The organism is Nocardioides sp. dk884 (assembly GCF_009557055.1).
In the GTDB taxonomy this organism is placed as follows: domain Bacteria; phylum Actinomycetota; class Actinomycetes; order Propionibacteriales; family Nocardioidaceae; genus Nocardioides.
In genome coordinates, this window is sequence record NZ_CP045649.1 from 732,401 (window position 1) to 786,005 (window position 53,605).

67 protein-coding genes and 1 pseudogene (2 of these 68 cut by a window edge) are annotated in these 53,605 nt (G+C 71.6%); 48 read left to right on the forward strand and 20 right to left on the reverse strand.

Annotated elements, in window-relative coordinates:
• Nucleotides 1-1,125, reverse strand: the 5' portion of a protein-coding gene (locus tag GFH29_RS03540; RefSeq protein WP_194288907.1) for a S8 family serine peptidase. 1,065 nt of this gene lie to the left of the window's left edge; the window shows 1,125 of its 2,190 coding nt (coding positions 1-1,125); it begins with the start codon at nt 1,123-1,125; its stop codon lies beyond the left edge, outside the window.
• Nucleotides 1,126-1,274: 149 nt separating this feature from the next.
• Here GFH29_RS03540 and GFH29_RS03545 point away from each other — a divergent pair, with 149 nt between their 5' ends.
• Nucleotides 1,275-2,723, forward strand: coding sequence for an HAD hydrolase-like protein (locus tag GFH29_RS03545; protein ID WP_153322078.1), 1,449 nt, complete (start codon nt 1,275-1,277; stop codon nt 2,721-2,723).
• Between the two features lie 123 nt (nt 2,724-2,846).
• Nucleotides 2,847-3,242: a cold-shock protein gene (locus GFH29_RS03550; protein WP_153325611.1), complete on the forward strand. Its 396-nt coding sequence runs from the start codon at nt 2,847-2,849 to the stop codon at nt 3,240-3,242.
• Nucleotides 3,243-3,245: 3 nt separating this feature from the next.
• On the opposite strand, the gene GFH29_RS03555 is transcribed toward GFH29_RS03550, so the two are convergent.
• Complete coding sequence (locus tag GFH29_RS03555; protein ID WP_153322079.1) at nt 3,246-4,685, reverse strand: MFS transporter; 1,440 nt, start codon at nt 4,683-4,685, stop codon at nt 3,246-3,248.
• Between the two features lie 128 nt (nt 4,686-4,813).
• On the opposite strand from GFH29_RS03555, the gene GFH29_RS03560 reads away from it, so the two are divergent.
• Nucleotides 4,814-5,596: a DUF3027 domain-containing protein gene (locus GFH29_RS03560; RefSeq protein WP_153322080.1), complete on the forward strand. Its 783-nt coding sequence runs from the start codon at nt 4,814-4,816 to the stop codon at nt 5,594-5,596.
• Nucleotides 5,597-5,638: 42 nt separating this feature from the next.
• Here the strand turns inward: GFH29_RS03560 and GFH29_RS03565 are convergent, their stop codons facing one another.
• Complete coding sequence (locus GFH29_RS03565; protein ID WP_228387741.1) at nt 5,639-5,935, reverse strand: DUF2530 domain-containing protein; 297 nt, start codon at nt 5,933-5,935, stop codon at nt 5,639-5,641.
• A 46-nt stretch (nt 5,936-5,981) separates the two neighbouring features.
• Here GFH29_RS03565 and GFH29_RS03570 point away from each other — a divergent pair, with 46 nt between their 5' ends.
• The 8 genes from GFH29_RS03570 to trmB all read left to right on the forward strand — a co-directional run bounded on the left by GFH29_RS03570 (nt 5,982) and on the right by trmB (nt 14,786).
• Nucleotides 5,982-7,409, forward strand: coding sequence for an NCS2 family permease (locus GFH29_RS03570; RefSeq protein WP_153322081.1), 1,428 nt, complete (start codon nt 5,982-5,984; stop codon nt 7,407-7,409).
• 102 nt (nt 7,410-7,511) lie between these two features.
• Nucleotides 7,512-7,964: a MarR family winged helix-turn-helix transcriptional regulator gene (locus tag GFH29_RS03575; RefSeq protein WP_228387742.1), complete on the forward strand. Its 453-nt coding sequence runs from the start codon at nt 7,512-7,514 to the stop codon at nt 7,962-7,964.
• A gap of 7 nt (nt 7,965-7,971) precedes the next feature.
• Entirely contained in the window at nt 7,972-9,414 is a 1,443-nt protein-coding gene (locus GFH29_RS03580; protein ID WP_153322083.1) for an MFS transporter, read from the forward strand.
• Nucleotides 9,415-9,608: 194 nt separating this feature from the next.
• Nucleotides 9,609-9,983: a 30S ribosomal protein S12 gene (gene rpsL, locus GFH29_RS03585; RefSeq protein WP_101526259.1), complete on the forward strand. Its 375-nt coding sequence runs from the start codon at nt 9,609-9,611 to the stop codon at nt 9,981-9,983.
• A 1-nt stretch (nt 9,984) separates the two neighbouring features.
• Nucleotides 9,985-10,455, forward strand: a complete 471-nt coding sequence (gene rpsG / locus GFH29_RS03590; RefSeq protein ID WP_153322084.1) for a 30S ribosomal protein S7 — start codon at nt 9,985-9,987, stop codon at nt 10,453-10,455.
• A 69-nt stretch (nt 10,456-10,524) separates the two neighbouring features.
• Complete coding sequence (fusA, locus tag GFH29_RS03595; RefSeq protein ID WP_153322085.1) at nt 10,525-12,636, forward strand: elongation factor G; 2,112 nt, start codon at nt 10,525-10,527, stop codon at nt 12,634-12,636.
• 83 nt (nt 12,637-12,719) lie between these two features.
• Nucleotides 12,720-13,913 carry an elongation factor Tu gene (gene tuf, locus GFH29_RS03600; RefSeq protein WP_153322086.1) on the forward strand — a complete coding sequence of 398 codons (1,194 nt, stop codon included), beginning with the start codon at nt 12,720-12,722 and terminating at the stop codon, nt 13,911-13,913.
• A 135-nt stretch (nt 13,914-14,048) separates the two neighbouring features.
• Nucleotides 14,049-14,786: a tRNA (guanosine(46)-N7)-methyltransferase TrmB gene (gene trmB / locus GFH29_RS03605; protein WP_228387743.1), complete on the forward strand. Its 738-nt coding sequence runs from the start codon at nt 14,049-14,051 to the stop codon at nt 14,784-14,786.
• Between the two features lie 24 nt (nt 14,787-14,810).
• Here trmB and GFH29_RS03610 read toward each other — a convergent pair whose 3' ends face one another.
• The gene (locus tag GFH29_RS03610; protein ID WP_228387744.1) at nt 14,811-15,617 is read right to left on the reverse strand and encodes an RDD family protein; all 807 of its coding nucleotides are present in this window, start codon (nt 15,615-15,617) and stop codon (nt 14,811-14,813) included.
• A 23-nt stretch (nt 15,618-15,640) separates the two neighbouring features.
• On the opposite strand from GFH29_RS03610, the gene GFH29_RS03615 reads away from it, so the two are divergent.
• Entirely contained in the window at nt 15,641-16,636 is a 996-nt protein-coding gene (locus tag GFH29_RS03615) for a stage II sporulation protein M (RefSeq protein ID WP_153322087.1), read from the forward strand.
• A 124-nt stretch (nt 16,637-16,760) separates the two neighbouring features.
• Here the strand turns inward: GFH29_RS03615 and GFH29_RS03620 are convergent, their stop codons facing one another.
• From GFH29_RS03620 to GFH29_RS03645, 6 genes and pseudogenes are all read right to left on the reverse strand, one after another.
• Nucleotides 16,761-16,901 carry a hypothetical protein gene (locus GFH29_RS03620; protein WP_153322088.1) on the reverse strand — a complete coding sequence of 47 codons (141 nt, stop codon included), beginning with the start codon at nt 16,899-16,901 and terminating at the stop codon, nt 16,761-16,763.
• 127 nt (nt 16,902-17,028) lie between these two features.
• Nucleotides 17,029-18,303, reverse strand: a complete 1,275-nt coding sequence (locus GFH29_RS03625; RefSeq protein ID WP_228387745.1) for a DUF58 domain-containing protein — start codon at nt 18,301-18,303, stop codon at nt 17,029-17,031.
• Between the two features lie 23 nt (nt 18,304-18,326).
• Nucleotides 18,327-19,306: pseudogene (locus GFH29_RS03630) on the reverse strand (AAA family ATPase).
• 8 nt (nt 19,307-19,314) lie between these two features.
• Entirely contained in the window at nt 19,315-20,505 is a 1,191-nt protein-coding gene (locus GFH29_RS03635; protein ID WP_153322090.1) for a DUF4350 domain-containing protein, read from the reverse strand.
• Complete coding sequence (locus tag GFH29_RS03640; RefSeq protein WP_153322091.1) at nt 20,502-21,131, reverse strand: DUF4129 domain-containing protein; 630 nt, start codon at nt 21,129-21,131, stop codon at nt 20,502-20,504. The genes GFH29_RS03635 and GFH29_RS03640 overlap by 4 nt, the downstream gene beginning before the upstream one ends.
• The gene (locus tag GFH29_RS03645) at nt 21,128-22,075 is read right to left on the reverse strand and encodes a hypothetical protein (protein WP_153322092.1); all 948 of its coding nucleotides are present in this window, start codon (nt 22,073-22,075) and stop codon (nt 21,128-21,130) included. Before GFH29_RS03645 ends, GFH29_RS03640 begins: the two co-directional genes overlap by 4 nt.
• Nucleotides 22,076-22,791: 716 nt before the next feature.
• Between GFH29_RS03645 and rpsJ the strand changes: the two genes are divergently transcribed.
• The 32 genes from rpsJ (at nt 22,792) to rplQ (ending at nt 40,429) form a co-directional block, all read left to right on the forward strand.
• Nucleotides 22,792-23,100, forward strand: coding sequence for a 30S ribosomal protein S10 (gene rpsJ, locus GFH29_RS03650; protein ID WP_008360994.1), 309 nt, complete (start codon nt 22,792-22,794; stop codon nt 23,098-23,100).
• Between the two features lie 10 nt (nt 23,101-23,110).
• Nucleotides 23,111-23,770, forward strand: coding sequence for a 50S ribosomal protein L3 (rplC, locus tag GFH29_RS03655; RefSeq protein WP_153322093.1), 660 nt, complete (start codon nt 23,111-23,113; stop codon nt 23,768-23,770).
• A 2-nt stretch (nt 23,771-23,772) separates the two neighbouring features.
• The gene (gene rplD / locus GFH29_RS03660; protein ID WP_153322094.1) at nt 23,773-24,387 is read left to right on the forward strand and encodes a 50S ribosomal protein L4; all 615 of its coding nucleotides are present in this window, start codon (nt 23,773-23,775) and stop codon (nt 24,385-24,387) included.
• Nucleotides 24,384-24,680, forward strand: coding sequence for a 50S ribosomal protein L23 (rplW, locus tag GFH29_RS03665; protein WP_153322095.1), 297 nt, complete (start codon nt 24,384-24,386; stop codon nt 24,678-24,680). The genes rplD and rplW overlap by 4 nt, the downstream gene beginning before the upstream one ends.
• Nucleotides 24,681-24,709: 29 nt before the next feature.
• Complete coding sequence (rplB, locus tag GFH29_RS03670; RefSeq protein ID WP_153322096.1) at nt 24,710-25,546, forward strand: 50S ribosomal protein L2; 837 nt, start codon at nt 24,710-24,712, stop codon at nt 25,544-25,546.
• Between the two features lie 15 nt (nt 25,547-25,561).
• Entirely contained in the window at nt 25,562-25,843 is a 282-nt protein-coding gene (gene rpsS, locus GFH29_RS03675) for a 30S ribosomal protein S19 (RefSeq protein ID WP_153322097.1), read from the forward strand.
• Nucleotides 25,840-26,265, forward strand: a complete 426-nt coding sequence (gene rplV / locus GFH29_RS03680) for a 50S ribosomal protein L22 (RefSeq protein ID WP_153322098.1) — start codon at nt 25,840-25,842, stop codon at nt 26,263-26,265. The genes rpsS and rplV overlap by 4 nt, the downstream gene beginning before the upstream one ends.
• Complete coding sequence (gene rpsC, locus GFH29_RS03685) at nt 26,265-27,110, forward strand: 30S ribosomal protein S3 (RefSeq protein WP_228387746.1); 846 nt, start codon at nt 26,265-26,267, stop codon at nt 27,108-27,110. The genes rplV and rpsC overlap by 1 nt, the downstream gene beginning before the upstream one ends.
• A gap of 3 nt (nt 27,111-27,113) precedes the next feature.
• Entirely contained in the window at nt 27,114-27,533 is a 420-nt protein-coding gene (gene rplP / locus GFH29_RS03690; protein WP_153322099.1) for a 50S ribosomal protein L16, read from the forward strand.
• Nucleotides 27,533-27,775 (forward strand): 50S ribosomal protein L29, encoded by a 243-nt coding sequence (gene rpmC, locus GFH29_RS03695; protein ID WP_153322100.1) that lies wholly within the window; start codon nt 27,533-27,535, stop codon nt 27,773-27,775. The genes rplP and rpmC overlap by 1 nt, the downstream gene beginning before the upstream one ends.
• The gene (gene rpsQ / locus GFH29_RS03700) at nt 27,772-28,047 is read left to right on the forward strand and encodes a 30S ribosomal protein S17 (protein WP_153322101.1); all 276 of its coding nucleotides are present in this window, start codon (nt 27,772-27,774) and stop codon (nt 28,045-28,047) included. Before rpmC ends, rpsQ begins: the two co-directional genes overlap by 4 nt.
• Before the next feature lie 97 nt (nt 28,048-28,144).
• The gene (rplN, locus tag GFH29_RS03705; RefSeq protein WP_017932847.1) at nt 28,145-28,513 is read left to right on the forward strand and encodes a 50S ribosomal protein L14; all 369 of its coding nucleotides are present in this window, start codon (nt 28,145-28,147) and stop codon (nt 28,511-28,513) included.
• Nucleotides 28,513-28,881: a 50S ribosomal protein L24 gene (gene rplX / locus GFH29_RS03710; protein WP_153322102.1), complete on the forward strand. Its 369-nt coding sequence runs from the start codon at nt 28,513-28,515 to the stop codon at nt 28,879-28,881. The genes rplN and rplX overlap by 1 nt, the downstream gene beginning before the upstream one ends.
• Nucleotides 28,881-29,447, forward strand: a complete 567-nt coding sequence (gene rplE, locus GFH29_RS03715) for a 50S ribosomal protein L5 (RefSeq protein WP_153322103.1) — start codon at nt 28,881-28,883, stop codon at nt 29,445-29,447. The genes rplX and rplE overlap by 1 nt, the downstream gene beginning before the upstream one ends.
• Before the next feature lies 1 nt (nt 29,448).
• Nucleotides 29,449-29,634, forward strand: a complete 186-nt coding sequence (locus tag GFH29_RS03720; protein ID WP_011757321.1) for a type Z 30S ribosomal protein S14 — start codon at nt 29,449-29,451, stop codon at nt 29,632-29,634.
• Between the two features lie 85 nt (nt 29,635-29,719).
• The gene (gene rpsH / locus GFH29_RS03725; protein ID WP_153322104.1) at nt 29,720-30,127 is read left to right on the forward strand and encodes a 30S ribosomal protein S8; all 408 of its coding nucleotides are present in this window, start codon (nt 29,720-29,722) and stop codon (nt 30,125-30,127) included.
• Between the two features lie 28 nt (nt 30,128-30,155).
• A complete protein-coding gene (rplF, locus tag GFH29_RS03730) occupies nt 30,156-30,695 on the forward strand; it encodes a 50S ribosomal protein L6 (RefSeq protein WP_153322105.1) in 540 nt (179 codons plus the stop codon).
• Nucleotides 30,695-31,078, forward strand: a complete 384-nt coding sequence (gene rplR / locus GFH29_RS03735) for a 50S ribosomal protein L18 (protein WP_153322106.1) — start codon at nt 30,695-30,697, stop codon at nt 31,076-31,078. The genes rplF and rplR overlap by 1 nt, the downstream gene beginning before the upstream one ends.
• Before the next feature lie 37 nt (nt 31,079-31,115).
• On the forward strand, nt 31,116-31,730 hold the full coding sequence (rpsE, locus tag GFH29_RS03740) for a 30S ribosomal protein S5 (protein ID WP_153322107.1): 615 nt from the start codon (nt 31,116-31,118) through the stop codon (nt 31,728-31,730).
• Nucleotides 31,730-31,912, forward strand: coding sequence for a 50S ribosomal protein L30 (gene rpmD / locus GFH29_RS03745; protein ID WP_122818641.1), 183 nt, complete (start codon nt 31,730-31,732; stop codon nt 31,910-31,912). Before rpsE ends, rpmD begins: the two co-directional genes overlap by 1 nt.
• Nucleotide 31,913: 1 nt before the next feature.
• A complete protein-coding gene (rplO, locus tag GFH29_RS03750; RefSeq protein ID WP_153322108.1) occupies nt 31,914-32,354 on the forward strand; it encodes a 50S ribosomal protein L15 in 441 nt (146 codons plus the stop codon).
• A 196-nt stretch (nt 32,355-32,550) separates the two neighbouring features.
• Complete coding sequence (secY, locus tag GFH29_RS03755) at nt 32,551-33,846, forward strand: preprotein translocase subunit SecY (RefSeq protein ID WP_153322109.1); 1,296 nt, start codon at nt 32,551-32,553, stop codon at nt 33,844-33,846.
• Nucleotide 33,847: 1 nt separating this feature from the next.
• Nucleotides 33,848-34,423 carry an adenylate kinase gene (locus tag GFH29_RS03760; RefSeq protein WP_153322110.1) on the forward strand — a complete coding sequence of 192 codons (576 nt, stop codon included), beginning with the start codon at nt 33,848-33,850 and terminating at the stop codon, nt 34,421-34,423.
• 17 nt (nt 34,424-34,440) lie between these two features.
• Nucleotides 34,441-35,262, forward strand: coding sequence for a type I methionyl aminopeptidase (map, locus tag GFH29_RS03765; protein WP_153322111.1), 822 nt, complete (start codon nt 34,441-34,443; stop codon nt 35,260-35,262).
• A 43-nt stretch (nt 35,263-35,305) separates the two neighbouring features.
• Nucleotides 35,306-36,352, forward strand: coding sequence for an LLM class flavin-dependent oxidoreductase (locus GFH29_RS03770; protein WP_228387747.1), 1,047 nt, complete (start codon nt 35,306-35,308; stop codon nt 36,350-36,352).
• A gap of 287 nt (nt 36,353-36,639) precedes the next feature.
• Nucleotides 36,640-36,861, forward strand: a complete 222-nt coding sequence (gene infA / locus GFH29_RS03775) for a translation initiation factor IF-1 (protein ID WP_011757309.1) — start codon at nt 36,640-36,642, stop codon at nt 36,859-36,861.
• Between the two features lie 68 nt (nt 36,862-36,929).
• Nucleotides 36,930-37,043, forward strand: a complete 114-nt coding sequence (rpmJ, locus tag GFH29_RS03780) for a 50S ribosomal protein L36 (protein ID WP_028644817.1) — start codon at nt 36,930-36,932, stop codon at nt 37,041-37,043.
• Nucleotides 37,044-37,235: 192 nt separating this feature from the next.
• Nucleotides 37,236-37,610, forward strand: a complete 375-nt coding sequence (gene rpsM, locus GFH29_RS03785; RefSeq protein WP_153322112.1) for a 30S ribosomal protein S13 — start codon at nt 37,236-37,238, stop codon at nt 37,608-37,610.
• Nucleotides 37,611-37,677: 67 nt separating this feature from the next.
• Nucleotides 37,678-38,085 carry a 30S ribosomal protein S11 gene (gene rpsK, locus GFH29_RS03790; RefSeq protein ID WP_090849777.1) on the forward strand — a complete coding sequence of 136 codons (408 nt, stop codon included), beginning with the start codon at nt 37,678-37,680 and terminating at the stop codon, nt 38,083-38,085.
• Between the two features lie 46 nt (nt 38,086-38,131).
• Nucleotides 38,132-38,740 (forward strand): 30S ribosomal protein S4, encoded by a 609-nt coding sequence (rpsD, locus tag GFH29_RS03795; protein ID WP_153322113.1) that lies wholly within the window; start codon nt 38,132-38,134, stop codon nt 38,738-38,740.
• Nucleotides 38,741-38,813: 73 nt separating this feature from the next.
• The gene (locus tag GFH29_RS03800; RefSeq protein WP_153322114.1) at nt 38,814-39,830 is read left to right on the forward strand and encodes a DNA-directed RNA polymerase subunit alpha; all 1,017 of its coding nucleotides are present in this window, start codon (nt 38,814-38,816) and stop codon (nt 39,828-39,830) included.
• 74 nt (nt 39,831-39,904) lie between these two features.
• The gene (gene rplQ / locus GFH29_RS03805) at nt 39,905-40,429 is read left to right on the forward strand and encodes a 50S ribosomal protein L17 (protein ID WP_153322115.1); all 525 of its coding nucleotides are present in this window, start codon (nt 39,905-39,907) and stop codon (nt 40,427-40,429) included.
• A gap of 71 nt (nt 40,430-40,500) precedes the next feature.
• Here the strand turns inward: rplQ and GFH29_RS03810 are convergent, their stop codons facing one another.
• Both GFH29_RS03810 and GFH29_RS03815 read right to left on the reverse strand, forming a co-directional pair.
• Nucleotides 40,501-41,241: a DUF2786 domain-containing protein gene (locus GFH29_RS03810; protein ID WP_228387748.1), complete on the reverse strand. Its 741-nt coding sequence runs from the start codon at nt 41,239-41,241 to the stop codon at nt 40,501-40,503.
• The gene (locus tag GFH29_RS03815; RefSeq protein WP_153322116.1) at nt 41,238-41,612 is read right to left on the reverse strand and encodes a GntR family transcriptional regulator; all 375 of its coding nucleotides are present in this window, start codon (nt 41,610-41,612) and stop codon (nt 41,238-41,240) included. Before GFH29_RS03815 ends, GFH29_RS03810 begins: the two co-directional genes overlap by 4 nt.
• Nucleotides 41,613-41,692: 80 nt before the next feature.
• Between GFH29_RS03815 and GFH29_RS03820 the strand changes: the two genes are divergently transcribed.
• The 3 genes from GFH29_RS03820 (at nt 41,693) to GFH29_RS03830 (ending at nt 44,138) form a co-directional block, all read left to right on the forward strand.
• Nucleotides 41,693-42,625, forward strand: a complete 933-nt coding sequence (locus GFH29_RS03820) for a PfkB family carbohydrate kinase (RefSeq protein WP_153322117.1) — start codon at nt 41,693-41,695, stop codon at nt 42,623-42,625.
• A 74-nt stretch (nt 42,626-42,699) separates the two neighbouring features.
• The gene (gene truA, locus GFH29_RS03825; RefSeq protein ID WP_228387749.1) at nt 42,700-43,536 is read left to right on the forward strand and encodes a tRNA pseudouridine(38-40) synthase TruA; all 837 of its coding nucleotides are present in this window, start codon (nt 42,700-42,702) and stop codon (nt 43,534-43,536) included.
• Nucleotides 43,533-44,138 carry a class I SAM-dependent methyltransferase gene (locus GFH29_RS03830; protein WP_153322118.1) on the forward strand — a complete coding sequence of 202 codons (606 nt, stop codon included), beginning with the start codon at nt 43,533-43,535 and terminating at the stop codon, nt 44,136-44,138. Before truA ends, GFH29_RS03830 begins: the two co-directional genes overlap by 4 nt.
• Nucleotides 44,139-44,142: 4 nt before the next feature.
• On the opposite strand, the gene GFH29_RS03835 is transcribed toward GFH29_RS03830, so the two are convergent.
• From GFH29_RS03835 to GFH29_RS03860, 6 genes are all read right to left on the reverse strand, one after another.
• A complete protein-coding gene (locus GFH29_RS03835) occupies nt 44,143-45,036 on the reverse strand; it encodes a phosphotransferase (RefSeq protein ID WP_153322119.1) in 894 nt (297 codons plus the stop codon).
• A gap of 193 nt (nt 45,037-45,229) precedes the next feature.
• The gene (locus GFH29_RS03840) at nt 45,230-46,585 is read right to left on the reverse strand and encodes an ABC transporter substrate-binding protein (protein WP_153322120.1); all 1,356 of its coding nucleotides are present in this window, start codon (nt 46,583-46,585) and stop codon (nt 45,230-45,232) included.
• Nucleotides 46,582-47,658 (reverse strand): branched-chain amino acid ABC transporter permease, encoded by a 1,077-nt coding sequence (locus tag GFH29_RS03845; protein ID WP_153322121.1) that lies wholly within the window; start codon nt 47,656-47,658, stop codon nt 46,582-46,584. Before GFH29_RS03845 ends, GFH29_RS03840 begins: the two co-directional genes overlap by 4 nt.
• Nucleotides 47,658-48,536 (reverse strand): branched-chain amino acid ABC transporter permease, encoded by an 879-nt coding sequence (locus GFH29_RS03850; RefSeq protein WP_153322122.1) that lies wholly within the window; start codon nt 48,534-48,536, stop codon nt 47,658-47,660. The genes GFH29_RS03845 and GFH29_RS03850 overlap by 1 nt, the downstream gene beginning before the upstream one ends.
• 37 nt (nt 48,537-48,573) lie before the next feature.
• A complete protein-coding gene (locus GFH29_RS03855; RefSeq protein WP_153322123.1) occupies nt 48,574-49,329 on the reverse strand; it encodes an ABC transporter ATP-binding protein in 756 nt (251 codons plus the stop codon).
• Nucleotides 49,326-50,084, reverse strand: coding sequence for an ABC transporter ATP-binding protein (locus tag GFH29_RS03860; protein ID WP_153322124.1), 759 nt, complete (start codon nt 50,082-50,084; stop codon nt 49,326-49,328). Before GFH29_RS03860 ends, GFH29_RS03855 begins: the two co-directional genes overlap by 4 nt.
• Before the next feature lie 203 nt (nt 50,085-50,287).
• Between GFH29_RS03860 and GFH29_RS03865 the strand changes: the two genes are divergently transcribed.
• Complete coding sequence (locus GFH29_RS03865; protein WP_153322125.1) at nt 50,288-51,511, forward strand: PucR family transcriptional regulator; 1,224 nt, start codon at nt 50,288-50,290, stop codon at nt 51,509-51,511.
• Nucleotides 51,512-51,527: 16 nt separating this feature from the next.
• Here the strand turns inward: GFH29_RS03865 and GFH29_RS03870 are convergent, their stop codons facing one another.
• On the reverse strand, nt 51,528-52,433 hold the full coding sequence (locus GFH29_RS03870) for an alpha/beta hydrolase (RefSeq protein ID WP_153325618.1): 906 nt from the start codon (nt 52,431-52,433) through the stop codon (nt 51,528-51,530).
• 99 nt (nt 52,434-52,532) lie between these two features.
• Nucleotides 52,533-53,605 carry the 3' portion of an acyl-CoA dehydrogenase family protein gene (locus GFH29_RS03875; protein WP_153322126.1) on the reverse strand. The gene runs 79 nt beyond the window's last position, so 1,073 of the gene's 1,152 nt are visible here — the last part of the coding sequence; its start codon lies off the right edge, out of view; it ends in the stop codon at nt 52,533-52,535.

Genomic DNA, 53,605 nt, shown 5'->3' on the forward strand with positions numbered 1-53,605 from the left:
CACCCGGCCGCGGCGCTGGACGCCGGCGGTGCCGCCGACCGTGGTGACCCACGGCGCGGGGTGCGCCGCCCCGGACCGCGTGCCGGAGTTGCCCGCCGCGGCCACCACCACGATGTCGGCCTCGGCGGCGCCGAGCAGGGCGCGCTCGACCGTGTCGATGCGCCCGGGGGTGGTCGTCGACCCGCCGACCGCGAGGCTGAGCACGTCGACCCCATCGGCGGTGGCCCGGTCGATCGCCGTGACCAGGTCGGCGCTCGCGCAGCCGTCGTCGGCGGGGTCGGGTGCGGTCCAGCAGGCCTTGTAGACGGAGAGGCGCGCCTGCGGAGCGGCTCCGGAGTGGCGCCCGAGGTCCTCGCGCCCCACCCGCACCGTCACGTCGTCGTTGCCCGCGGCGATCGATGCGATGCGGGTGCCGTGCCCGTGGTCGTCGCGCGGGGAGAGCGAGGACGCTGCGCGCAGCCGGTCGCGGCCGAACCCCTCGACGTACCACTGGGCGGCCAGCACCTTGTCGGTGCACGCGGAGGCGTCCCAGTCCGCCCCGGTCGCGCAGGAGCCGCGGAAGTCGCGGGGCTCGCGGCCCAGGCCGGGGGATCCGGAGAAGACGGGTCCGTCCGAGTGCAGCCCGGTGTCGACCAGGCCGATCACGGTCCCCGCGCCGCCGGTGTCGCGTCCCGGGCCCGGAGTAGCGCCGACCACCGAGGCGCGGGTACCGGCGAGCGGCCGCACGGTGTTGGGCTCGACCAGGGCCACCTCGGGGTCGGCGCGCAGCGCGCGCACCTGCGCGTCGGTGAGCTCGACGGCGACCCCGCTCAACGCGGTCGTCCAGCGATAGACCGGCTCGGGGGCGGCGACGCGGTCCAGCACCCGCTGCTGGCGCGCCAGCTCGCGCGCCGGGCCGGTGGGGAACGTCCGGTCGGCCCCGGCCGATCCCGGCCCGGTCAGGGTCACCAGGTGCAGGCGCACCCCGTCGGCCTCCGCGGCGCCGGGGGCGCCCGGCGCGGCCGCGGCCGAGGCGGGGGAGAGACCAGGCGCAGCGACCCCGCCGCCGGCGACCAGTGCAGCGACCAGTGCAGCGACCAGTGCAGCGACCAGCGCACGGCCACCCGCACCCGCCGGGCGCGTCACCCTGGTCCGCCTGCTGCCCATCTCGACCCCTCGGCCCGTTGCGTCAGTGCCACGAGTCCCACGACCTGCGGGACTCGCGCCCCTAGCCTGTCCGACACGGGCCCGCGCTGACAAACATCTCGTTGCGCCCCGGCCTCTAAACTCCGCCCATGACCGCGACCCCGGAGCCCACGCCCCTGGTGGTCGGCTTCGACCTCGACCTGACCCTCATCGACACTGCGCCCGGGTTCCAGGCGGTGCTCCGGGCCCTCGGCGCCGAGCTCGGCGTGGACTTCCCGGCCGAGGAGATGACCCGGCGCCTGGGCCCGCCGCTGGAGCACCTGCTCGGCCCCTACCTCCCCGCCGAGACGATCCCGGCCGCCGGCGACCGCTTCCGCGAGATCTATCCGGCGCACGCGATCGCCTCGGTGCCGGCCCTGCCGGGCGCCCACGAGGCGCTGGCCGCCGTACGACGCCACGGCGGGCGCACGGTGGTGGTCACCGGCAAGTTCCCCGACAACGCGCGCCTGCACGTCGACCACCTCGGCCTCGACGTCGACGTGCTCGAGGGCTGGGTGTGGGGCGTCGGCAAGGCCGCGGTGCTGCAGCGCGAGGGCGCCTCGGTCTACGTCGGCGACCACGTCCACGACGTCGAGGGCGCGCTGGCCGCCGGGGTGACGAGCGTGTCGGTGCTCAGTGGCGGCTGCACCCGCGAGGAGCTGCTCGAGGCCGGCACCCACGTGGTGCTCGAGGACCTGGGGGAGTTCCCGGCCTGGCTGGAGGAGCACCTGCTCACCTCCCGGCTCGCCGCGCTCGAGGCCGACCTGCGCGCCCGGGGCTCGCTGCTCGTGGCGTTCAGCGGCGGCGCCGACAGCGCGTTCCTGCTCGCCGCCGCCGTCCGCGCCCTCGGACCCGACCGGGTGGTCGCCGCGACCGGGCTGTCCGACGCGCTGGCGCAGACCGAGCTCGCCCCGGCCCGGGCCTTCGCCGAGGACCTCGGCGTCGAGCTGCTCACCCCGACCACCCACGAGATCGAGCGCGGCGGCTACCGCGCCAACGAGGGCGATCGGTGCGCGTTCTGCAAGGCCGAGCTGCTGGAGGTGCTGACCCCGCTGGCCCGCGAGCGGGGGCTCTCGGCGGTCGCGACCGGCACCAACGCCGACGACGCGGTCGCCGGGTTCCGCCCCGGGATCCGGGCCGCCGCCGAGCGCGGGGCGGTGACACCGCTGCGCGACGCGGGGCTGACCAAGGCGCAGGTGCGCGAGGCCTCGCGCCGCTGGGGCCTGGCGACCTGGGACAAGCCGGCCGCGGCCTGCCTGTCCTCCCGGGTCGCGTACGGCGTGGAGATCACCCCTCGCCGGCTGGCTCGCGTCGAGCGGGCCGAGGCGGGCGCGCGCGCCGCGCTCCACGACGTACCGCTGCGCGACCTGCGGGTCCGCGACCTCGGCGAGCGCGCGTCGGTCGAGATCGACGCGGGGCTGCTGCCGCTGGCACCCGCCCGGGAGGCACGGGTGCTGACCGCCGTGCGCGAGGCCGGGTTCGCCGAGGCGGCGCTGGACCCGCGGGGGTTCCGCTCGGGGTCGATGAACGAGGCGCTCGAGGCCGACCGCTGGTCCTGAGCCGCCGATCGTCGCCGTGCCCGCCAGGCGGGTGACCGAGTGGTGCACGCCACGTCGCGCCACATAGGCTGTGCGATCCGCACCCGGCGCCGGCCGGTGCCCGCAGCAGAAGAGGTCATGACCGTGCCCACTGGCAAGGTGAAGTGGTACGACGCCGACAAGGGATTCGGGTTCCTGTCCCAGGACGAGGGCGCGGACGTCTACGTGCGCGCCGAGGCGTTGCCGCCCGGGGTCACGACGCTCAAGGCGGGCACGCGGGTGGAGTTCGGCATCGCCCAGGGCCGCCGCGGTGAGCAGGCCCTCCAGGTGCGGGTGCTCGACGCCCCCGCGTCGGTGTCGCGCAACCAGCGCAACGCCGCGCGTCGCAAGCCCGAGGAGATGGTCCCGATCGTCGAGGACCTGATCCGGGTGCTCGACGACATCGGCGAGGCCTACCGCCACGGCCGCCACCCCGACTCGAAGACCGCGGCCCCGGTGGCCAAGCTGCTGCGCGCGCTCGCCGACCAGCTGGAGCTCTGAGCCTCAGGGGGTCGACCCCGAGGACGACCCGGCCGGCGCCGTCGCCGGGGCGCGCATGCCCATCGGCACCCGCTTGGTGCGCGAGCCGAGCACGTACACCGCCCACCCGATGAGGGCCACCGCGGCGACCCCCAGCCCCAGCCGGGCCGGCTCCAGGGGCAGCACGATGCCCACGAACCCGCCCAGCACCCAGGCCAGCTGGAGCAGGGTGTCGCTGCGCGCGAAGGCGCTGGCCTGCACCTGGGTCGGGACGTCGCGCTGGATGGTGGCGTCGAGGCAGAACTTCGCCAGCGTCTGGGACAGCCCGGCGGTCAGGCCGAGCACGGCCAGCGTCACCACGCCGTAGAAGCTCCAGGCGAGCACCGCCGCGGTGGCAGCGGCCAGCAGCGCCACGACCACCGCGACCGAGGGGTTGATCCGCTTCAGCAGGGCTGCGGCGGCAACGCCGAGGGTGTTGCCGACGCCTGCCGCGCCGACGACGAGCCCGATCAGCACCTCCGCGCGCAGGCTGCTCTCGGGCGGGTTCTCCCGCAGCAGGAACGCCATGAACATGATCAGGAAGCCCGCCAGCCAGCGCGGACCGCAGTTGGTCCGCAGCGCGAACGCCACCGCCGGGGGGATCCGGGTGCGCTGCCGCAGCCCGAGGGGAGCGCTCGGGGGCACCGTCTCGCCGCGCAGCACCAGCGTGCCCTCGCCCGTGCTCGAGTCGACACGCTCGGGCAGCCGGATCGCGCAGATCGTGGCGACGACGAACAGCACGAAGGCGTAGCGCAGCGACCACTGCGAGCCCGCGAGCGAGGCGAGCCCGGCGATCGGGGCGGAGACCGCTGTCGCGATGATGCCGGCCAGCGAGACGCGGCCGTTGGCGCGGACCAGGGTGAAGCCCCGGGGGAGCAGCCGGGGAACCGCGGCGGCGCGCGTCACGCCGTACGCCTTGGAGGAGACGAGCACGCCGAGCGCCGCCGCGAACACCCACGGAGACTCGGTGTGCACCGCGCCGGCGAGCCCCCAGCACAAGAACGCGCGGGCCGCCATCGTGGTGCCGATCGCCCATCGGCGCCCGGAGCTGAACCGGTCCAGGAACGGGCCGATCAGGGGGGCCACGATCGCGAACGGCAGCATCGTGAGGGCGAGGAAGAGTGCGACCTGCCCGCGGGCCTCCCCGGAGGGCACCTGGAAGAACAGCGAGCCGGCGAGCGAGATCGCCACCGCCGCGTCGCCGGCGGTGTTGAAGAAGTGCAGGTACATGAGCCGGTTCAGCCCGGATTCGCCGGCGCCCTGGGCGCTGGCGGCACGGCGTACCTGCCGGCCCACGGCCCGACCCGCGCGTGCGGTCACCCGCCCGGCCGCCGCGACGCCGTGCGCGGTGCTGCGCGCGCCGGTGCCGAGCCTGCGGCCGACCCGGTGCGCGGTGTCCTCGGGGTCGGGCTGCGAGGAGGTCATGGGGGCCATCCTGCCCGGTCGGACGGCGTGTGCGGGGGCAGTGACACGAGGCGGATGCGCGGCTCGGGACCGCTGAGTCCAGGGGGCGACCTGACAGCAGGGCCCCGCATGAGACATGATTACGCGCCGTGACCACGATCGCTCGTCCCAGGCCCGACGCCACCGCCGTTGCAGCGGTCGACGCCGCTCGTGACGCGCTCCTCGCGGAGACCGAGCCCGGGGACGTCGGCGAGCACCTCGGCGCCCTCGCCGAGGGGGAGCGGGTCGTCACCCACCTGTTCACCTGCACGCGCCCCGGCTACGTCGGGTGGCGCTGGTCGGTGACCGTCGCCCGCGCGCCGCGTCAGAAGCACGTGACCATCGACGAGGTCGTGCTGATCCCCGGCGACGAGGCGATCGTCGCCCCCGACTGGCTGCCCTACCGCGAGCGCATCAAGCCCGGCGACCTCTCGCCCGGCGACCTGCTGCCGGTGCCCGACGACGACCCGCGGCTGGTCCCGACGTACTCCTTCGGTGACGACCCGCTGGACGCCGACGCCAAGGCGCAGATCCGTGCGGTCGCCCAGGAGCTGTACGCCGGGCGCACCCGCACGCTCTCCCCGGAGGGCCGCGACCTCGCCGCGCAGCGCTGGTACGACGGCGACGGCGGCCCGTCCTCGCCGCTGGCCCAGGCGGCCCCCGACTCCTGCTCGACCTGCGGGTTCCTGCTGCGCCTCGGCGGCCCGCTCGCCGAGCAGTTCGGCGTGTGCGCCAACGGCGACGCCAACGACGACGGCCGGGTGGTCTCCTTCGACCACGGCTGCGGCGCCCACTCCGAGGTGCGCCTGGCCAAGAAGCACGAGCCGGTGCCGTTGCCCGAGCCGGTGCTCGACACCATCACGATCGCGCCGGGCGAGCTCGAGACCTTCTGACCCGCGCTGGCACCTCGGACTGACCCGGGGGCCGCCCCGGGGTCAGGACGACTGCTCGCCGCGCTCCCGCTCCTCGTGGGCGGCGCGACGGCGCCGGCAGAACTCATAGCCGCACAGGCCGAGACCGAACCCGGCCAGGCAGGTCCACAGCCACCAGGTGCGCCCGTGGTCGGCCAGCGGGCCGTAGAACGGCAGCATCGCCACGAAGGCCACCAGCCACAGCGCGGTGCCCACCGCGACGGTCCGCACGCCGTCCACGTCGAGCGGCTCCACGTCGGCCACGAGGTAGACCTTCGAACCGATCTCGTGCCTCTCCGGCTGCTTGTCGTCCCGTTCCACGGTGGCCACGTTAGTCCGGCCCCGGGATCTGTCATGCTGCGGTCTCGTGACTTCAGCCCTCGACACCTACTTCAAGATCTCCGAGCGTGGCTCGAGCATCGGCCGGGAAATCCGTGGCGGCGCGGTGACCTTCCTGACGATGTCCTACATCCTCGTCCTGAACCCGATCATCCTGGGCTACATCCAGGACTCGGAGGGCAACTACCTGGGCGGCGGGTCCGAGCCCAACCTCCCCGCGATCGCCGCCGGTACGGCGCTGGTCGCCGGCGTGCTGACGATGCTGATGGGCGCGGTCTCCAACTTCCCGCTGGCGCTCGCGGCGGGGCTCGGTCTCAACGCGTTCGTCGGTGTCGCGATCGCGACCCAGTCGACCTGGGCCGACGCGATGGGCCTGGTGGTGCTCGAGGGCATCATCATCCTGCTGCTGGTGCTGACCGGCTTCCGGCGTGCGGTGTTCCACGCCGTGCCCGCTGAGCTCAAGGTCGCGATCTCGGTCGGCATCGGTCTGTTCATCGCGCTGATCGGCTTCGTCGACGCCGGCTTCGTGACCCGCATCCCGGACGCCGCGCAGACCAGCGTCCCGGTGCAGCTCGGCAACGGCGGCACCCTGTCCGGTTGGCCGGTCCTGCTCTTCGGCCTCGGTGTGCTGCTGCTGATCGCGCTGTGGGTGCGCAAGGTCCGCGGCGCGATCCTGATCGCGATCGTGGTGCTGACCGCGGCCGCGTTCGTCATGGAGGCGGTGTTCGGCGGGGGCGAGAACGACCTCGGTTGGGCCGTGGGCATCCCGGCGGTCCCGGACAAGTTCTTCGGCGTCCCGGACCTCAGCACGTTCGGTGAGTTCTCGCTGTTCGGCGCGTTCAGCTCGATCGGCGTCCTGGCCGCCGCGCTGCTGGTCTTCTCGCTGCTGCTGGCCGACTTCTTCGACACGATGGGCACGATGACCGCCATCGGCGCCGAGGCGGGCCTGAACGACGCCGAGGGCATCCCGCCGCACAGCCAGCGGATCCTCATCGTCGACTCGGTCGCCGCGATCGCCGGCGGTGCCGGCGGCGTCTCCTCCAACACCTCCTACGTCGAGTCCGCCTCGGGCGTCGGCGAGGGTGCGCGCACCGGTATGGCCTCGGTCGTCACCGGCCTGCTGTTCCTGCTGGCGACGTTCTTCACCCCCGTCGTGCAGGCGATCCCCGCCGAGGCGGCGGTCCCCGCCCTCGTCCTCGTCGGCTTCCTGATGATGCAGCAGGTCACCGGCATCGAGTGGAACGACGTCGAGATCGCGATCCCGGCGTTCCTCACCGTCGTCCTGATGCCGTTCACCTACTCGATCAGCGTGGGCATCGGCGCGGGCTTCCTCTCCTACGTCCTGATCAAGGTCGTGGTCGGCAAGGCGCGCCAGGTGCGCCCGCTGCTGTGGATCATCGCGGCGCTGTTCGGCATCTACTTCGGCATCGAGCCGATCACCGCCTGGCTCACCTGATCCGGTCCGGCCCCGTCGAGGCCCGGTCCCGTGACAGCCGTCACGGGACCGGGCCTCTTCTCGTCGGAATACTTAGCGACAGTAATGACTTATGCTCACTACATGACTGTCACCGCGGACAAGACCCCACGTGCCGGGTCCGGGCTCGCCCCGGAGCTGCGGCTCGCCGTGATGCGGCTGCGTCGGCGGCTCGCCGTCGAGCGCGACCCGGGCAACGACCTCAGCCTCACCGCGATGGGCGTGCTGGCCGGGCTGCACCGCTTCGGCGACCTCACTGTGGGCGACCTCGCAGTGCGCGAGCGCGTGAAAGCGCCGACGATGACGCGTACCGTGAACTACCTGGTCGACGACGGCCACGTGGTGCGCCGCCCCCACGAGAGCGACGGGCGCGCCGTGGTGATCAGTCTGACCGACCGAGGTCGGGAGACGCTCCTGGCCGACCGGGCCCGCCGCGACGAGTGGCTGGCCACCCGCCTGCGCGCCCTCAGCGCGGAGGAGCGCGACGTGCTGCGCCGCGCCACCCCGATCCTGCACCGACTCGCCCAGGAGGACTGACCTCACCTTGAGCCCCACGTTCCGCTCCCTCGCCAATCCGAACTACCGGCGCTACGTCGCCGGTAGTGCGGTGTCGAACACCGGCACCTGGATGCAGCGGGTCGCCCAGGACTGGCTGGTGCTCAGCCTCCCGGGTGGCAGCGGGACCGCGCTCGGCATCACCACGGGTCTCCAGTTCCTCCCGGTCCTGCTGCTCTCGCCGTACGCCGGCGTGATCGCCGACCGCTTCCCCAAGCGCCGCCTGCTCCAGGTGACCCAGCTGACGATGGCGCTCGCCTCGCTGCTGCTGGCGGCGATCGCCCTGACCGGGCACGCCCAGATCTGGCACGTCTACGTCATCGCCTTCGTCTTCGGCATCGGCGCGGCCTTCGACGGCCCCGCCCGTCAGTCGTTCGTCTCGGAGATGGTGGGTCCGGAGGATCTCACCAATGCCGTCGGCCTGAATTCCGCGACCTTCAACGCCGCGCGCCTCGTCGGGCCCGCGCTGGCCGGTCTGCTGATCGGTGCGCTGGGCGGGGGAGCGCAGGCGACCGGCTGGGTGATCCTGCTCAACGCGGTGTCCTACCTCGCGGTGATCTGGCAGCTGCAGCGGATGGACGTGCGGCTGCTGAAGACGCCGGCGCCCGTGGCCCGCACCCGGGGCGCGCTGCGCGCGGGTGTGCGCTACGTGCGCAACCAGCCCCGGATGGTGCTGGTCCTCATCCTCGTCTTCTTCGCCGGCACCTTCGGCATGAACTTCCAGATCACCTCGGCGCTGATGGCCACCGACGTCTTCGGCAAGGGCGCGGGGGAGTACGGCATCCTCGGCTCGGCGCTCGCGGTCGGCTCACTCACCGGCGCGCTGCTCGCCGCCCGCCGGGTCAAGATCCGGCTGCGGCTGCTGGTCCTGGCCACCGTCGGGTTCGGCGTGGCCTCGATCGTGGCCGCGCTGCTGCCCAGCTACCTGACCTTCGCGCTGTTCGCCCCCGTGATCGGGTTCTGCACGCTCACGCTGCTCAACTCCGCCAACGCCACCATCCAGCTCGAGGCCGCGCCGGAGATGCGTGGCCGCGCGGTCGCGCTCTACATGACCATCGTCATGGGTGGCACGCCCATCGGCTCGCCGATCATCGGCTGGATCGGGGAGACCTTCGGCCCGCGCTGGACCTTCATCGTCGGCGGTGTCCTGACCCTGCTCGGCGCCGTGCTCGCGGTCCTGGTCTTCACTCGGATGAACCGGCGTCCCGGACGCCCCGGCGACCCCGGTGCGCTCGCGCGGCCCGACGCCGTGGATGAGCCCATGCCCGCGTCGATGCATGCCGCGGAGCCGGTGCCGGTCGGCGCGGGCCGGGGTCCCGAGCGCCCGTCGGCCACCGTTTTGACCCCTGTTCGGGGGGCGGGTAATCTCAGTCTTCGTGTCTGGGACAACCAGGCCGTTGCGCGTGCTCGGAAACGAATGGCAGCAAGGTAGCCATCCTGACCGCACGTCAAAGCCGTACGACCTCGCCGGGGTGGCCACCCCGGACCGAGGGGCCAAGGAAGGGCGACACGCCCGACCGCGGGGGTGAGCGACGGAGGTTGGGCCGCACCATCTCGGACACGGCAGTTCCATCGTGCGCGGCACCGTGTCGCGTACTGAGAGTGAAAAAGAAGGGGAACCACCCGGTGCCCACCATTCAGCAGCTGGTCCGCAAGGGCCGCCAGGACAAGGTGTCGAAGAGCAAGACGCCTGCCCTGAAGGGTTCGCCGCAGCGCCGAGGCGTCTGCACGCGCGTCTACACCACCACCCCGAAGAAGCCGAACTCCGCCCTCCGCAAGGTCGCCCGTGTGCGCCTGTCGAGCGGCGTCGAGGTCACGGCGTACATCCCGGGCGTGGGCCACAACCTTCAGGAGCACTCGATCGTGCTCGTGCGCGGCGGCCGGGTGAAGGACCTCCCCGGTGTCCGCTACAAGATCATTCGCGGCACGCTCGACACCCAGGGCGTGAAGAACCGCAAGCAGGCCCGCAGCCGTTACGGCGCCAAGAAGGAGAAGAGCTGATATGCCGCGCAAGGGTCCCGCTCCCAAGCGCCCGATCGACGTCGACCCGGTCTACGGGTCGCAGCTGGTCACCCAGCTCGTCAGCAAGGTGCTTCAGGACGGCAAGAAGCAGGTCGCTCAGCGCATCGTCTACTCCGCGCTCGAGGGCTGCCGCGAGAAGACCGGCACCGACCCGGTGGTCACGCTCAAGCGTGCCCTGGACAACGTGAAGCCGGCCCTCGAGGTCAAGTCCCGCCGAGTCGGTGGCGCCACCTACCAGGTCCCGATCGAGGTCAAGGGCACGCGCGGCACCACGCTCGCGCTGCGCTGGCTCGTCGGGTACGCCCAGGACCGTCGTGAGAAGACGATGGCCGAGCGCCTGATGAACGAGATCCTCGACGCCTCCAACGGCCTCGGTGCCGCTGTGAAGAAGCGCGAGGACACCCACAAGATGGCCGAGTCGAACAAGGCCTTCGCGCACTACCGCTGGTGATCACGGGCGGGGCGTCCCACGGGCGCCCCGCTCCACCCGCCCGTCCTACTTTCTAAGGAACGCACAACAGTGGCCGTCGACATCACCACGGACCTCAACAAGGTCCGCAACATCGGCATCATGGCGCACATCGACGCCGGCAAGACCACCACCACCGAGCGCATCCTGTTCTACACCGGCATCACGTACAAGATCGGTGAGGTCCACGAGGGTGGCGCCACGATGGACTGGATGGAGCAGGAGCAGGAGCGCGGCATCACCATCACGTCCGCCGCGACGACCTGCTGGTGGAAGAACCACCAGATCAACATCATCGACACCCCCGGTCACGTGGACTTCACCGCCGAGGTCGAGCGCTCGCTGCGCGTCCTCGACGGCGCGGTCGCGGTCTTCGACGGTGTCGCCGGTGTCGAGCCCCAGACGATGACGGTGTGGCGCCAGGCCAACAAGTACTCCGTTCCGCGTATGTGCTTCGTGAACAAGCTCGACCGCACCGGCGCGGACTTCTTCCGCTGCGTCGACATGATGGTCGACCGCCTCAACTCCACCCCGCTGGTCCTCCAGCTGCCGATCGGCGCCGAGTCCGACTTCCTGGGCGTCGTCGACCTGGTCGGCATGCGCGCGCTCACCTGGCGCGGCGAGACCAAGATGGGCGAGGACTACGAGGTCGAGGAGATCCCCGCGGACCTGGCCGAGCAGGCCGCCGAGTACCGCGAGAAGCTCCTCGAGACCCTCTCCGAGGCTGACGACGAGGTCATGGAGAAGTACCTCGACGGCGGCGAGTTCACCGTCGAGGAGCTGGAGGCCGCGATCCGTCGCGCCACCCTCGCCGACAAGCTGAACCCGGTCCTGTGCGGCACGGCCTTCAAGAACAAGGGCGTGCAGCCCCTGCTCGACGCGGTCGTCAAGTACCTTCCCTCGCCGCTCGACATCGACGCGATCGTCGGTCACGACCCGCGCGATGAGGAGAAGGAGATCGTCCGCAAGCCCAGCGACGACGAGCCCTTCTCCGGTCTTGCCTACAAGATCGCCAGCGACCCGCACCTCGGCAAGCTGATCTACGTCCGCGTGTACTCCGGCAAGCTCGAGGCCGGCGCGTCCGTGGTCAACTCGGTCAACGGCCGCAAGGAGCGGATCGGCAAGGTCTACCAGATGCACGCGAACAAGCGTGAGGAGATCGCGTCGGTCGGCGCCGGCCAGATCGTGGCCGTCATGGGCCTCAAGGACACCAAGACCGGTCACACCCTGAGCGACCCGTCCAACCAGGTCGTCCTCGAGTCGATGACGTTCCCGGCCCCGGTGATCGAGGTCGCCATCGAGCCGAAGACCAAGAGCGACCAGGAGAAGCTGGGCACCGCGATCCAGCGCCTCTCCGACGAGGACCCGACCTTCACGGTCAAGTCCGACGAGGAGACCGGCCAGACGATCATCGCCGGCATGGGCGAGCTCCACCTGGAGATCCTGGTCGACCGGATGAAGCGCGAGTTCCGCGTCGAGGCCACCGTCGGCAAGCCGCAGGTCGCCTACCGTGAGACCGTCCGCCGCGAGGTCAAGAACCACAGCTACACCCACAAGAAGCAGACCGGTGGTTCGGGTCAGTTCGCGAAGGTCGTCATCTCCCTCGGCCCGAACATCGACCCCGAGACCGGCACCGGCGCGGGCTACGAGTTCGTCAACAACGTCTCCGGTGGCCGCGTGCCCCGCGAGTACATCCCGTCGGTCGACCAGGGTGGCCAGGACGCCATGGAGTTCGGCGTGCTCGCCGGGTTCCCGATGGTCGACGTGAAGTTCACGCTCGAGGACGGCGCCTACCACGACGTCGACTCCTCCGAGCTGGCGTTCAAGATCGCCGGCAACCAGGCCTTCAAGGAGGCCGCCCGCCAGGCGAAGCCGGTCCTGCTCGAGCCGATGTTCGCCGTGGAGGTGACCACGCCGGAGAGCTTCCTCGGCACGGTCATCGGCGACATCAACAGCCGGCGCGGCCAGATCCAGGCGCAGGAGGAGCGGCACGGTGACATGGTCATCAACGCCCTCGTGCCGCTGTCTGAGATGTTCGGGTACGTTGGCGACCTGAGGTCCAAGACCTCCGGTCAGGCGTCGTACTCGATGGAGTTCGACTCGTACGCCGAGGTTCCCACGAACATCGCCGACGAGATCATCAAGAAGGTGCGCGGCGAGTAGCCAACCGGCTACCCACGCGGACCCTCGGCACCACCACCCAGCAAGTACGAGTCAAGTAACAACCACACCAGGAGGAGCCCCCAGTGGCTAAGGCGAAGTTCGAGCGGACCAAGCCGCACGTCAACATCGGCACCATTGGTCACATCGACCACGGTAAGACCACTCTTACCGCGGCGATCACGAAGGTGCTGCACGACAAGCACCCGGACCTCAACGCTGCCTCGGCGTTCGACGAGATCGACAAGGCTCCCGAGGAGCGTCAGCGCGGCATCACGATCTCGATCGCGCACGTCGAGTACCAGACCGAGTCGCGCCACTACGCGCACGTCGACTGCCCCGGTCACGCGGACTACATCAAGAACATGATCACCGGTGCCGCGCAGATGGACGGCGCGATCCTGGTGGTTGCCGCGACCGACGGCCCGATGCCGCAGACCCGTGAGCACGTGCTGCTCGCCCGCCAGGTCGGCGTTCCCGCCCTGGTGGTCGCGCTCAACAAGTGCGACATGGTCGACGACGAGGAGCTCATCGAGCTCGTCGAGATGGAGGTGCGCGAGCTCCTCTCGGAGTACGAGTTCCCCGGCGACGACGTCCCGGTGGTTCGCATCGCTGCTCACCCCGCCCTCATGGGCGACGAGAAGTGGGCGAACTCCATCGTCGAGCTCATGGACGCGATCGACGAGTACATCCCGACCCCGGCCCGTGAGACGGACAAGCCGTTCCTCATGCCCGTCGAGGACGTCTTCACCATCACCGGTCGCGGCACGGTCATCACCGGCCGTATCGAGCGCGGCATCGTGAAGGTCAACGAGGAGGTCGAGATCGTCGGCATCCGCGAGGGCTCGATGAAGAGCACCGTCACCGGTGTCGAGATGTTCCGCAAGCTCCTCGACGAGGGCCAGGCGGGCGAGAACGTCGGTCTGCTCCTCCGTGGCACCAAGCGCGAGGACGTCGAGCGCGGCATGGTCGTGATCAAGCCGGGCACGACCACCCCGCACACCAACTTCGAGGCCTCGGTCTACATCCTCTCGAAGGAGGAGGGCGGCCGCCACACGCCGTTCTTCAACAACTACCGCCCGCAGTTCTACTTCCGTACCACGGACGTGACGGGCGTTGTGACCCTTCCCGAGGGCACCGAGATGGTCATGCCGGGTGACAACACCGAGATGTCGGTCGAGCTCATCCAGCCCATCGCGATGGACGAGGGCCTGAAGTTCGCCATCCGTGAGGGTGGCCGGACGGTCGGCGCGGGTCGCGTCACCAAGATCACCAAGTGATCACCGCCGGTCTCTGACCGGTTGATCCACCAGCACGGCCCCGGACCTCGGTCCGGGGCCGTGCTGCATTTCCTCCGCTTCCCATCGCTGGCCGCCGGTTTCGCACCCCCGGTCGACGCCGGGGACAATGGAGCCGTGAACGAAGCAGTCGAGCCCGTCCGTCCCGCACGCCCGCACCACAAGCTGACCGAGGACGGGCGCCGGATGCGCGAGGTGCTGAGCTACTCGCGGCGCGGCAACCGCTTCACCCCCAACCAGGCGGCCGCCTGGGCCGCGCACCAGGCCGACTGGGTGGTGCCGGACGAGGCCGTCGACCGCCCCGGCTTCGCCTGGTCCGCGTGGTTCGGGCGCGAGGCACCGATGATCGTGGAGATCGGGTCCGGCGTGGGGGAGGCGACCGCCGTCCTCGCTGCGGCCCGCCCCGAGCACAACGTGCTGGCGCTGGAGGTCTGGCGCCCCGGCGTCGCAGACACGCTGTGGCGGGTGGCCGAGGCCGGTGCGGACAACGTGCGCCTGTGCAGCGTGGACGCCGTGTGGACGATGGAGCACCTCATCGAGCCCGGCACCATCGATGAGCTGTGGACGTTCTTTCCCGACCCGTGGCACAAGAAGCGGCATCAGAAGCGCCGGCTGGTCAGCGCCGACTTCGCCCGCCTGGTCGGCACCCGACTGGTGCCGGGTGGCACGTGGCGGCTGGCCACCGACTGGGCCGACTACGCCGAGCAGATGATCGAGGTCCTCGACGCCGAGCCGTCCCTGGAGGGCGGGGTCGTCGAGCGGTGGGACGAGCGCCCGGTGACGAAGTTCGAGCGCAAGGGGATCGCTGCCGGGCGCGCGATCACCGACCTGGCCTATCGCCGCGTCAGCGACTGAGCGGGTAGGTCCCGCAGGTCTCGCTCAGCGCCCGGTCAGGCGCTGGCGAAGCGCCGCTTCGCGGGCGAGGCGCTCCGTGTCGCGCTCCCGGCGGATGGCGACCACCGCCGCGAGGAACGCCTCGGGTGCGGTGCCCGGCGGCGGTGGTGGCGCGACCAGCCCGAGCACCTCCTGCGCGAGCTGCTCGCCGACCTCGGCCCGCGCGTCGGGCGCCAGGGTGCCGGCGCGGCCGAGGTACTGCCGCACGGCCAGGGCGAGCCCGGTTGGCAGCGGTCTGATGTCCGCGGTGTGTGCCCACCCCGCGAGTGCGGGGGGCAGCACCGGCGGCGCCGGCAGGTGGAGGCGCACCCGCTCGCGCACGACGTAGGTCCCGGCCGCGTGGTCCCCGAGACGCTTGCCCCGATCGCTCACCAGGGCGGAGAGGAACGCCGGGGCGCCGGAGAAGGCGTAGACCTCCACCACGCCCAGCAGTGCGCGGACGAACGCGTGCTGGAAGGAGATCGGGCCGGCGTCGTCGCGGACGGTGCGCAGGCCCAGCGCCCACTTGCCGAGCGAGCGTCCGCGGGTGAGCGTCTCGGTCGCGGTCGGCACCACGACCAGCACCGTGACCAGCGTCCCGATGAAGGCCACCCAGGCGAGCGCGGCGTCGGTGCGCAGGGTCGCGGTCATCGCGACCAGTGCCACGACCACCAGCAGCAGTGCCGTGAGGCAGACATCGATCAGCCCCGACGCCAGCCGCAGCGCGAGGCTGGCCGGCGGCAGGTCGAGGGCCACCGCCTCGCCGGTGACGAGATCGTCGGCGGTGAGCATCGCGGGCTCGTGGGCGGTCACGGCGTCCAGACTAGGGTGGCGCCGTGGACCTGGACGCCTATGTGCTCGCCCACGCCCAGTCGTGGCGTCGCCTGGAGGCGTTGCTCGGTCGGCGCCGGCTCTCCGGCGCCGAGGGCGACGAGCTGGTGGAGCTCTATCAGCAGGTCGCGACGCATCTGTCCGTCGTACGCACCACGGCGCCCGATCCGGGCCTGATCGCGCACCTGTCCTCTCTCCTGGCGCGGGCGCGCGGCCGCATCGTCGGCACCCGCACCGGCTCGTGGCGCGCCGTGGGTGGCTTCCTCACCGCCCGGTTCCCGGCGGCGCTGTACCGGCTGCGCTGGTGGTGGCTGGGCTGCCTGGCCGCCAACGTCGTCGTGACCGCGGTGATGATGCTGTGGCTGCTCGGCCACCCGACGGTCGAGCAGAGCCTGCTCAGTCCGGGTGAGGTGGACCAGCTGGTCCACGAGGACTTCGAGGGCTACTACAGCGAGTACGCCGCCAGCCACTTCGCCGCCCAGGTCTGGATCAACAACGCCTGGGTCACCGGGCTGTGCCTCGCGCTCGGGGTGCTCGGGCTGCCCGTGGTCTATCTGCTGTTCACCAACATCGCGAACCTCGCGATCATCGGCTCGGTGATGCACCGCCACGAGCACGGTCAGCACTTCTGGGGCCTGCTGCTCCCGCACGGGCTGCTGGAGCTGACGGCCGTCTTCGTCGCCGGCGGCGTCGGGCTGCGGCTCTTCTGGGCCTGGGTGGAGCCCGGCGAGCTGACCCGCAGCCAGTCGCTCGCCCGCGAGGGGCGCACGGCCGGCACGGTCGCGCTGGGCCTGGTGCTCGTGTTGCTCGTGAGCGGGGTGATCGAGGCGTTCGTGACCCCCTCGGGCCTGCCCACCTGGGCACGCCTGGCGATCGGCATCCTGGCCGAGGCGGCCTTCCTCGCCTACGTCTTCGTGCTCGGTCGCGCCGCAGCGGCGCAGGGACACACCGGGGACCTCGACGCCTCGCTCCTCGAGGACCGGGTCGCCACCCAGGCCTGATGGACCCCTTCGCCGAGTCGGCTCGAATGGTGCGCCGAGTCGGCTCGGATGGTGCGCCGAGTCGGCGCCATTGGCGCCGACTCGCGCAACCATTGGCGCCGACTCGGCGAAGAGGGGGCGGGGGTCAGCGGCCGCCCATGCGGGAGAAGAGCCAGATGGCCACGGCCGTGCCCACCACCATGATCAGCCCCAGGATCAGGGTGTGCAGGCCGGGGTTGTCGGTCGCCGAGGTGCTGCCGTCGGCGATGAGCAGGAGTGCGTCCATCGGGGTCTGTTCCTCCGGGGGCGGCGCCGAGGTCGCGGCGGAGCGCACGGCTGCCTCGAGATGGTGGGGCGGGGGGTGTCCGCCTCGATGGTATCGAGCGGCTCTTCGGCCCTGACCGCTCGCCCGCTCACAGCAGCCCGCGTGCCTTGAGCGAGAGATAGTGGTCGGCCAGCGCCGGGGGGAGCCGGTCGGGCTCGGCGTCGACCAGGTCGACGCCGAGCGCGCGCAGCAGCGCCGCCGTGCGGTCGCGCCGGGCGATCACCTGGGCGGCGGCCGCCGCGTCGTACACCTCCTCGACGGTCGTGCGCGCGGCGCCGAGCGCGTCGAGCGCCGGGTCGCGCACGGAGGCGACGACGACGCGGTGGTGACGCGTCAGCGCGGGCAGCACGGGCAGCAGGCCCGCCTCGACCGCGGCGGGCTCCAGCGGCGTCAGCAGCACCACGAGCGCCCGCTGACGACCCAGCGCGGCCACGGCACCGGCCAGCCCCGGCCAGTCGGCCTCGGCCAGCACCGGCTGGAGGTCGGCCAGGGTGTCCTGCAACCGGGCGACGAGGTCGCGCGCCCCGTCGGTGCGCAGCCGGGCCCGCACCTGCCGGTCTCCGGCGACCAGGTCGACCCGGTCGCCCGCACGCGCCGCGATCGCCGCCAGGAGCAGGGCGGCGTCCATCGCGGAGTCCAGCCGGGGGACGTCGCCGACGCGGGCCGCGGAGGTGCGGGAGGTGTCCAGCACCAGGACGACGCGCCGGTGCCGCTCGGGCTGCCAGGTGCGCACGACCACGTGCCGGCTGCGGCTCGAGGCGCGCCAGTCGATGGCACGTACGTCGTCGCCGCGGACGTACTCCCGCAGCGAGTCGAACTCGGTGCCCTGGCCGCGCACCCGCACCGCCGAGCGTCCGTCGAGCTCGCGGAGGCGGGCCAGGCGCGAGGGCAGGTGCCGGCGGGAGGCGAACGGCGGCAGCGCGCGCAGGGCGCCCGGCACCGGGTGCGTGTGCTGGCGCCCGGCGAGGCCGAGCGGGCCGAGGCTGCGCACGGTCACGCCCACGGCACGCAGGTCGCCACGGCGCCGGGGGAGGAGCGGGGTGCGCAGCAGGGTCCGCCCACCCGGCGCGACCTGCACCCGGTGTCGGTTGTCGCGGGCACCCGCGCTCGGCACCCAGGCGTCGCGCACCACCCCGCGCAGCGTCCTGCGGGTGGGGTTGAGCACCAGCAGCTCGCTCACGCTCGGCGTCTCCAGTCGTACGCCGGGGACCGGCCCGCGCACCGCCTCGACGGCCTGGGGCCGGACGGCGAGCAGGGCGTCGACGCCGCAGAGCACGACGACGAGCAGCAGCCACAGCCACGGCGTCGACGCCGCGGGCCGCAGCACCACCGGGAGCAGACCCAGCAGCAGGAGGAGGGGCACGCGCCCGGTGAGGACCACGGCGCTCAGCGGGGGACCGGTACGCCGTCGAGCGCGGCGGTCAGCACCTGGCCGACCTCGACGCCCTCGAGCTCGGCCTCGGGGCGCAGCCCCAGGCGGTGCGCGAGCGTGGCGTGGGCGAGCGCCTTGACGTCGTCGGGGGTCACGAAGTCCCGGCCGGTCAACCACGCCCAGGCCCGCGCCGCGTGCAGCAGGGCGGTCGCGCCGCGTGGGCTGACGCCGAGGCTGAGCGACGGCAGGCGCCGCGTCGCCCGGGCGATGTCCACGACGTAGGCCAGGATCTCGGGGGCCACCTGCACCGCCGCCACGGCCCGCGCCCGGCCAGCACGTCCGCGGCGCCCGCCACCGCGCGCACCCCCGCGCCGGCGACGTCGCGCGGGTCGAACCCCGTCGCGTGGCGGCGCAGGATCTCCAGCTCGTCGTCGCGCTCGGGCACCGGCAGCACGACCTTGAGCAGGAACCGGTCCAGCTGCGCCTCCGGCAGCGGGTAGGTGCCCTCGTGCTCGACCGGGTTCTGGGTCGCGGCGACGAGGAACGGCACCGGCAGGCGGTGCGTGGTCCCGTCGACGGAGACCTGCCCCTCCTCCATCGCCTCCAGCAGCGCGGACTGCGTCTTCGGCGGGGTCCGGTTGATCTCGTCGGCGAGCAGCAGGTGGGTGAAGACCGGGCCCTCGCGGAAGGTCAGCTCGCCGCGCTGGCCGTCGATCACCATCGACCCGGTGATGTCGCCCGGCATCAGGTCGGGGGTGAACTGCACCCGCCGGGTGTCGACGTCGAGGGCGCCGGCCAGCGAGCGGACGAGCAGGGTCTTGGCGGTCCCCGGGACCCCCTCCATCAGCACGTGGCCGCCGCACAGGAGCGCGACCAGCAGGCCGGAGACCGCCGCGTCCTGGCCGACGACGGCCTTGGCGACCTCGGTGCGCACGGCACCGAGCCGGGCCCGGGCCTCCTCCGCGGTGGGGGTGGTCGTGCGGGCCTGGTCCATGGGTGTGGTCACGGGCGGCGTACCTCTTCCTCGAGCGTGGCCAGCGCGCCGGCCAGGGTGATCAGGTCGTGGTCGGTGGTGGGGGCGGGCGCGTGCGGGCCGATCAGCGCGTCGACGTCGGCCTCGGGTCGGCCGCCCTCCCGGGCGACGAGGCGCACCAGCTCCTCGAGCGGTACGCCGCCGGGCCCGGCGCTCAGGTGCAGGCGCCGCGCCAGAGCCGTCCGGGTGGCCTCGCGCAGCGCCTGCGCGGCGTGGGCGCGGTCCCCCGAGCGGCGGTAGAGCCGCCCGCGGCTGTGCACGGTCTCGCTGGCGCGGACGACGACCGGAAGCGGCTCGGTGGCCAGCGGGCCGAGACGGCGACCGCGCCAGAGCATGAGCGCGAGGACGCTGAGCAGCACCAGGAAGAGCCCGGGGCCCACCCAGCGCGGCAGCAGCGTGCCCAGGGCGACCCCGTCTTCGGCGCCGAGGTCGTCGAGGGACGGCACGTACCACACCAGGCGAGGCTCGCGGCCGAGCAGGCGCAGGGCGATGGCGGCGTTGTCGGCGCGCAGCACCTGCTCGTTGCTCAGCAGGTCGGGTGCGCCGACCAGGACCAGCCCGGGGCGGGCCTGGGAGATCACCGTGCCCGTGGTGCTGCCCTCGTCGGTGAGGCTCGGGGTGCCGAAGCAGCCGGGGAGGTCGTGGCCGCGCGCGTCGTCGACCTCCAGGCGCAGTCCGTCGAGGTGGTCGGCGAGATCGGGGACCGTGCAGGCCGCCTCCGTGTCGAGGCTGGGCGGCAGGCTGCTGGACTCGGCCTCGACGCCGAGCGCCGACAGGGCCCCCGGACCGGCGCCGGCCACGACGAGCCGTGCGTCCCGGGCATGGACCACCAGTCGGTCGGTGCTCTCGCGGCCGAGCAGGTCGGGCCGGCTGAGCAGCACCGTGGTCGCGGCATCGACGCGGATGGCCTCGAGGTCGTCGGCGCCGCGGGCGACGACGACCTCGACGCCCTCGCGGTCCAGGACCCGCGCGAGCGCCTGGGCGCCCTGGGGGTCGGGGTTGTCGGGGTCGAGCGGCTCGGCGCTGCGGGCGCCGTCACCGAGCAGGACCGCGACGGCGACCGCCACGAGCAGGCCGATCGCCACGAGCAGCCAGGTGAGGCGCCGGGACCGGGCCGCGGGGGCGGCGGCGGTGGCCGGGGGAGCGGGCGTGGTGCTCATCGCGCGGCCACCCCCGCGAGGTCGGCGTCGAGCGCGAGGACGGCCGCCGCCGCGGGGCTCGCCGACCGGTCGCCGTAGCGCACCAGGTCGAAGAGCAGCCCGGCCTCGCGGGCCTGCGCCGCTCGGCCGGGGTGGCGCACCGCCAGCGCCTCGGCGACCTCGTGGGCGGTGCGTCCCGGCGCTGCGGCGAGCTCGTCGCGTTCGAGCTGGGCCAGCGCGATCGCGCGGAAGCCATCGACGACGGCGTCCTCGTGACGCCCGGCGGCGTGGGCCGCCCGCGCCCGAGCGCGGAGGTCGGCGGCGGTGAGCGGCTCGTCGGTGAGGACCGCGGCGCCGCTCGGGCGCACCCGCGCCGAGCGTCGGGCGCGGGACAGCAGCCACCCCAGGGCCAGGACCAGCGCCAGCAGCACCAGCATGGCCGCGAGCGTCGACAGCGGTGGCGCCGCGGACGCGGCGTCGGCCACCGTGCCCAGCTGGCGCTCGACCCAGGTCAGCAGGCGCTCGATGAGGTCGCGGTCGTGGTACTCCGAGCGGAGGAGCTCACGACGCACCAGCTCCCGGGCCTCCTCGGGCGAGGGGTCCAGGGGGCTGAGGACCGCGCGAGCGGCACCGGCCGGAGGGGTCACCGGGCGGCGGGCCGCGTGCGGGCGAGCAGCTCGACGTCGAAGGCCTCCTGGCGGATGCGCAGGTCGACGTACTGCAGGGCGGTCACGGCGGTCATGAACGGGGTGACGAAGGCGGCGGCCACGACCGTGGCCACGGCCTGGCTGAGCACCAGCACCACGACCTCATAGGACGGGTCGACGGCGAGCAGCACGACCTCCCCGACGATCCCGACCGGGATCGACAGCACGCCGCCCACCACCTGGGTGATGACCACTGTCAGCAGGGCGATGCCCAGCACCCGCCAGAAGTGGCCGAGGGTCAGGCGCCGGCCCCGGGCGATCGCGCCGAGCACCGAGACGTTCTCGAGGCTGAGCACGGTCGCAGGCAGCAGGGCCACCCGCACCCACAGCCAGACGAGCAGGGCGAGGAACGCCGGCACGCTCACCAGCCCGAAGAGGAGCAGCACGACCAGGTCGGCGGCGAACGCCAGCAGCACCCACGCGAGGACGTAGGCGCCGATGAGGAGGGTGAACCCGATCGCCAGCAGCGCGGCGAGGCCGAGCAGGCGCCAGCGCCGGCCACGGGTCTCCGCCCAGGCCTCGGCCAGCGTCATCGTGCGCCCCACGACCGCAGCCCCGACCACCCGGGCGACCATGGCGGTCACCAGGATCGTGCCGAGGCCCTGCAGCAGGGTGGCGAGGCCGAGGGAGCCGAACGCCAGCGCGGCAGCAGCCGTCGACGCCGCGCTCCCGGCATCGGTGGGGTCCCCCGAGAGGCCGCTCGCGAGCCCGCCCGTGGCGCCCAGCACCGTGGTCACCAGCACGGGGATCGCCATCGCGAGAGCAGCGACCAGCACCGAGGCGCCGACCGTGGCGCCGGCGTTGTGGCGGATCGCGCGGAACGCGCCGTCGTAGAGGTCGCCGAGCCCCAGCGGGCGCAGCGCGACGATGCCGGGCTTGTGCACCGCCGGCGGGGCCCAGTTCCCCGGGGGCGGCGGGCCCCAGTGTCCCGGGGGCGGTGGACCGTAGCTCGGGGGAGCGGTCTGCCAGGTCCCCGGCGCCGCGGCGTACGACGGGGGTGCGGGCGCCCACCCCGGGGGCGGGGCCTGCCCGCCCGGGTGCGGTCCGGCGCCGCCTGGCGGCACGTCCTCGGGTCCCGACATCTCCTGCTACCCCCGTCAGCGTCGACTCGGCATCGGTCCCGCGGTCCGGGGCGCGCCGTGCGTGTCATCCTGTCAGGCCGACCGGTGCCGGACGCGTAGAGTGGCGGCCTTGCGGGCCGTCTGAGCCTCCTCCTGTGGGGCGCCCGCGCACGGTCGACGTTCGATTTGGTCCCGTGCCTGAAGTCTGCCAAGATGATCCGGTTGCTCCGACGGGTCCGACGGGGTGCGGCAAAACAAGCTTGACTACTGAATCGCGTCTCCCCGCTTCGCAAGGAGTGTGAGCTCGGTGGTCGGCATGCGTCCGCATCCGAGGAGACCCGATCAGCCTGACGAACCGTCGGGCACCACTATGAATAAGTGAGACCCCGGTCTCGTGTTGCGCCCCCACTGGGCGACACGCCCGACCGCGGGGGTCGGCCAGGGGTCGACAGGTGGTGAGCATCAGGGCGGGACAGACCCAAACCGGGGGACGTTCCGGACATGCACGCGGCAGATGAGTAGAAGGACGAGAGAGACCTATGGCGGGACAGAAGATCCGCATCAGGCTCAAGGCCTATGACCACGAGGTGATCGACACCTCGGCACGCAAGATCGTGGACACGGTCACCCGCACGGGTGCCAAGGTCGCCGGCCCGGTGCCGCTGCCGACCGAGAAGAACGTGTACTGCGTCATCCGCTCGCCCCACAAGTACAAGGACTCTCGCGAGCACTTCGAGATGCGCACTCACAAGCGCCTCATCGACATCATCGACCCCACGCCGAAGACCGTCGACTCGCTCATGCGCCTCGACCTGCCTGCCGGCGTCGACATCGAGATCAAGCTCTGAGGTTCCGGACATGACTTTCGAACGCAATGCCAAGGGACTGCTGGGCGCGAAGCTCGGCATGACCCAGGTCTGGGACGAGAACAACCGCGTCGTCCCCGTGACCGTGATCGCCGCGAACACCAACGTGGTCACCCAGGTCCGCACGCCCGAGATCGACGGCTACAACGCCGTCCAGATCGGGTTCGGCGAGATCGAGGGCCGCAAGGTCACCAAGCCGCAGGCGGGCCACTTCGACAAGGCCGGGGTCACCCCCCGTCGCCACATCGTCGAGATCCGGACCACCGCGGCCTCCGAGTACACCGTGGGCCAGGAGCTGCCCGTCGACACCTTCGCCGCTGGCGAGGAGATCGACGTGACCGGCACCAGCAAGGGCAAGGGCTTCGCCGGCGTCATGAAGCGTCACGGCTTCGCCGGTGTCTCCGCCTCCCACGGTGCTCACCGCAACCACCGCAAGCCGGGCTCGATCGGCGCCTGCGCCACGCCCGGCCGCGTGTTCAAGGGCGTCCGCATGGCCGGCCGGATGGGTCACGACACCGTCACGACCCAGAACGTCACCGTGCACGCCGTCGACGTCGAGAAGGGCCTGATCCTCCTCAAGGGTGCCGTTCCCGGCCCCAAGGGTGGTCTCGTGGTGCTCCGCTCGGCTGCCAAGCAGACGCAGGAGGCCTGAGCATGGCTACCAAGACCGTGAAGGTCGAGTTCCCCGCCGAGATCTTCGGCGTGGAGACCAACATCCCCCTGATCCACCAGGTCGTCGTGGCCCAGCAGGCCGCTGCGCGTCAGGGCACGCACTCCACCAAGCGCCGCGGTGAAGTCCGCGGTGGTGGCCGCAAGCCCTACAAGCAGAAGGGCACCGGCCGCGCCCGCCAGGGCTCGACCCGCGCGCCGCAGTTCGTCGGCGGTGGCGTCGTGCACGGCCCCAAGCCGCGCGACTACGACCAGCGCACCCCCAAGAAGATGAAGGCCGCCGCCCTGCGCGGTGCCCTCTCCGACCGGGCCCGCAACGAGCGCATCCACGTCGTGGACGCCCTGATCTCCGCCGACAAGCCGTCGACGAAGGTCGCGCTCGCCGCGCTGACCGCGCTCTCCGAGCGCAACCGCTTCCTCGTGGTCCTCGAGCGTGCCGACACCGTCACCTGGCTGTCGCTGCGCAACGTCCCCAAGGTGCACATCGTGGCGGTTGACCAGCTGAACACCTACGACGTGCTCGCGTCCGACGACGTGGTCTTCACCAAGGGCGCCTACGACGCGTTCGTGAGCGGCACCGCGAAGGAGGCCTCCAAGTGAGCACCCTGCACAAGGACCACCGCGACATCCTGATCGCGCCGGTCGTGTCCGAGAAGAGCTACAGCCTCCTCGACGCCAACAAGTACACCTTCCTCGTCCGTCCGGACGCGAACAAGACCGAGATCAAGATCGCGGTCGAGAAGGTGTTCAACGTCAAGGTCACGTCGGTCAACACGCTCAACCGTCCCGGCAAGACCCGTCGTACCCGTACCGGTCTCGGCAAGCGCAAGGACACCAAGCGCGCGATCGTCTCGCTCGCTGAGGGCCACCGCATCGACATCTTCGGGGCCTGAGAGCCACCGGATCACGAGGACTAAGACACATGGCTATCCGTAAGTACAAGCCGACCACCCCGGGCCGTCGTGGCTCCTCGGTGGCCGACTTCGTCGAGATCACCCGGACCACTCCGGAGAAGTCGCTGACGCGTCCGCTGCCCAAGAAGGGCGGCCGCAACAACCAGGGCCGGATCACCACCCGGCACCAGGGTGGCGGTCACAAGCGCGCCTACCGCATCATCGACTTCCGCCGCTACGACAAGGACGGCGTGCCGGCCAAGGTCGCTCACATCGAGTACGACCCGAACCGCACCGCCCGCATCGCGCTGCTGCACTACGCGGACGGCGAGAAGCGCTACATCGTCGCGCCGAAGGGCCTCACCCAGGGCACCCCGGTCGAGTCGGGCCCCACTGCCGACATCAAGCCCGGCAACAACCTCCCGCTGCGCAACATCCCGGTCGGTACGACGATCCACAACGTGGAGCTTCGTCCCGGCGGCGGCGCGAAGATCGCCCGTTCCGCGGGCAACAGCGCCCAGCTGGTCGCCCGTGAGGGCTCCCGCGCCACGCTGCGTATGCCCTCGGGCGAGATGCGCTTCGTGGACGTCCGCTGCCGCGCCACCATCGGCGAGGTCGGCAACGCCGAGCAGTCGAACATCAACTGGGGCAAGGCCGGCCGTATGCGCTGGAAGGGCAAGCGCCCGACGGTCCGCGGTGTCGTGATGAACCCGGTCGACCACCCGCACGGTGGTGGTGAGGGCAAGACGTCCGGTGGTCGCCACCCCGTCTCCCCCTGGGGCAAGCCCGAGGGCCGCACGCGCAAGCGCAAGGCCAGCGACTCCCAGATCATCCGCCGTCGCAAGACCGGCAAGAACAAGCGCTGATAGGGAAGTAGACAGATGCCTCGCAGCCTGAAGAAGGGCCCCTTTGTCGACGGCCACCTCCTCAAGAAGGTGGACGCCGAGAACGACAAGGGGAGCCACAACGTCATCAAGACGTGGTCGCGCCGGTCGATGATCATCCCCTCGATGATCGGCCACACCATCGCGGTCCACGACGGTCGCAAGCACGTCCCGGTCTTCGTGACCGACTCGATGGTCGGCCACAAGCTGGGCGAGTTCGCCCCGACCCGCACCTACCGCGGGCACGTCAAGGAAGACCGGAAGGGACGTCGTCGATGAGCACCACTGAGCGTCAGCGCACGAGCGCCCGTCGCGAGTCGCTGCTCGGCGACGAGCAGGGTGCCTTCGCGAGTGCCCGCTTCGTGCGGATCACCCCGATGAAGGCCCGCCGCGTCGTCGACATGGTTCGTGGCCTCCCCGTCGACGAGGCCCTGGCGCTGCTGCAGTTCGCGCCGCAGGCCGCCTCGGAGACCGTGTACAAGGTGCTCGAGAGCGCCATCGCCAACGCTGAGACCACTGAGGGTCTCGACGCCGGCGACCTGGTCGTCTCGGTCGCCCGGGTCGACGAGGGCCCGACCATGAAGCGCTGGCGTCCGCGTGCCCAGGGGCGCGCGACGCGTATCAACAAGCGCACCAGCCACATCACGCTGGCGGTCCAGCCGGCCGCCGTGGTCGCTGAGAAGAAGGGACGGAAGGCCTGATGGGCCAGAAGATCAACCCGAACGGCTTCCGCCTCGGTATCTCCACGGACCACAAGTCCCGCTGGTACGCCGACAAGCTGTACAAGTCGTACGTCGGCGAGGACGTCGCCATCCGCAAGCTGCTCTCCAAGGGCATGGAGCGGGCCGGCATCGCCAAGGTCGAGATCGAGCGCACCCGTGACCGCGTCCGCGTGGACATCCACACGGCGCGCCCGGGCATCGTCATCGGCCGCCGCGGCGCCGAGGCCGACCGCATCCGCGGTGAGCTCGAGAAGCTCACGGGCAAGCAGGTCCAGCTGAACATCCTCGAGGTCAAGAGCCCCGAGATGGACGCCCAGCTGGTCGCCCAGGGTGTCGCCGAGCAGCTCGCCGGTCGCGTGCAGTTCCGTCGCGCCATGCGCAAGGCCATGCAGACCACGATGCGCTCGGGTGCCAAGGGCATCCGGATCCAGTGCTCGGGTCGACTCAACGGCGCGGAGATGTCGCGTACCGAGTTCTACCGCGAGGGTCGCGTGCCGCTGCACACCCTGCGTGCGGACATCGACTACGGCTTCTACGAGGCCAAGACGACCTTCGGCCGCATCGGCGTGAAGGTCTGGATCTACAAGGGCGAGGTGGCCGGCACCCGTGCCGAGCGCCAGGCCCAGGCAGCCGCCCGCGCCGGTGTCCCCGGTCGCGGTGGCCGTCCGCAGCGTGGCGGCGAGCGTCCGAGCCGTGGCTCGCGCGGCGAGCGTCCGACGCGTGCGGACCGTGGCGGCGAGGGTGCCCCTGCCGTGACCGAAGCGCCTGCCGGTGGCGACACCGCCCTGGCGACCCCCTCGGCCGAGACCCCCAAGGAGGGCTGACCCATGCTGATGCCCCGTCGTGTCAAGCACCGCAAGCAGCACCACCCCAAGCGGACGGGTGCAGCGAAGGGTGGCACGAAGCTCGCCTTCGGCGACTTCGGCATCCAGGCGGTCGAGGGCCACTACGTGACCAACCGCCAGATCGAGTCGGCGCGTATCGCGATGACCCGCCACATCAAGCGTGGTGGCAAGGTGTGGATCAACATCTACCCCGACCGCCCGCTGACCAAGAAGCCCGCCGAGACCCGCATGGGTTCCGGTAAGGGTTCGCCCGAGTGGTGGGTCGCGAACGTCAAGCCCGGCCGCGTCATGTTCGAACTCTCCGGTGTCACCGAGGACGTCGCGCGCGAGGCCATGCGCCGTGCGATGCACAAGCTCCCGATGAAGTGCCGGTTCATCTCCCGAGAGGCGGGCGACTTCTGATGGCTAACGCTCACGAGCTCGACGAGCTGAACGACGTCGACCTGGAGGCCAAGCTCCGCGAGGCCAAGGAGGAGCTGTTCAACCTCCGCTTCCAGGCCGCCACCGGTCAGCTGGAGAGCCACGGCCGCCTGCGTGCGGTCAAGAAGGACATTGCCCGGATCTACACCGTGGTGCGCGAGCGCGAGCTCGGCATCCGCTCCGCCGCGGGCAGCAACGAGTCGAACGAGGATGGTGCCGCATGAGCGAGCAGACCCCGACCGCGGACCGCAAGGCCCGCAAGGTCCGCGAGGGCCTGGTCGTCAGCGACAAGATGGACAAGACCGTGGTCGTGTCCGTCGAGGACCGCGTCAAGCACGCGCTGTACGGCAAGGTGCTGCGCAAGACCAGCAAGCTGAAGGCGCACGACGAGGCCAACGCGTGCGGCATCGGCGACCGGGTCCTCCTCATGGAGACGCGTCCGCTGTCGGCCACGAAGCGCTGGCGCGTCATCGAGATCCTCGAGAAGGCCAAGTAAGTCACTTCGCCTTCGCAGGCGAGGACCCACCCACTAGTTCGGCCAGGCTCGCGGTCCGTCGAGACCGCGAGAACCAGCTCGACAACCAGGAGAAACAATGATCCAGCAGGAGTCGCGACTCAAGGTCGCCGACAACACCGGTGCAAAGGAAATCCTCTGCATCCGTGTTCTCGGTGGCTCGGGTCGGCGCTACGCCGGCATCGGCGACGTCATCGTCGCGACCGTCAAGGACGCGATCCCCGGTGGCAATGTGAAGAAGGGTGACGTCGTCAAGGCCGTCATCGTGCGCACCGTCAAGGAGCGTCGCCGTCCCGACGGTTCGTACATTCGCTTCGACGAGAACGCCGCCGTCATTCTGAAGAACGACGGCGAGCCCCGCGGCACCCGCATCTTCGGCCCCGTGGGCCGCGAGCTGCGCGAGAAGAAGTTCATGAAGATCATCTCGCTCGCCCCGGAGGTGCTGTGATGGCCAAGAACCCGTCGGTCAACATCAAGAAGGGCGACACCGTCAAGGTGATCGCTGGCAAGGACAAGGGTGCCGAAGGCAAGGTCATCCAGGTGCTCCGTGAGGAGCAGCGGGTGATCGTCGAGGGCGTCAACCGTGTCAAGAAGCACACCAAGGTCGTGAACCAGGGCGGTCGCGCCGGCAACACCGGTGGCATCATCACCGCTGAGGCCCCGATCCACGTCTCGAACGTCATGCTCGTCGAGGGCGACGCCGTGACCCGTATCGGCTTCCGCCGCGACGAGGTCACCAAGCGCCGTCCGGACGGCTCGACGTACACCGCTCAGCGCAGCGTCCGCATCTCGCGCAAGACCGGCAAGGAAATCTGATGACCGAGATCCAGACGAACGCGATGCCGCGTCTGAAGGTGAAGTACCGCGAGGAGATCCTCCCGGCGCTTCAGTCCGACTTCGAGATCAAGAACGTCATGCAGGTGCCCGGCCTGGTCAAGATCGTGGTCAACATGGGTGTCGGCGAGGCTGCTCGCGACTCGAAGCTGATCGAGGGTGCGGTCAAGGACCTCACCGCGATCACCGGCCAGAAGCCGCTGGTGACCAAGGCCCGCAAGTCGATCGCCCAGTTCAAGCTGCGTGAGGGTATGCCGATCGGCGCCCACACCACGCTGCGTGGCGACCGCATGTGGGAGTTCCTGGACCGCCTGCTGTCCCTCGCGCTGCCCCGGATCCGCGACTTCCGCGGTCTCTCCCCGAAGCAGTTCGACGGTCGCGGCAACTACACCTTCGGTCTCACCGAGCAGGTCATGTTCCACGAGATCAACCAGGACAAGATCGACCGCTCGCGTGGCATGGACATCACCATCGTCACCACGGCCACCAACGACGACGAGGGTCGCGCCCTGCTGAAGAAGCTCGGCTTCCCGTTCAAGGAGAACTGACATGGCGAAGACCGCTCTCAAGGTCAAGGCCGCCCGCAAGCCCAAGTTCGCGGTGCGTGGCTACACCCGCTGCCAGCGTTGTGGCCGGCCGAAGGCCGTCTACCGCAAGTTCGGGCTCTGCCGCATCTGCCTGCGGGAAATGGCGCACCGGGGCGAGCTGCCCGGCGTGACCAAGTCCTCCTGGTGACCATTCCTCACTTCACACACAAGTCGCTGCAGGTCGCATCTGAGGTGCAGATGCGAAACCACGGTGGAGAAAGGGCCTCACGGCCATGACGATGACTGACCCGATCGCAGACATGCTCACGCGTCTGCGCAATGCCAACCAGGCGTACCACGACTCGGTGTCCATGCCCTACAGCAAGCTCAAGCAGGGCGTTGCGGACATCCTCAAGCAGGAGGGCTACATCACCTCCTACGACGTCGTGGACGCTCCCGAGGGCGAGGTCGGCAAGACGCTGACCATCACCCTCAAGTACGGCCGCAGCCGCGAGCGTTCCATCGCTGGCGTGCGCCGCATCAGCAAGCCCGGTCTGCGGGTCTACGCCAAGCACACGGGTCTCCCGAAGGTGCTCGGCGGCCTGGGTGTCGCGATCATCTCGACCAGCCAGGGCCTGCTGACCGACCGACAGGCCAACCAGAAGGGCGTGGGTGGGGAAGTCCTCGCCTACGTCTGGTGACGACGAGACCGTAAGGAGAGAAGACAGCATGTCGCGTATTGGCAAGCTCCCCGTCCCGGTCCCGTCCGGTGTGGATGTTTCGGTCGACGGCGCAGTCGTGACGGTCAAGGGCCCCAAGGGGACCCTGACCCACACGGTGGCGGCCCCGATCACCGTCGAGAAGGGTGATGGCGTCCTGGACGTCAAGCGCCCCGACGACGAGCGCACGAGCAAGGCCCTCCACGGCCTGACTCGCACGCTGGTCAACAACATGGTCGTCGGTGTCACCGACGGCTACGAGAAGCGGCTGGAGATCGTGGGCGTGGGTTACCGCGTCCTCCCGAAGACTCCGACCCAGGTGGAGTTCCAGCTCGGGTACTCCCACCCGATCATCTTCGACGCGCCGGAGGGCATCACCTTCGCCGTCGACGGCCCCACCAAGTTCGGCGTCCAGGGCATCGACAAGCAGCTCGTCGGTGAGGTCGCCGCCAACATCCGCAAGCTCCGCAAGCCCGAGCCGTACAAGGGCAAGGGTGTCCGGTACGCCGGCGAGAACGTCCGCCGCAAGGTCGGAAAGGCTGGTAAGTGATGGCGATCTCGCTTTCGAACAACAAGCACACCGCGTCGCGCGTCAAGTCGCGTCTGCGTCGGCAGGCCCGGGGTCGCAAGAAGATCCAGGGCACCGCCGAGCGTCCCCGCCTGGTCGTCACCCGTTCGGCCAAGCACATGTCCGCTCAGGTTGTCGACGACCTCGTCGGCAAGACCCTCGTCTCGGCGTCCACGCTCGAGGCGGACCTGCGGGCCTTCGACGGCGACAAGACCGCGAAGGCGAAGAAGGTCGGCGAGCTCGTTGCCGAGCGCGCCAAGGCGGCCGGAGTCGACGGCGTGGTCTTCGACCGTGCCGGCAACAAGTACCACGGCCGCATCGCGGCCCTGGCCGACGGCGCCCGCGAGGGCGGCCTGACCTTCTGATCGCAAGAGCTGCAAGAGAGAGAAGAGGAACAGTCTCATGAGCGGAGCCCAGCGCGGACAGCGCGGTGGCGAGCGCCGAGGCAATCGCGACGATCGTCGCGGCGGCCAGGCTGCTGACAAGACCGCCTACATCGAGCGCGTCGTTGCGATCAACCGTGTCGCCAAGGTCGTGAAGGGTGGTCGTCGCTTCAGCTTCACCGCCCTCGTGGTCGTCGGTGACGGCGACGGTCTGGTCGGCGTCGGCTACGGCAAGGCCAAGGAAGTCCCGGCAGCGATCGCCAAGGGCGTCGAGGAGGCGAAGAAGGCTTTCTTCCGCGTCCCTCGCGTCCAGGGCACCATCCCGCACCCGGTGCAGGGCGAGAAGGCGGCTGGCGTCGTCATGCTGCGTCCTGCCGCCCCTGGTACCGGTGTTATCGCCGGTGGCCCGGTGCGTGCGGTGCTGGAGTGCGCCGGCATCCACGACATCCTGAGCAAGTCGCTCGGGTCGTCGAACCAGATCAACATCGTCCACGCGACCGTCGAGGCGCTGCGGATGCTGGAGGAGCCCGAGGCCGTTGCGGCCCGTCGTGGTCTTCCGGTCGAGTCCGTGGCCCCGGCCGCCCTGCTCAAGGCTCGCGCCGAGGGCATCGCGACGGCAGGGGGTGTCTCCTGATGGCCCAGCTGAAGGTCCAGCAGAACCGCGGCCTCGTCGGTCTGAAGAAGAACCAGCGCGAGACCCTGCGCACGCTCGGTCTCAAGCGGATCGGCGACGTGGTCGTCAAGGAAGACCGCCCGGAGATCCGCGGCATGGTCAACACGGTCCGTCACCTGGTGACGGTCGAGGAGGTGGACTGACATGACGCTCAAGCTGCACCACCTGCGTCCGGCCCCCGGAGCCAAGACCGCCAAGACCCGCGTGGGTCGTGGTGAGGCCTCCAAGGGCAAGACCTCGGGCCGCGGTACCAAGGGCACCAAGGCTCGCTACCAGGTTCCGGTCGCCTTCGAGGGTGGCCAGATGCCGATCCACATGCGGCTCCCCAAGCTGAAGGGGTTCAAGAACCCCTTCAAGGTGGAGTTCCAGGTCGTCAACCTCGACAAGCTCAACGAGCTCTTCCCCGAGGGTGGCACCGTCACCGTCGAGGACCTCGTCGCGCGTGGCGCGGTCCGCAAGGGCCAGCCTGTCAAGGTGCTCGGCCAGGGCGAGATCTCGGTGAAGGTCGACGTGAGCGCTCAGGCGTTCTCCGCGTCCGCCAAGTCGAAGATCGAGTCTGCCGGCGGGACCACCTCGCTCGTCTGACACGTTGTCGCACACCAGGGCGCGGTCGGGCTGCTCTCAGCAGCCGGGCCGCGCCCTGTGCGTTCCGTCACCTCCGGTTCGTCCACCAAGAGCGCCGTCAACCGTTTGACTGTGCACGCTCCCTGTTAGGCTTCGCGGGGCTTCTCGCCGGTAGCGCAGGGGCCCTGATCTTTTGCTGAGGAAAGAGGATCGTCTCGTGCTAGGCGCGTTCGCCAACGCTTTCCGGACACCGGACCTGCGGCGCAAGCTGCTGTTCGTCCTGGGGGTCGTCGTGATCTTCCGGGCCGGTTCCCAGATCCCCGCACCGGGTGTCCACGTCGCCAACGTGCAGACGTGCATCAACCAGGTCGAGGACAGCAGCCTCTACAGCCTGATCAACCTCTTCTCCGGCGGAGCACTGCTCCAGCTGACGATTTTCGCGCTGGGCATCATGCCCTACATCACCGCCAGCATCATCCTGCAGCTGCTCGTCGTGGTCATCCCGCGGCTCGAAGCGCTGAAGAAGGAGGGCCAGGCGGGCCAGACGAAGATCACGCAGTACACCCGCTACCTCACCCTCGGCCTCGCGGTCCTCCAGGCGACCGGCATCGTGGCGCTCGCCCGGTCCAAGAACCTGTTGCAGGGCTGCACGCTGCCGCTGCTGCACAGCGACGCGACGACGACCTTCCTGGTCCTGGTCATCACCATGACCGCCGGCACCGCGGTGATCATGTGGCTCGGCGAGCTCATCACCGACCGCGGCATCGGCAACGGCATGTCGATCCTGATCTTCTGCCAGGTCGTCGCGACCTTCCCGGCCGCGCTCTGGCAGGTCGGCAAGAGCCAGGGCTGGTGGGTCTTCGGCGTTGTCCTCGCGGTCGGACTGGTCATCATGGCCGCGGTCATCTTCATCGAGCAGGCGCAGCGCCGCATCCCGGTGCAGTACGCCCGCCGGATGGTGGGCCGCAAGATGTTCGGCGGCAGCTCGACCTACATCCCGCTCAAGGTCAACCAGGCCGGCATCATCCCGGTCATCTTCGCCTCCTCGCTGCTGTACCTGCCCGCGATGGCGGTGCAGTTCAACCAGAACAGCGACGCCGGCTGGGTCAGCTTCCTCGGCGACTACTTCGTCGACGGCGGCCACCCGCTCTACATGGCGACGTTCTTCCTCCTCATCGTCTTCTTCACCTACTTCTACGTGTCGATCACCTTCAACCCGCACGAGGTGGCCGACAACATGAAGAAGTACGGCGGCTTCATCCCCGGGATCCGGGCCGGGAAGCCGACCGAGGACTACCTGTCCTACGTCCTGTCCCGCATCACACTGCCGGGCGCGCTCTATCTCGGGATCATCTCCCTGATCCCGTTGATCGCGCTGGTTCTCATCGACGCGAACCAGAACTTCCCCTTCGGCGGCACGTCCATCCTCATCATGGTCGGCGTCGCCCTCGACACGGTGAAGCAGATCGAGAGCCAGCTCCAGCAGCGCAACTACGAAGGATTCCTGCGCTGAAATGCGACTGATCATCATGGGCCCGCCCGGAGCCGGTAAGGGCACTCAGGCCACCTACATCGCCGAGCACTTCGGCATCCCCGCGATCTCGACCGGCGACATCTTCCGGCGCAACGTCTCCGAGGGCACCCCCCTCGGCATCGAGGCCAAGCGCTACATGGACGCCGGCGAGTACGTCCCGGACGAGGTCACCAACCTCATGGTCCGCAACCGCATCGACGAGGACGACGCCCAGCCGGGCTTCCTGCTCGACGGCTACCCGCGCACGCTCGCCCAGGTCGAGGAGCTCGACGGGATGATCCTGCACACCGGCCACGAGCTCGACGCGGTCGCGGTGCTCACCGTGGACCAGGACGAGATCGTCAGCCGCCTGCTCCAGCGCGCGCAGGTCGAGGGGCGTGCCGACGACACCGAGGACGTCATTCGTCGTCGCCAGGAGGTCTACGCCGAGCAGACCGAGCCGCTGATCGAGGTCTACCGCGCACGCGGCATCCTGCGTGAGGTCGACGGGATGGGCGAGGTCGCCGACGTCACGCGTCGTCTCTTCGCCGCCCTCGACGAGATCAAGCAGAGCTGAACGGGACACTCTGAGCGATGGGCTTTCTCGACAGGGGTCTGGAGATCAAGACCCCCGAGCAGATCGACGCGATGCGTCGGGCCGGCCTGGTGGTCGGCCGGACCCTGGAGCTGTTGCGCTCCTCGGTCCGGGCCGGCGTGAGCACCGCCGAGCTCGACGCGATCGCGGAGGACAGCATCCGCAGCGCGGGCGCCACCCCGTCGTTCCTGGGCTACCACGGGTTCCCGGCATCGATCTGTGCCTCGGTCAACGACGAGGTGGTCCACGGCATCCCCGGGTCCCGGGTGCTCGCCGAGGGTGACGTCATCTCCATCGACTGCGGCGCCATCGTCGACGGCTGGCACGGCGACGCAGCGATCACCGTCGCCGTGGGGGAGGTCCCCGCCGAGGTCATCGAGCTGATGCGGGTGACCGAGGAGGCCATGTGGCGCGGCATCGCCGCCGCACGGCTGGGGGGCCGGGTCACCGACATCTCCCACGCCATCGAGACCCACGTGCGCAGCCAGGGCAGCTACGGCATCCTCGAGGACTACGTCGGCCACGGCATCGGCTCGCAGATGCACCTGCCGCCGAACGTGCCCAACTTCGGGCGCGCCGGTCGCGGACCCAAGCTGGTCCGCGGCCTCGCGCTCGCGGTGGAGCCGATGATCACCCTCGGCACCAAGGACACCGACGTGCTCGAGGACGACTGGACGGTCGTCACCACCGACGGCGCCTGGGCCGCGCACTTCGAGCACACCTTCACCCTGACCCCGGAGGGGGCCTGGGTGCTCACCGCCCTCGATGGCGGGCGTGCCGCGCTGGCCGAGCTCGGCGTGCCGTACGGCGGGCGGGACTGAGGCGCTCGCGGAATAGCGCGAGGCGCCGGCGGGTTGTCCGGGGGTGAGTGCTCCCCGTCTGACCCTGTCCGTGCTCGACCTGGTGCCCGTTCGCGGTGAGCAGTCCTCCGCCGACGCGGTCGCCGCGAGCGTCGCGCTCGCCCGCACCGCCGACGACCTCGGCTACCACCGTTACTGGGTGGCCGAGCACCACAACATGCCCGCGGTGGCGGCGACCAACCCGCCGGTGCTGATCGGCGTGATCGCCGGCGCCACCGAGCGCATCCGGGTGGGCTCCGGCGGCGTGATGCTGCCCAACCACGCCCCGCTGGTGATCGCCGAGCAGTTCGCCCTGCTCGAGGCGGCGTACCCCGGGCGCATCGACCTGGGCATCGGCCGCGCGCCGGGCACCGACCCGGTCACCTCCTGGGCGCTGCGGCACGGCGCCGGGGGAGTGAGTGACGAGGCGGTCTCCCGTTTCCCCGAGTACGTCGACAACGTGCTCGCGATGATGGACACCTCCGGGGTCGGGCTCTCGGTGCAGGGCCGGACCCACGTGCTGCACGCGACGCCGGCCGCGACCTCGGTCCCGACCATCTGGCTGCTCGGGTCCTCGGACTACTCCGCCCGGCTGGCGGCGGAGAAGGGCCTGCCCTACGTCTTCGCCCACCACTTCGCCGGCACCGGCACCGCCCAGGCGCTCGAGCTCTACCGCTCGACGTTCCGGCCCTCGCCCGAGCTCGACGCGCCGCGCACCTTCCTGACCGTGAACGCCTCGGTCGCTGAGACGGCGGAGGAGGCCTACCGGCTCGCACTGCCGCAGCTGCAGATGATGCTCTCGCTGCGCACCGGTGCGCCGCTGTCGGCCCAGGTCAGCGTCGAGGAGGCCGAGAAGGTCGTGCTCCCGGAGTCCCACCAGCACCTGCTCGACGCGATGGCCGCCCGCTGGGTGATCGACGAGCCCGAGGCGGCCCGCCGCCGGCTCGCCGAGCTCGCCGCCGAGCACGGCGTCGACGAGGTGATGGTGAACCCGGTGGCCGCCGCGCACGAGGGCACCGCACCCGCGAGCGCCCCGGCCCGCGAGACCACCCTGCGCCTGCTCGCCGGCTGACGCCGGGAGAGTGCCCGGGCACGGATTCGTCTTTCGTCCCGGGCTTTGACTAGACTGGCGTGTCGGCCCAACGTGGGTCTGCTGTCTGGTGCCTCGTGGCTGCCCGTTCAGCGTCACATCGCTCCTCGTGAGCGGTGCGGCCTGTCCGGCTAGAGGTTCCAGGAGCGGCCACACGAGGTCCACCCGCGACATCCGTCGGGGGAGGTTCCCGGGCCACCCGGAGGCGGTCCCATGGCCGTCGCCGGTGCACAGAGCGGTAGACACCAGCACTACAGATTGTGGAGGACATGCCGAAGAAAGAAGGCGTGATCGAGATCGAGGGCACCGTCGTGGAGGCCCTGCCGAATGCCATGTTCCGCGTCGAGCTGAGCAATGGCCACAAGGTTCTCGCCCACATCAGCGGGAAGATGCGTCAGCACTACATCCGGATCCTCCCCGAGGACCGCGTCGTGGTGGAGCTCTCCCCGTACGACCTCACGCGAGGTCGCATCGTCTACCGGTACAAGTGAGCCTCGTCCACTGATCGTGGCGGGCTCACTGTGCGAACCAGCGCAGCCGATACCGGAAAGGACCTCAGATGAAGGTCAAGCCCAGCGTCAAGGCCATCTGTGACAAGTGCAAGGTGATCCGTCGCCACGGCCGAGTCATGGTGATCTGCGAGAACCCGCGTCACAAGCAGCGGCAGGGCTGAGGGTTCACCCCTCTCGCACCACCGGCACCACCCCACAACTGAACATCACTACGTGACCGCTACGCGGCCGGACCGGATCCTCAGGTCAGCCGTCAGCCACCTCCGGAGCAGTGGGCCGGAGCCCCGTCGACGAGGGCGGGGGCGCGGCACGACCAGAAACCTCTGCGAACAACCGAAGGGACAACGCCAGACATGGCACGCCTCGTTGGTGTGGACCTCCCGCGTGACAAGCGCATCGAGATCGCACTCACCTACATCTACGGCATCGGCCGTACCTCTGCTCAGAACCTCCTGGCCGAGACGGGTGTCAACCCGAACCTCCGCGTCCACGAGCTGGGCGACGAAGAGCTGGTCAAGCTCCGCGACGCCATCGAAGCCAACCACAAGATCGAGGGTGACCTCCGTCGCGAGGTCCAGGCCGACATCCGTCGCAAGATCGAGATCGGCAGCTACCAGGGTCGCCGCCACCGCATGGGCCTTCCCGTCCGTGGCCAGCGCACCAAGACCAACGCTCGTACCCGCAAGGGCCCGAAGCGCACGGTTGCCGGCAAGAAGAAGGCCAAGTGACGTTCCGCCTCACGGCGAACCACTGATCTTCAGCACACCCAGACCAGCTACTTCCAGGAGATTCTGAATGCCTCCCAAGAGCCGCACCGCGGCTGGCGCCAAGAAGGTGCGCCGCAAGGAGAAGAAGAACGTCGCTCAGGGCGAAGCCCACATCAAGAGCACGTTCAACAACACCATCGTGACCATCACCGACCCCACCGGTGCGGTCATCTCGTGGGCCTCTGCCGGCACCGTCGGCTTCAAGGGCTCGCGCAAGTCCACCCCGTTCGCCGCACAGATGGCAGCCGAGGCTGCTGGTCGTCGGGCGATGGAGCACGGGATGAAGAAGATCGACGTCTTCGTGAAGGGCCCGGGTTCGGGCCGCGAGACGGCGATCCGTTCGCTGGGTGCCATCGGCCTCGAGGTCGGCACCATCCAGGACGTCACCCCCACGCCCCACAACGGATGCCGGCCGCCCAAGCGCCGTCGCGTCTGAGCCCCGACACCACACGACCAGCAGAGACTTAAGGAGTCATTGAGTTATGGCCCGTTACACCGGCCCCATGACCAAGAAGTCGCGCCGTCTCGGTGTCGACCTCGTTGGTGGCGACCAGGCGTTCGAGCGTCGTCCCTACGCGCCCGGCCAGCACGGCCGCGCGCGCATCAAGGAGAGCGAGTACCGCTCGCAGCTGCAGGAGAAGCAGAAGGCCCGCTTCACCTACGGCGTCCTTGAGAAGCAGTTCCACAACTACTACGTCGAGGCTTCGCGTCGCTCGGGCAAGACCGGCGACAACCTGCTCCAGCTGCTGGAGTGCCGCCTCGACAACGTGGTCTACCGTGCCGGGTTCGCCCGCACCCGCCGCCACGCCCGTCAGCTCGTCGTGCACGGCCACTTCCTGGTCAACGGCAAGAAGGTCGACATCCCGTCCTACCAGGTGTCGCAGTACGACGTGATCGACGTGCGCGAGAAGTCCCTCGAGATGACCCCGTTCATCGTGGCTCGCGAGACCCACGGCGAGCGCGTGGTGCCCGCGTGGCTCGAGGCGATCCCGTCTCGCATGCGGGTGCTGGTGCACCAGCTTCCCGTCCGGGCGCAGATCGACCTCCCGGTGCAGGAGCAGCTCATCGTCGAGTACTACTCGAAGAAGTAACTCCTCCACCCTTCCGTCACTCAGCACGTTCGGGCCCGTCAAATAGCGGGTGGGCCCGGAAAGGACACCACCAGTGCTTATCGCACAGCGCCCCACCCTGTCGGAAGAGACCGTCGACGAGTTCCGTTCGCGGTTCGTGATCGAGCCGCTGGAGCCCGGCTTCGGCTACACCCTCGGCAACTCGCTGCGTCGTACCCTGCTGTCGTCGATCCCCGGTGCCTCGGTCACGAGCATCAAGGTCGACGGGGTGCTGCACGAGTTCTCCACCGTCGAGGGCGTCAAGGAGGATCTCACCGAGATCATCCTCAACCTCAAGGCCCTGGTCGTCTCCTCCGAGCACGACGAGCCGGTCACCATGTACCTGCGCAAGTCGGGCTCGGGCGACGTCACCGCGGCGGACATCACGCCGCCGGCCGGTGTCGAGGTCCACAACCCCGACCTCAAGATCGCCACGCTGTCCGACAAGGGCAAGCTGGAGATGGAGCTGGTCGTCGAGCGTGGCCGCGGCTACGTCTCCGCCGTCCAGAACAAGGGTGCCGACAACGAGATCGGCCGGATCCCGGTCGACTCGATCTACAGCCCCGTGCTGAAGGTGACCTACAAGGTCGAGGCCACGCGTGTCGAGCAGCGCACCGACTTCGACAAGCTGGTCATCGACGTGGAGACCAAGCCGTCGATCCGTCCCCGCGACGCGATCGCCTCGGCGGGCAAGACCCTGGTCGAGCTCTTCGGCCTGGCGCGTGAGCTGAACGTCGAGGCCGAGGGCATCGACATCGGTCCCTCGCCGGTCGACGAGCAGCTGGCCGCGGACCTCGCCCTCCCGGTCGAGGACCTCCAGCTGACCGTCCGCTCGTACAACTGCCTCAAGCGCGAGGGCATCCACACCGTGGGTGAGCTCATCAGCCGCTCGGAGCAGGACCTGCTCGACATCCGCAACTTCGGTGCGAAGTCGATCGACGAGGTCAAGGCCAAGCTGGTCGAGATGGGCCTGTCCCTCAAGGACAGCGCGCCCGGCTTCGACCCGCACGCCGCCCTCGCGGCGTACGGCGACGACGACGACGACACCTTCGTCGAGGACGAGCAGTACTGACCCACTGACCGGCGGCACCTGCTGCCGGCCTACTACCCCGGTACCTAGCACGGCCGGGGAGGAACGAGAGAGACATGCCGAAGCCCACCAAGGGCGCCCGCCTCGGCGGCAGCCCGGCGCACCAGCGCCTGATCCTGGCGAACCTGGCCACCCAGCTCTTCGAGCACGGCCGGATCACCACGACCGAGTCGCGGGCGCGTGCGCTGCGTCCGCACGCGGAGAAGCTGATCACCAAGGCGAAGAAGGGTGACATCCACAACCGTCGCGAGGTCCTCAAGACCATCCGCGACAAGGGTGTCGTGCACCACCTCTTCACCGAGATCGCGCCGACCTTCGCCGAGCGTCCGGGTGGCTACACCCGGATCACGAAGATCAACCCCCGCAAGGGCGACAACGCCCCCATGGCGGTCATCGAGCTCGTGACCGAGGCGTACACCCCGTCGGCCCCCAAGACGACCAAGGCTGCTCCGGCCGCCCCGGTCGCCGAGGAGACCCCGGCCGAGGAGACCACCGTCGAGGAGACCCCCGCTGCTGCGGAGGAGACCCCCGCCGAGGTCACCGAGGACGCTCCGGCTGCCGAGGACGACACCAAGGCCTGAGCACCGCTCATGCCGCGCACCGGCCCGCTGCCCCTTCGGGGGTGGCGGGCCGGTGTCGTTGTGCGGGGTGGCTAGCGCGGCAGCGGTCGCGGGGCGCGGGGCATGCGGCGGGCGCCGAGGTCGGCGCGCTGGCCGGCCGCCCAGCCGTCGGCCTCGCCGGAGCCCGACAGCGTGCGGGCCCGCGCCGGGCGGGCCTGCGGGTAGGCGGTCTCCACCGCGCCGCGGACCAGCTCGCTGCGATCGGCGAGGACCAGGCTCGCCCCGCCGCTCGCGCCGTTCACCGGGCTCTCGGCGTCGGCCTCGCGGCGGGCGCGGTCCTCGGCCTCCTCCAAGCGCCGGCCGATGGCCAGGCGGAAGCCGGCCAGCCACGAGCGCCGGAACGCCGCGGCGTGCTCGCCCGGCGGCACCGGGGTGCGGAGCAGCCCGGTCGCGGACTGCAGCAGCAGGCTGGTCCAGATGATCTCGGCGCGCTCCAGGTCGCTGCGGTGGCCGAAGACGTGCAGCGAGATCTCCTTGCCTCCGCGCAGGCGGCTGGTGCGCATCACGACCCGGCAGCGCAGGGCCGTCGCGACCGTCGCGAGCAGGTCGGCCTTGTCGGCGGCGTACGGCGCGTCGACACCGACGACCAGGTCTCCGACGGGGTCGGAGCCGGGCTCGCCGCGGGCGAGCAGCGCGGCGTCCACGCCGTAGGACGCGACCAGCGCGGCGGCCTTGGCGGTGTAGACCTCCGCCTCGTGCTCGGTGGCGGCCGGGTCCTCGGCCTTGGCCAGCAGCTTGCGGACCTTGGCCAGGATCGGGTGCTCCTCGCTCACGCGCCCCAACCGTCCTCGACCAGGCGCACGGCCTCGGCGCGAGTCAGCCCCAGGCGCCGGGCCTGCGCGACGTAGTGCCCGGCGGCCGCGCGTGCGGCGTCGGAGCCGGCGGCAGCGCCCGAGGCGACGAACGTGCCGCGGCGGCCCTCGGTGACGACGATGCCGTCGGTCTCGAGCTCGCGGTAGGCACGCGCGACGGTGTTGGCGGCGACGCCGAGCTCGGTGGCCAGCGCGCGCACGGTCGGGAGCCGGGTGCCGGCGGGCAGGTCGCCGGAGGCGGCGCGGGTGGCGACCTGGGTGCGCAGCTGCTCGTAGGGCGCGACGGAGGAGTCGGGGTCGAGCGGGTGGACCACAGGCAGGCTGGGCGGCATGGGGGCACCGTAGTCCGCGCCGCCCCCAGTGCAGGGAGGAGGGCGCGGGGCCTGTGGAGGCGGCATGGTAGTCAGGAGGCATGGAACCGGACGGTGATCTGCTGGTCGTGGGGGAGTCCCTGGTCGACGTGGTGGAGGGCGCCGACGGCGCCCGCCGCGAGCACGCCGGGGGGAGCGCGGCGAACGTCGCGGTCGCGCTGGCGCGCCTGGACCGCCCGGTGCGCCTGGCGACGGCGCTGGCCGACGACCGCAACGGCGCGATCGTGGCGACGTACCTCGGCCGCGACCGGGTGGCGCTGGCCACCGACCCCGAGACCATCGAGCGCACCGCGAGCGCGCGGGCGGTGCTCGGGGCCGACGGCGCCGCGCGCTACGAGTTCGACCTGGAGTGGGCGCTGTCGCCGGTGCCGGCCGAGCCGGTGCCGCTGGCGGTGCACGCCTGCTCGCTGGGCGCCGTGGTCGCGCCCGGCGCCGAGGAGGTGCTCGCGACGCTGCGCCGCTTCCGGGGCGAGGCCCTGCGCAGCTACGACGTCAATGCGCGCCCGGCGCTGACCGGGACCGGCCCGGACCTGGTCGCCGCGGTGGAGCGGGTGGTCGCCGAGGCCGACCTGGTCAAGGCCAGCGACGAGGACCTGGCCGCCGTCTACCCCGACCTCGACGAGGAGCGGGCGGTCGAGCGGCTGCTCGGTCTCGGCCCGGTCGCGGTCGTGGTGACCCGCGGCGCCGACGGCGCGACCTGGTACGCCGCGGGGCGCGGGCGCCCGGCCTCGGTCGCGGCGCCCACCGTGCAGGTGGCCGACACCATCGCGGCCGGCGACACGTTCTCCGCCGCGCTGCTCGACGCGCTGTGGGCGCGCGGCCTGGTGGGGCCCGGGGCGGCCGAGCGGATCGCCGCGCTGCCGCGCCGCACCCGCAGCAAGCTGCTCGCCCACGCGGTGCGCGCCGGGGCGCTCGCGACCACGCGGCCGGGCGCGGACCCGCCGTACCGCGCGGAGGTGGGGAGCGCCGGCTGACGCGGGCCGGTCCGGGCGCCGGGCGGTCGACCTGAGCGTGCGGACGGTCGGTGCGCCCTGAGAGGATGCTCCTCGTGCGGATCCGGATCGACCTCGCCTATGACGGCACCGACTTCCACGGCTGGGCGGCCCAGCCGGGGCTGCGCACCGTGCAGGGCGAGCTGACCGCGGCGCTCGAGACCTCGCTGCGCCTGCAGCAGGTGCGTGTGGTGTGCGCGGGGCGCACCGACACCGGCGTGCACGCCCGCGGGCAGGTGGCCCACCTCGACGTGCCCGACGACGTGCTGGCCGCCTCGGTGGGCCGATCGAAGGACCCCGCGCCTCTCGCGCTGGTGCGCCGCCTCAACGGCATCCTGCCGCCCGACGTCCGGGTGCGGCGGGTGCGGGAGGTCTCCGGTGCGTTCGACGCGCGGTTCTCCGCGCTGTGGCGCCGCTACGCCTACCGCGTCGCCGACCGGGTCGAGTCGCTCGACCCCCTGACCCGCCACCACGTCGTGGCCTGGTCGCGGCCCCTCGACGTCGAGCGGATGCGCGAGGCCTCCGCCCTGCTGGTCGGCCACCACGACTTCGCCTCGTTCTGCCGCCAGCGCGAGGGCGCGACGACGGTGCGGGTGCTCGAGCACTTCGACTGGGAGCGCCGCGACGACGGCGTGCTGGAGGCGACGGTGCGCGCCGACGCGTTCTGCCACAGCCAGGTGCGCGCGATGGTGGGCTGCGTGCTGGCCGTCGGTGAGGGACGACGCCCGGCGGCCTGGGCCACGGAGGTCCTGGCCGCGCGCCGGCGCCACCCCGCGGTGACGGTCGCGCACGCCCACGGGCTGACCCTGGAGGAGGTCGGCTACCCGGTCGACGACGAGCTGGCGGCGCGCGCCGAGATGACCCGCGCCCGACGAGAGGCGATCGACGCATGAGCGCCGACGACGAGCACTACTTCAGCGCCGACCCGACGGTCGCCTTCGCCCGCAAGCCGGTCCTCGCCGAGGTGTGGGGCCGCGAGCTGCGGCTGACCAGCGGCAGCGGCGTGTTCGCCCAGGGCCGTCTCGACATCGGCACCGCCGTGCTGTTCCGCGAGACCGCGCCGCCCGCGCCCGGGCGGATCCTCGACCTCGGCTGCGGCTACGGCGTCATCGGGCTCGCCGTCGCCGCGGTGGTCCCGGACGCCGTGGTCACCGCGGTCGACGTCAACGAGCGCGCGGTGCTGCTGGCCAACGAGAACGCCGCCGCCCTCGGGCTCACCGACCGTTACCGGGCGCTCACCCCGGACGCCGTCGAGCCGGACGCGACGTACGACGAGATCTGGTCGAACCCGCCCATCCGGATCGGCAAGGAGGCGCTGCACGCGCTGCTGCTGCGGTGGTTCCCCCGGCTCGCGCCGGACGGGCGCGCGGTGATGGTGGTCGGCAAGAACCTCGGCGGCGACTCGCTGCAGCGCTGGCTGGGCGAGCAGGGCTACCCGACGACCCGGCTGGCGAGCGCCAAGGGGTTCCGGGTGCTGGAGTCGCGGCGGGCCTGAGAGCTCAGTCCGCGACCCGTCCGTCGAGGAACATCTGCAGGCGGGTGAGGGTGCGCTCGGTGTCGTCGGGGTCGGCGGCGACGTGCCCGTTGACCGCGCGCGCCGCCCAGCCCAGGCGCAGCGCCGCGTCGGTGACCGCGACCAGGTCGGTCCCGGGGAGGGCCTCGGCCCAGGGGGCGAGGTAGGCGTCGCGGAACGGCGCGATGTCGACGGAGCCCTCGACGTCGTCGACGCCCCAGGCGACCTGGCCCTCCAGCGCCACCGAGAGCACGAAGAACGGGTGGGTGAGGCAGGCGTCGCCCCAGTCCAGCACCAGGTGCCGGCCCGTGCCGAGGAAGACCTGGCCGTCGTGGAGGTCGTCGTGGTTGAGCCCGGCGGGGACGCCGTGGCGCTCCAGGGTGGCGACCAGCTCCGCGACGTACGGTGTGGCGGAGCGGAAGCGTGCGGGTACGTCGAGGCGCCGGACCAGGTCGTCGTACCGCTCGACGAGGCGGGGCAGGCGGAGGTCCGGCACGCCGAGCGCGAGCATCTCCTCGACCGCGTCCAGGGTGCCGACCTGGATCCGGGCGACCGTCTCCAGCACGTCGTACCACCGGGTGAGGCTGCGCTCGACGGGGATCACCTCGCGCAGCCGGGTGCCGGCGTCGGCCATCAGCATCCAACCGCGCCCGGGGTCGGCGGCGAGCAGCGGCGGCACCCGGTCGGGGAAGCGGGCCGCCAGCAGCGCGACCAGGCCGGCCTCGTGGTGCAGGGAGGCGTCGTTGGCCTTGAACCACACCGGGCCCGCGCCGGTGGGGAAGCACAGCACCGTCGACCACGGCATGACGTGCGGTTGCTCGACGGGTCCGATGATGCTCAGCCGCCGCTCCGCGAGCCGCTCCTCCACCCACTCCCGCACGCTCGCCAGCCACCCCGCCTCGCGCCACCTCTCGACCGCCCAGCACCCTCACCATCCCGCCATCCTCGCCGAGTCGGCTCGTATGGCGCGGCGAGTCGGCGCCAATGGTGCGCTTCTCCCCAGGTTGCTGTGGAGAGCTCCGCCATTGGCGCCGACTCGCGCAACCATTGGCGCCGACTCGGCGAGGGGGGGGTTACTCGGGGATGCCGCTCTCCGGGGGAGTGTCGTCGGCCTGGCCGGAGGTGTCCTCGGTGATCTCGGCGTCGCCGATGTCGCTGACCAGGACCGGGGTGAGGGGCTTGCCGACGCCGCCCTGGAGCTCGACGACCTGCATCCCGGCGATCCCCATGTGGCTGTCCTCGGTGAACCGGAACGGTGCGAGCTGCGGGCCCTCGAGCTCCTGGCTGCCGCTCTCGAGCGCCTCGACGAGCCCCTCGCGGGTCAGGTCCTCACCGGCCTCCTGCAGCGCCTGCACGAACGCGTAGGCGTGCGACATGCCGTAGACGCGGTAGTTGGTGAGCTCGCCCTTCTCGCCGTGCTCGTCCCACACCTTCTGCCACAGCTGCACCCACGGGTCGTCGGGGGCGTCGACGCCGGGGATGTACTCGGTGGTGAGCACCCCGTCGAGCGCCGTGGTGCCGCCCTTCACCGAGCCCTCGGAGATCTGAGAGAGCAGCGCGCCGACCAGGGTGGGGTCGGAGCCGACGTTGGAGTAGAACCACTCCGGCTCATAGCCGAGCTGCAGCGCGACCAGCTGGCTCAGCGCGGTGTACGACGGGGTGTTGAACGACAGCACCAGGTCGGCCTTCGCGGCCTGCAGCGCCGCGATCTGCGGGCCCACGTCGGTGCCGCCGGAGGTGTAGCGCTGCACCTCGACGATCTGGTCGTCGAGGTAGCGGCGCACGCCCTGCTCGGCGTCCTCGCCGAAGTCGTCGTCTTGGAGGAAGAGCCCGACCCGGGCGTCGGGCATGTTCTCCGCGACGTACTGGCCGATGATCTTGCCCTCGATCTCGTAGTCGGGCTGCCAGCCGAAGGTCATCGGCCGGGCCTCGACGTCGTCACCCCACATCAGCGAGCCGGAGGAGACGAACAGGTCGGGCACCCCCTCGCCGTTGAGGAAGTCCACCACCGCGCTGTGGGTGGGGGTGCCGAGTCCGCCGACCATCGCGAAGATCTCGTCTTGGAGCACCAGCTCGTTGGTGACCTTGCTGGTGTTGGTGGGGTTGTAGCCGTCGTCCTTGACGATGTAGTCGATCTGGCGCCCGTGGACGCCGCCGTTGGCGTTGACGTAGTCGAAGTAGGCCTGCACCCCCGTCGGGATCTCGCTGTAGCCCGGGGCCGCGACCCCGGTGAGCGGGAAGTGCGCCCCGATCGTGATGGTGTCGGCGGTGACGCCGGTGTCGGAGGCGCCCCCGCCGCCCCCGCCGTCGTCGCCGTCGTCGTCGCGACCACCCGCGCCGCAACCGGTGAGGAGGAGCGCGGCGGAGAGGAGGCCGGCGAGCGCCGCCGGCCCGCGGTGGGGGATCCGGGTCCTTGTCCTGCGTGTCATGTGGCTGTTCCCTTCGAGGTGGTGGAGAGCGCCGCGCGCGTGCGGCGGCGTACGACGAGCAGGCGCAGGCTGCCGGCGAGCCCGGCCGGTGCGACCAGCACCACGCCGACCATCACCAGCCCGTAGACCAGCGGGGCCAGCTCCGCGGCCTGGATGTCGCTCAGGCCGGCGTCGGTGCCGAGGCCGGTGGCGACCTGCGGCAGGAAGGTGAGCAGCGCGGCACCGGCCAGTGCGCCGGTGAGGCTGCCCAGGCCGCCGAGGACCACGGCGGCGAGCAGGGTGAGGCTGAGGTTCAAGGTGAAGCTGCTCGGCGCGGCCAGCCGCACGCTCAGCGCGAGCACCGCCCCCGCCGCGCCGGCCGCCGCGGCGCTCACCACGAACGCCGAGACCCTGGCGCGGCCGAGGTCGATCCCGGCGAGCTGGGCGGCCACCTCGTCGTCGCGCACCGCCCGCCAGCGCCGCCCGACCCGGCTGCGCGAGAGGTTGGCGAGCAGCACGTAGGTCACCACGAGCGTCAGCCACCCGACCAGCGCGACGTACCCGCTGCGGGTGAGGTCCTGCCCGGTGAGGAAGTACGCCGCGTCGAGCACCCATCCGGGGATGTCCGGCAGCACGACCGGCAGGCCCTGCTCGCCGCCCAGGGTCTCCTTGAAGTACAGCGCGATGCCGGGGACCGCGACCGCCAGCGCCAGCGTCGCGCCGGCGAGGTAGGGGCCGTGCAGCCGGGCGGCCGCGACCCCGACGACGGCGCCGACCACGAGTGCGGCGACCGCGGCCGCGAGCAGCACCAGCGGGAGGGGCACCGAGGCGTCGAGGTCGGGCAGGAGCAGGGCCGCGGTGTAGGCGCCGACCGCCATCAGCGCCCCGTGGCCCAGCGAGACCTGGCCGTTGAGGCCGGTGAGCACGGTGAGCCCGCCGGCGGCGATGCCGAGGTAGGCCATCTCGGCGAGCTGGAAGCGGCGGAAGTCGCTGGCGCCCTGCAGCACCAGCACGACCACGACCAGTCCGAGGACGGCCAGCAGCAGGTGCCGGGTGAGGGGGGCGTCCGGCAGGGCCGGGGTGGGTGTGCGCATCAGACCTGCCTCGCCGTCGTCGTGGAGAAGAGCCCGCCGGGGCGCACCAGCAGCACCAGCACCAAGATCAGCAGCGCGGCCAGCGGCACCAGCTGGGAGGCGACGTACCCGCTGACGAAGCTGAGCGAGAGGCCGAGCACCAGGCCGCCGACCACGGAGCCGATCGGGCTGTCGAGGCCGCCGAGCACGGCGGCGACGAACCCGAAGACCACCACCGAGTCCATGAAGCCGGGGTGCACCAGGCTGCCGCTGGCGATCAGCACGCCGGCCAGCGAGCCCACGAGCGAGGCGAGCGCCCAGCCCAGGGTCAGCATCCGGCCGACGCGTACGCCGAGGAGGCGCGCGACCTCCTGGTTGAAGGCCGCCGCCCGCATCCGCAGGCCCAGGTCGGTGAAGCGGAACAGCGCCACCAGCAGCGCCATGGTGACCAGCACCGCGACGATCGTGAAGACCCCGGTGGGCGTCAGCGCGACGGTGCGGTCGCCGATCTCGAGCCCGCGGATCCCGAAGGGCGCGGGGAAGGAGCGGTAGCGGTTGCCGAACACCACCGCGGCCAGCGCGTGCAGCACGATGAACAGCCCCAGGGTCAAGATCACCGCGTTGATCTGGGCGCCGCCCTGCACCGGGCGCACGACCGCGCGCTCCAGCACCGCGCCGAGCACCAGCCCGGAGACCAGCGCGGCGACCAGCCCGAGCCACCAGGAGGCGCCGGACTCGATCACGACGAGGGCCACGAACGTGGTCACCATCGCCATCGGCGCCTGGGCGAAGTTGACCACCCGGGTGGAGCGCCAGACGAGCACCAGCGCGAGCGCGAACGCCGCGTAGACCATCCCGAGGGTCAGGCCCACGAGGGCGGTGTTGAGGAGCTGTTGCACGTGTTCTCCCGGTCGTGGGTGGGCGGTGGGCGTGGTCCTAGAACCCCAGATAGGCGTGGCGCAGCTGGTCGTCCCCGGCCAGCACGTCGGCGTCCTCGTCGGCGACGACGCGGCCCAGGTCGAGCACGACCCCGCGGTCGGCGACCGAGAGCGCGCTGCGCGCGTTCTGCTCCACGAGCAGCACGCTGAGGCCCTCCTCGCGGACCAGGTCGCGCACCAGCGCGAAGATCTGGGCCACGATGCGCGGCGCGAGACCCAGCGAGGGCTCGTCGAGCAGCAGCAGGGTCGGACGTGCCATCAGCGCCCGGCCCAGCACCAGCATCTGGCGCTCGCCGCCGGAGAGCGTGCCGGCCGCGGCACCGCGCCGCTCGGCGAGCACCGGGAACAGCGTGTAGGCCCGGTCCAGGTCGCCGGGCCGGACCCGGCCGCCGCGGCCCAGGGCGCCGAGGCGGAGGTTCTCCTCGACGCTGAGCTCGGTGATCACCCCGCGGCCCTCCGGCACGTGGGCCATCCCGAGACCGGCCGTCTTCTCGGCGGGGACGCCGGTCACCACCCGCCCGTGCATCTCGACGCTGCCGGCCCGGGCGCGGTGCAGCCCCGAGAGGGTGCGCAGCAGCGTGGTCTTGCCGGCGCCGTTGGCGCCCAGGACGGCGGTGATGCGTCCCTGGGCGGCGGTGAAGGACACCTCGTGAAGGGCGGTGATCGGGCCGTAGCCCGCGCTCACCCCCTGCACCCGCAGGGCCGGGACGGTCGGGGCGGGCGCCGGTCGCGCGGCGTACCCCGGGGCGCTCACACGGTCTCCCCGAGGTACGCCGCGAGCACCGCGGGGTCCTCGCGGACCTGCTCGGGCGGCCCGTGGGCGATCACCCGGCCGAAGTCGAGGACGGTGATCTGGTCGCAGACACCCATCACCAGGTCCATGTGGTGCTCGACCAGCAGCACCGACATCCGGTCGGTCAGGCCGCGCACCAGCGTGCCCAGCTCGTCCATCTCGGCCGCCGAGAGACCGCTGGCCGGCTCGTCGAGGAGCAGCAGCTCGGGCTCGGCGACCAGCGCGCGGGCCAGCGCGACCCGCTTGCGGACGGGGTAGGGGAGGCTGGAGGGGTAGAGGCCCGCCACGTGGGCCACGCCCAGCGCGTCGAGGGTCGCCAGCGCCCGCTCGCGCAGCGCCCGCTCCTCGCGGTGCGAGCGGGGCAGGGCGAGCAGGGCACCGAGGAATCCGGTGCGGGCGTGCCGGTCGGCCCCGACCATGACGTTCTCCAGCACGGTGACCCGATCGAAGAGGCCGAGCCCCTGGAGGGTGCGGGCGATGCCGAGCCCGGCCAGGTCGGTGGGACGCAGCCGGCCCAGCGGGGTGCCGTGGTGGCGCAGCGTGCCGCTGTCGGGGCGCACGAAGCCGCACGCGACGTTGAACAGCGTGGTCTTGCCGGCGCCGTTCGGGCCGATGACGCCGTGCACCTGGTGCGGGCCGACCACCAGCCCGACGCCCTCGAGCGCGGTGAGACCCCCGAAGGTCACCGTCACGTCGCTGAGCTCCAGGACGCTCACGGGCGTCGGGGTGGACGTGGACGCGGGGGCGGTGACCGAGCGGGGCACGGGACCTCCAGCGGTTGGGCGGTGTGACCTGCACCACCTTGGTGTGGCCGCACAGGTTGGTCATGGGGCGGAGCGCACAAAACTCGTTGGTCCGCCGGACCCGAAACGCCGCAGGCTCTGGTCAGCGTTGTGCGCGGAGTGCGAACGTGGCGGTCATGTCTGCGGAACCCGTCGAGGAGGACGTCGCGCTGCGCCGCGCCTGGCTGCTGCTCATGGACTCCGCGGACGCGATCGCCGACAGCATCACGCTGACCCTCTTCGAGCGCGACGCCGAGATCTACGAGCGGATCGGCCCGGAGCTGCGCGCCGACGTCCGGGCGAGCACCCGCCAGCACATCCGGCGCGGGCTGCGGATCCTCGCCGGGCGCCGCGAGGACGGCGACGGCCGCACCTCGGCGGTCGAGCTGTGGCGCGACACCGGACGGCGGCGGGCGCGGCAGGGGGTGCCGCTGGAGGTGGTGCTCAACGCCTACACGCTGGGCGCCCGGGTCCTGTGGGAGTCTCTGGTCAACCGGGTCCGCTCCGAGTCCTCCGCGCCCGTCGACGACGGGGTCCTGCTGGCCGCGGCGCGACGGGTGTGGGCCAACCTCGACACCCAGAACGGCGTGCTCATCGACTCCTACCGCCGCGAGAGCGCGCGGCTGCAGCGCCAGGACCTCCAGCGTCAGCAGAGCATGCTGGACGCGCTGCTGGAGGGCCGGGGCGCGGACCCCGAGCTCGCGGAGGAGGCACGCGCGGTGCTCGGCGTCGGCCCCGACGACGACATCGCCTGCGTGGTGGTGCTCGTCGACGGGAACGCCGGCGTGGACGCCCTCGGGGCGGCCGAGGACCGGCTGGACCGGCTGCGGATCTCCGCGCGCTGGCACGTGCGATCGGGGGTGTCCTACGCCCTGCTGGCCGGCGAGCTGCCCGACGAGCCGGGGATCGTGGAGCTCTTCGCCCACAACGGCCCGGGCCGCACCGGGGTGGCGGCCAGCCAGGACGGCATCGCGGGGTTCGCGACCGCCTTCCAGCTGGCCCACCGGGCCGCGGAGACCCTGCCGCGGGGCACGCGGGGCGCCGTCGCGGTCTCCGAACGGCTGCCGGAGGTGCTGCTCGCGGGCAGCCCGCAGGTCGCCCCGCTGCTGGTCGCCCAGACCCTGGGTCCGGTGCTGGCGCTGCCGGGCGGCCAGGCCCGTACGCTGCTGGACACCCTTGCCGCGCTGCTGCGCCACGACGGCTCGCCCACGCACGCCGCCGCGGAGCTGTTCTGCCACCGCAACACCGTCATCTACCGGATCAAGCAGCTCGAGCAGCTGACCGGGCGCAGCCTCGCCGACCCGCGCGACAAGATGCTGCTCGCCCTCGCCCTGATGGCCAGCGGGCGCGGTGCCCCCTGAGCCCGGGCGCCGCGGCTCAGCGGTGCAGGAGCTCGCGGAAGGCCGCGCAGGTCTCCTCGACGGCGGTGCGGGCCGCGGCCGAGAAGCGCCCCATGTCGACGAAGCCGTGGATCAGCCCGTCGTACGACGCCAGCGTCACGGGTACGCCGGCGGCCCGCAGCGCCTCGGCGTAGGCCGTGCCCTCGTCGCGCAGCGGGTCGAACTGCGCGACCGCGACGACCGCGGGGGCGAGCCCGGCCGGGTCGCCGTGCAGCGGGGAGAGCCTCGGGTCGGCGAGCCGGTCCGCGGGCAGCCCGCCGACGTACTGCTCGGCGAACCACAGCATCGTGTCGCGGTCCAAGAAGTAGCCCTCGGCGTTCTCGGTGCGCGAGGCGGACTCCCCGACCAGGTCGGTGGCGGGGTAGAGCAGCAGCTGCGCGGCGAGCGGGACACCCTCGTCGCGCAGCACCTGCGCGGTGACCGCGGCGAGGTTGCCGCCGGCGCTGTCGCCGGCGACACCGAGCCGCTCGTCGCCGCCGAGGTCGGCGAGGTGGGCGGCCGCCCAGCGGGCGGCGGCGATGGCGTCCTCCACCGCGGCGGGGAACGGGTGCTCGGGCGCCAGGCGGTAGTCGACGCTGAGCACGACCGCGTCGCACGCGGTGGCCAGGGTCCGGGCCATCAGGTCGTGGGTGTCGAGGTCGCCGATCACCCAGCCGCCGCCGTGGAACAGCACGACGGTCGGCAGCGCGCCCGAGGACCGCAGGCGGGGGCGGTAGAGGCGGGCCGGCCGCTCGCCGTCGCCGCCGGGCACGGTGGTGTCGCACACCTCGGCCACCTCCGGCAGCAGGGCCGGGTCGCGCAGATCGACGGTGAGCGTGCGGAACGCGGCGCGCGCCTGCGCGGGGGTGCCGGCGTGCATCGGCGGCGTGCCGGTGGACTCCATGAAGGCCAGGAGCGCGGCGATCTCGGGATCGAGGCGGGGGTCGAGCTGGGTCACGAAGGGGTCCTCTCGGGTCGGCGGGGTGGCGGGGGCGCGGGACGCTCAGACGAACGCGCTGATGCCGGTCTCGGCGCGACCGATCAGCAGCTTCTGGATCTGGCTGGTGCCCTCGTAGAGCGTCATGACGCGGGCGTCGCGCAGGTATTTGGCGACCGGGTAGTCATCGACGTAGCCGGACCCGCCGTGCACCTGCAGCGCGTTGTTGGCGGCGCGCACCGCGGCCTCGGAGGCGAACAGCTTGGCCTTCGAGGCGGCCACGCCGACCGGCTCGCCGCGGTCCAGGAGGTCCGCGCAGCGCCAGACCAGCAGCCGGGCGGCGTCGGCGTCCAGCGAGATGTCGGCGATCAGGTCCTGCACCAGCTGGAAGGAGGCGATCGGTCTGCCGAACTGGGTGCGGGTGGTGGCGTAGGAGACCGCCGCCTCGAGGCAGCCCTGCACGATCCCGACGCAGCCGGCGGCGACCGAGACCCGCCCCTTGTCGAGCGCGGTCATCGCGATCCGGAACCCCTGGCCCGCCTCGCCCAGCAGCGCCGAGGCCGGCAGGCGTACGCCGTCGAGGTGCAGCGACGCGGTGGCCTGGCCGCGCAGGCCGAGCTTGCCGGTGATCTCGCGCGCCTCGAAGCCCGGCGTGCCGGTCGGCACCAGGAACGCGGAGATGCCGCGCGGGCCCTCGCCACCGGTGCGGGCGAAGACCAGCGCGAGGTCGGCCCAGGTGCCGTTGGTGATGAACACCTTCTCGCCGTCGAGCACGTAGTCGGAGCCGTCGCGCCGGGCGCGGGTGGTCAGGTTGCCGGCGTCGGAGCCGACGCCGGGCTCGGTGAGCCCGAAGCAGCCCAGCGCGGTCCCGGTGGCCAGCCGGGGCAGCCACTCCCGGCGCTGGTCCTCGGTGCCGGCGCGCAGCACCGAGCCGCCGACCAGCCCGCTGGAGACCGAGACGATGCCGCGCAGCGCGGAGTCGGCGCGGCCGAGCTCCTCCATCGCCAGCACCGAGGTGACGTGGTCGCCGCCCACCCCGCCGTACTCCTCGGGGATGGTGAGGCCGAAGAACCCGAGCTCGCCCATCCGGGGCACGATCGCGGTGTCGACGGACTCGCGGCGGTCCCACTCCGCGCGGT

What these genes read in the sequence shown, in the direction of transcription:
- GFH29_RS03820 (WP_153322117.1), top strand. Translation starts at nt 41,693, where the DNA reads ATGGAACCGGACGGTGATCTGCTGGTCGTGGGGGAGTCCCTGGTCGAC.
- rpsD (WP_153322113.1), top strand. Translation starts at nt 38,132, where the DNA reads ATGGCCCGTTACACCGGCCCCATGACCAAGAAGTCGCGCCGTCTCGGT.
- GFH29_RS03840 (WP_153322120.1), bottom strand. Translation starts at nt 46,585, where the DNA reads ATGACACGCAGGACAAGGACCCGGATCCCCCACCGCGGGCCGGCGGCG.
- GFH29_RS03865 (WP_153322125.1), top strand. Translation starts at nt 50,288, where the DNA reads ATGTCTGCGGAACCCGTCGAGGAGGACGTCGCGCTGCGCCGCGCCTGG.
- GFH29_RS03845 (WP_153322121.1), bottom strand. Translation starts at nt 47,658, where the DNA reads ATGCGCACACCCACCCCGGCCCTGCCGGACGCCCCCCTCACCCGGCAC.
- rpmD (WP_122818641.1), top strand. Translation starts at nt 31,730, where the DNA reads ATGGCCCAGCTGAAGGTCCAGCAGAACCGCGGCCTCGTCGGTCTGAAG.
- rpsG (WP_153322084.1), top strand. Translation starts at nt 9,985, where the DNA reads ATGCCGCGCAAGGGTCCCGCTCCCAAGCGCCCGATCGACGTCGACCCG.
- GFH29_RS03815 (WP_153322116.1), bottom strand. Translation starts at nt 41,612, where the DNA reads ATGCCGCCCAGCCTGCCTGTGGTCCACCCGCTCGACCCCGACTCCTCC.
- rpsK (WP_090849777.1), top strand. Translation starts at nt 37,678, where the DNA reads ATGCCTCCCAAGAGCCGCACCGCGGCTGGCGCCAAGAAGGTGCGCCGC.
- rplE (WP_153322103.1), top strand. Translation starts at nt 28,881, where the DNA reads ATGACCGAGATCCAGACGAACGCGATGCCGCGTCTGAAGGTGAAGTAC.
- rplQ (WP_153322115.1), top strand. Translation starts at nt 39,905, where the DNA reads ATGCCGAAGCCCACCAAGGGCGCCCGCCTCGGCGGCAGCCCGGCGCAC.
- GFH29_RS03870 (WP_153325618.1), bottom strand. Translation starts at nt 52,433, where the DNA reads ATGGAGTCCACCGGCACGCCGCCGATGCACGCCGGCACCCCCGCGCAG.
- GFH29_RS03545 (WP_153322078.1), top strand. Translation starts at nt 1,275, where the DNA reads ATGACCGCGACCCCGGAGCCCACGCCCCTGGTGGTCGGCTTCGACCTC.
- GFH29_RS03575 (WP_228387742.1), top strand. Translation starts at nt 7,512, where the DNA reads ATGACTGTCACCGCGGACAAGACCCCACGTGCCGGGTCCGGGCTCGCC.
- GFH29_RS03555 (WP_153322079.1), bottom strand. Translation starts at nt 4,685, where the DNA reads ATGACCTCCTCGCAGCCCGACCCCGAGGACACCGCGCACCGGGTCGGC.
- rplD (WP_153322094.1), top strand. Translation starts at nt 23,773, where the DNA reads ATGGCTACCAAGACCGTGAAGGTCGAGTTCCCCGCCGAGATCTTCGGC.
- infA (WP_011757309.1), top strand. Translation starts at nt 36,640, where the DNA reads ATGCCGAAGAAAGAAGGCGTGATCGAGATCGAGGGCACCGTCGTGGAG.
- GFH29_RS03620 (WP_153322088.1), bottom strand. Translation starts at nt 16,901, where the DNA reads ATGGACGCACTCCTGCTCATCGCCGACGGCAGCACCTCGGCGACCGAC.
- rplB (WP_153322096.1), top strand. Translation starts at nt 24,710, where the DNA reads ATGGCTATCCGTAAGTACAAGCCGACCACCCCGGGCCGTCGTGGCTCC.
- rpsE (WP_153322107.1), top strand. Translation starts at nt 31,116, where the DNA reads ATGAGCGGAGCCCAGCGCGGACAGCGCGGTGGCGAGCGCCGAGGCAAT.
- rplP (WP_153322099.1), top strand. Translation starts at nt 27,114, where the DNA reads ATGCTGATGCCCCGTCGTGTCAAGCACCGCAAGCAGCACCACCCCAAG.
- rplX (WP_153322102.1), top strand. Translation starts at nt 28,513, where the DNA reads ATGGCCAAGAACCCGTCGGTCAACATCAAGAAGGGCGACACCGTCAAG.
- rpsM (WP_153322112.1), top strand. Translation starts at nt 37,236, where the DNA reads ATGGCACGCCTCGTTGGTGTGGACCTCCCGCGTGACAAGCGCATCGAG.
- rpmC (WP_153322100.1), top strand. Translation starts at nt 27,533, where the DNA reads ATGGCTAACGCTCACGAGCTCGACGAGCTGAACGACGTCGACCTGGAG.
- rplC (WP_153322093.1), top strand. Translation starts at nt 23,111, where the DNA reads ATGACTTTCGAACGCAATGCCAAGGGACTGCTGGGCGCGAAGCTCGGC.
- GFH29_RS03720 (WP_011757321.1), top strand. Translation starts at nt 29,449, where the DNA reads ATGGCGAAGACCGCTCTCAAGGTCAAGGCCGCCCGCAAGCCCAAGTTC.
- rpsJ (WP_008360994.1), top strand. Translation starts at nt 22,792, where the DNA reads ATGGCGGGACAGAAGATCCGCATCAGGCTCAAGGCCTATGACCACGAG.
- rpmJ (WP_028644817.1), top strand. Translation starts at nt 36,930, where the DNA reads ATGAAGGTCAAGCCCAGCGTCAAGGCCATCTGTGACAAGTGCAAGGTG.
- rpsC (WP_228387746.1), top strand. Translation starts at nt 26,265, where the DNA reads ATGGGCCAGAAGATCAACCCGAACGGCTTCCGCCTCGGTATCTCCACG.
- rplF (WP_153322105.1), top strand. Translation starts at nt 30,156, where the DNA reads ATGTCGCGTATTGGCAAGCTCCCCGTCCCGGTCCCGTCCGGTGTGGAT.
- rpsQ (WP_153322101.1), top strand. Translation starts at nt 27,772, where the DNA reads ATGAGCGAGCAGACCCCGACCGCGGACCGCAAGGCCCGCAAGGTCCGC.
- GFH29_RS03760 (WP_153322110.1), top strand. Translation starts at nt 33,848, where the DNA reads ATGCGACTGATCATCATGGGCCCGCCCGGAGCCGGTAAGGGCACTCAG.
- GFH29_RS03830 (WP_153322118.1), top strand. Translation starts at nt 43,533, where the DNA reads ATGAGCGCCGACGACGAGCACTACTTCAGCGCCGACCCGACGGTCGCC.
- rplN (WP_017932847.1), top strand. Translation starts at nt 28,145, where the DNA reads ATGATCCAGCAGGAGTCGCGACTCAAGGTCGCCGACAACACCGGTGCA.
- rpsS (WP_153322097.1), top strand. Translation starts at nt 25,562, where the DNA reads ATGCCTCGCAGCCTGAAGAAGGGCCCCTTTGTCGACGGCCACCTCCTC.
- rplR (WP_153322106.1), top strand. Translation starts at nt 30,695, where the DNA reads ATGGCGATCTCGCTTTCGAACAACAAGCACACCGCGTCGCGCGTCAAG.
- rplO (WP_153322108.1), top strand. Translation starts at nt 31,914, where the DNA reads ATGACGCTCAAGCTGCACCACCTGCGTCCGGCCCCCGGAGCCAAGACC.
- GFH29_RS03635 (WP_153322090.1), bottom strand. Translation starts at nt 20,505, where the DNA reads ATGAGCACCACGCCCGCTCCCCCGGCCACCGCCGCCGCCCCCGCGGCC.
- rplV (WP_153322098.1), top strand. Translation starts at nt 25,840, where the DNA reads ATGAGCACCACTGAGCGTCAGCGCACGAGCGCCCGTCGCGAGTCGCTG.
- rpsH (WP_153322104.1), top strand. Translation starts at nt 29,720, where the DNA reads ATGACGATGACTGACCCGATCGCAGACATGCTCACGCGTCTGCGCAAT.
- map (WP_153322111.1), top strand. Translation starts at nt 34,441, where the DNA reads ATGGGCTTTCTCGACAGGGGTCTGGAGATCAAGACCCCCGAGCAGATC.